Genomic DNA, 57671 nt, shown 5'->3' with positions numbered 1-57671 from the left:
CTTTTTATTGGAACAAGTCTCATCACGAGAAAAAGACATCGGACCGTCGATGTCTTTGTCATAATCGGAGTAACACGATTCGAACGTGCGACCTCACCCACCCCAAGGGTGCGCGCTACCGAGCTGCGCCATACCCCGTTTGTAGCTAGCAAACTCATTCACTTTTGTAATTATAGTAGGAGAAATTCGAATTGTAAAGCCATTTTCTAAGGTCTAGAAAGAAAGCCGCGACAGCATATAGCGGCCACGGCTTTCTTGTTATATAACGTTCAATAGTATGTAAAACGCAAATTATTGAATGCCATCTTTAAGTGCTTTACCAGGTTTGAAAGCTGGAATTTTGCTTGCTGGAATTTCGATTTCATCACCAGTCTGTGGATTACGTCCTTTACGAGCAGAACGTTCACGAACTTCAAAGTTACCAAATCCAACTAGTTGTACTTTATCCCCGCCTTGCAGCGCTTCGGAAATTGCATCAAACACAGCGTCAACTGCTTTCGTTGCGTCTTTCTTGGAAAGCTCAGAGGTTTCAGCAACCTTGTTAATCAATTCAGATTTATTCATGCCATTCACCTCCCCCCAAGATTTCTCACTTCCGTTACTTCCTGTTTTCACCGTTTCCTCAGAAAATATACATTATCCAATGAAAAATCGTTGATTTTCTTAGTTAAAATGAACTTCGAAAGCAGACGAATAAATTCATAGTAATATACTCCGACAGCAATTTCAAGTATCGGTTTCCAATTTATGTGGGTATTTCTGCTAGAAAACGACAAAAAACACTCAATGGAGTGTTTTTGTCCACATTCATTTACTTACAAAATGATAGCAATTAAGCCGCCTGAGCCTTCATTAATAATTCGTCCAAGTGTTTCTTGCAGCTTATATCTAGCGTTATCCGGCATTTGCGCAAGCTTTCCTTGAATACCTTCTCGCACAATTGAATGAAGATTCCTTCCAAAAATGTCGGATTCCCAAATTTTAAGCGGGTTATCCTCGAAATCCTGCATCAAGTAGCGGACAAGCTCCTCACTTTGCTTCTCAGTTCCAATAATCGGCGAGAATTCCGACTCAACATCCACACGAATCATGTGGATAGAAGGTGCCGTCGCCCTTAGACGCACACCGAATCTGGAACCTTGGCGAATCAATTCCGGTTCATCCAAGGCCATCTCAGCCAGTGTCGGAGGCGCTATCCCATATCCCGTCGTCTTGACCATCTCCAAGGCTTCGGCGAATTGGTCATACTCGCGCTTCGCATGCGTGAAATCCTGCATCAGCTGGAGCAAATGGTCCTTGCCTCGGATTTCGACGCCGACCACTTCGACCAGAATGCGGTCATACAGTTCATCAGGCGCGAACAAATCAATCTCCGCCACCCCTTGCCCCATGCTGAGTCCAGCCAATGCAGCCTTATCGATAAACTCATATTCGGCGAATTGACTAACAACACGATCCACATCACGCAAGCGTCTGATATCTTGAACGGTATCGCGTACGGAATTTTCAAATTGCGTGCGCAACCAATGATTCTCATCCAACACCATAACCCAGCTCGGTAGATTTACATTGACTTCGTGGACAGGGAACTCGTAGAGCACTTCACGAAGAACCGAGACCATTTCCTCTTCTCCGGCACTGGCTACACTCATCGTGACAACAGGCACATCATAGCGGCTTTGCAGCTCGCTGCGCAGCTCGAGAGCTGGCTCGCTGTTTGGTTTCTGCGAGTTAATAATGACGATGAAAGGCTTGCCTACTTCTTTCAATTCATTAATGACTCTCTCTTCTGCTAGCACATAAGAAGACCTAGGAATATCAGAAATCGTTCCATCGGTCGTTACAACAACACCGAGAGTAGAATGCTCTTGAATGACCTTCCTTGTACCGATTTCAGCCGCTTCCTGGAAAGGAATCGGTTCATCGAACCAAGGTGTATTGATCATCCTTGGGCCGTTCTCGTCTTCATAGCCTTTGGCGCCATCGACTGCGTAACCTACACAATCAACTAGGCGAACATTCACGTTCAGCCCTTCGGCCACAGAAATTTGAACCGCCGTATTCGGTACGAATTTCGGCTCCGTTGTCATAATCGTGCGGCCAGCAGCGCTCTGCGGGAGTTCATCGGTAGCCCGGATCCTATCCGCTTCACTTTGAATGTTAGGCAGCACTACAGATTCCACAAAACGTTTGATAAAGGTTGATTTTCCTGTCCGGACTGCTCCGACTACCCCCAGGTAAATGTCCCCTCCCGTTCGTTCTGCAATGTCCTTAAAGATATCCACTTTCTCCAAGAGAATCCCTCCTACAGTTTGGTCATCAACTGACTCATGTGACGGTAACAATTGACTACTCGTACATCATATAGGGATCTTTGATCGATCGAAGATCAAAGTCTCGCCTAATTGGACTAGTAAGAAATATATGTACTTTCGATAGAAATATGATAGATCCGTAGATCTTTTTTTTGCCGCTCATATTTTATGAAGCACATACAGAACTTAAATCAAAGACTCACCACATTGAAAGAATATATGAGACACATAGGGGAGTTATTCTAAAAAAAGCAAAAAAAGCGACTTTGCCGCCCTGAGAGATGAGCGTATTCATTGCGACAAATCCTATAAAGGAACTGCAGTGCGCTATTCAGGCAAAAAGGGAGTATGCTTGGACAAAAGCGGAACTCCAGTACCTTATTTCCAGAAGAAGAGCTGAATTCCCCATCAAACAGAAAAATAGCGCACTGGAGTTCCCTTCCCCTCGCTATCATGCCACTATTTGCTATATTAGCGCCCTGTAGTTCCCTTATCCCCGCGCGGGCAGTCTGGGTAGCGCCAACTCCGTTCATTAAATCTCCATAGTGGCCATTTTCCGGTCTATAAGCATCATACAGTTCATTAGATTCTCCATTGTGACCAAAAACCGCCGTATCAAAAAAAGCTGCTCTGGACGTCAATAAAAAAGGGGTGAGCTTCGCTCACCCCAAGATTTATGGTGCCGCTTGCGGCATCGGTTGATCTTTTTGCCACCAATAAGCCGTGCTTCGAATGGGGACAAAAAGCGTTTTGCTGACAAGAAGATCGCGCAAATCCTGATCTGCCTTCAACGAACCAGCCAGCGAGCCGCTCTGTATGACTTGCATAATATCCATGCCGTAATCAATACTGACGTCACCTGTTTGCTTATTTACAATGTAGGAAATGAGATTTTTACGATTGTATACCGATTTGATATCCGGAGCTTTGGCGCCCAATTTATCGAAATCCACATACTCAAAAGCTTCATTAATAGCGATGCCCTGCGGCAAATTCCCATCGTGTTTCACTTTATAGTCATTTATCTTTTTCTGTACATCTTCTACGCTCTGATAGGCTGATAAATCCATCAGTTTGACAATTGGCTTGGTCTCCACATCCACAAGCACATAGATGAAAATACCACCGCTCTCAAAGGCGTTTGCAGGCACTGCACTAAGTAGATTTGACTTTTGCAGTTTAGCGAAATCAATGACATATTTCTCGTAAAGCGGTGTTGTCATTTCACTATTTTTAATCGGGAGCACCCCGGTTTTCTCATGGAATTGATCGATGGCTTGCTGCACAACAGTAATAAACTCAGCAGGATTCGTTAGATTCTCTTTGCGCAATTCCTTTGGATAAGCGCAACCGCTAAGCAGCATGATTAGACACAGTGCGAGAGCCATCGTACGGTATTGCAAAAAGTTTTGAACCATTTTCACGAAGAAATCATCCTATCTTTTCTAAAATAAATCGTCATCTTCCGCTTGTCTTGCAAGCTGAGCCCTTATAGCAGCCTTCAGAGGGTCCTCAGGCACCGTGACTTGTACTTGTCCAATCACTCGTGCTTGGCATGCCAAGCGATAGCCCTCGTCCGCTTGTGAGCCCAGTTTCAACCGTTCATTCACATTCATTGGCGCTAGTCCACTAGCATCCGTGACCTGAACTTTGCACATGAGGCAAGCAGCTTTGGCCCCGCAACGCGTGCGAATATTAACCCTGGCTTTGCGCCCAGCATCCAGTAAAGTGGTGCCGGGACGTACCGTAATCTTTTTGTTATCCGGCAAAAAAAGAACTTCCGATAGTGCCATCGCACTCACCTACTTATCGCTTCTTCCTTCTATTTGCCTTTCGGCAATAGCGCCTCCACCTTTTGGCGGAACGCTGATCCCCAATGATTTCTTTGCATAATGTCTGCCAAAACTCGCCTATGCGGCTCGGGATTCAGCATCATTGTTCGAACAATAGCCTCATATCGATCAGGACGATCACGCAGCAAATTAAACAGCAGCTCATGAGCCAGCGGCATGATTCTAATGTTCTGATTATCAATCAACGCAGATTGACTGTGAGTTTCCCATAAATAAGCCACTTCAACCTGATAGGAGCATTCCATCGCTTGTACTTTGAAATCCCCCACGACTTCAACGGCAGTGCCATCGATTTGATAATGGCTCAGGATCGAGGCGTAGATGGGCGTTTCACTATACACCGGACTATCGACGGCATATTGGCGCAAAGTTGAATATACAGGTGTCACGTCGTCAACATCGACATAAATATCTAGATCTCTCGGACTTCGTCCGATATCTACTTGCTGCAAAAGCAGTCCGCAGCTTCCACCGATAAGATAGCGTAGCCCAGGCGCTTGCAATAACTCAGTTTGAATGGTCGCAATCGATGGGAGTAACGGCTCTAGCAAAACCAAGATGCCCACACCTTTCAGGCAGAAATTTTCAGAAATAAGGTTTATGAGTCACAGAAATAGGACCAGATTGCATAACCACACATTGACATGCTAAACGATAACCCTGCTCAAGCTCTTCGGGTTCTAAGCGATCTTCTTCTTCTTCAGATGGCAACGACAACAGTTCCCTGCCTGAAGCTACAAAGCAGCGGCATCTGGCGCAAGTGCCCCGTGTACACGAAAATCCCCAATCCACATCTTCTTTGAGCGCATGGTCTAGAATGGTTAACCCTGTGACCGGCTCGATCGTTTTTTGTGTTTTGCGCGTTTTCAATTCCAACATCGGTGTTCGCCTCCAGGAAGTTAAAACAAAGATAGTAGCATGTAGAGTAAAATAGGGATGAACAGGAAAAAGGCAATGAGAGAAAGTACCACACGAAGAGCACCTTGCGTTCGCGTTCTTGCGTACGAGATTAATAAGGATGCGACAACCATCAGTCCAATCGCCACAAAAGAAGCCCACATTTTGTCTAAACTTGACATATTCATAACTCCTTATGTATAAATCATTAAAATTTATCACCAGTAAGTATAGCATAGGATGAGAAAAAAAGCATAAAGGGCAGCAAAGCTCCCCTTCATGCTTTTATTTTTTACCCATCATCATATTCATTAATTGCTGCATGTTATTCGTATCCAGCTTGCTGCTTTTGACTGCTTGCACGATGTCATTGATGGTTTCTTCGGATACCTTCACATTAACTAAACCGGAAACTTGTTTAATTAACTGACGAAGCTGCGTTTCACTTTGCAGTGTAGAAGGTTTCACACCGCTTGCCAGTTTCTCAATATCTTTGGATGTCACGGATTTCCCCGTTTTCTTCTTGACCACGTTTAGAATGTCTTTGGACATATCTTTATTCGCCAAATGTGCCGCCTCCCTATACCTCTTGATCGCTTAGCTTATAAGGTATAGTATGAACGCGGCAAGAATCTGGTGTAGGCTACTTCGACACTTTTGTAATCAGCTCTAGTGGAACTTCCTCAATCTCGTGCGTCCGCACGCGGCCCATTAAATCTTGGGCAGCGAGTTGTGGTGATTTCCCTGCGAATAACACAAGATATAATTCATTCGTAATCGGCATCGTCACATCATAGCGGCTAGAGAGCTCATAGGCCGCTTTCGTTGTTTTCACACCTTCAACGACCATGCCCATCTCCTTGAGCACATCTTCAAGCGGCATGCCTTTGGCTAATTTATTGCCTGCGCGCCAATTACGGCTATGCTGACTTGTACATGTGGCGATCAAATCGCCGATTCCGGCTAAACCTGCAAATGTAAGCGGATTGGCGCCCATGGTTGTACCTAATCTAGCAATCTCAGCCAACCCTCGAGTCATAAGCGCTGCTTTGGCGTTATCCCCGAAACCCAATCCATCCGTGAGCCCTGCGCCTAGCGCTATGATGTTTTTGAGCGCCCCAGCGACTTCAACACCCGCCACATCTGGATTAGTATACACACGGAAATAAGCATTGATCATTAAATCCTGCGCAGCTTCTGCTGCTTCCAGATCTTCAGCCGCGACGACAACCGTCGTCGGACGTTTCTGGACAACTTCTTCCGCGTGACTAGGACCTGACAAGACGACCAATCGTTTGGCGTCCATCTCTGGCAGCTCATCGGCGAGCACCTCAGTCATTCGTTTGAGCGTGCTCATTTCGAAGCCTTTTGTCGCATGGATCAATAAGGCATCTTTTTTCACGTAAGGCCGTATTTGAGAAGCCACATCGCGCATACCGGAGGAAGGCACAACCAAAATGATCGCATCAGCGTCTTCCACAGCTTCCTGCAAGGAATTCGTAGCAACGATCAACGGCGATAATTCGAAATTCGGGAGAAACCGGCTATTGCTGTGCTTTTCATTGATTTCTTTCACTTGCTCCTCATTACGTGACCATAACAGCACTTGCTTGCCATTATCCGCCAGTACCGAAGCAAGCGCAGTCCCCCAACTCCCTGCTACCAGAACCGATACTTTGTTGGTCAAGGTAATCCCTCCTCAGCTAAGCTCTCTTCTGACCCAGCTTGTTCTCTTTTCCTTGAATGAGTTTGACAATATTGCTGCGATGCCGCATGAAAGCGAAGGCGCATAGCAAAATGCTAATCCATAAAACAGGCATAGGAAAATCCATTCCCCAAATAAGAAAAGGTAAAAGTGCTGTTAAAATAAGAGAACCCAGCGAGACGAATCGTGTAATCGCAATAATGACAATCGCCGTCAAACCAGCGATAAGTGTTGGCAGGAAGCATAGGGTTGCCATCACGCCAATCGTGGTCGCAATCCCTTTGCCGCCGCGAAAACCGAAATAGACCGGCCAGTTGTGACCGACAATCGCTGCCAACCCGCACAAAACACGCACCCAGATATCATCAGGGCCAGAAGCTGCCCATATCCCTAAGCAGACTGCGGCTACCCCTTTGAACCCATCCAAGATTAACACAAGGATGGCCGGGCCCTTGCCAAGCACGCGCAGCGTGTTCGTCGCGCCCGCATTGCCGCTACCATGCTTGCGGATATCAATGCCTTTAATCCATTTTCCGAATAAATAACTAAAGCTTATGGAGCCTAATAAATAACCCACTACAATTGTTATTATGGAAAGTAAAAGCAAGCTACAACATCTCCTTATTCTTTGTCCGATGACTTTCTGCGACTTAGAATGCGAATCGGTGTGCCTTCAAATCCGAAGGCGGCCCGAATCTTATTATCCAAGTAGCGCTCATATGAAAAGTGCATGAGCTCAGGCTCATTCACGAAGAGCACAAAGACAGGAGGCTTAACGGCCACTTGCGTGACATAGTTAATCCGCAGACGTTTCCCTTTATCCGTTGGCGGCGGGTTATAAGCAACAGCATCAGAGACGACATCATTAAGTAAATGTGTCTGTACACGAAGCGCATGATTCTCTGCAACTTGGATAACAACAGGCAGCAGCTTGTGCAAGCGTTGCGTTGTTTTCGCCGAAACAAATACGATTGGCGCATAGCTCAAGAAAAGGAAATGATCGCGAATCGTTTGGGTGAAGTGCTGCATCGTTTTATCATCTTTGTCTACGACATCCCATTTATTTACGACAATGACGATCGCTTTTCCTGCTTCATGGGCATAGCCGGCAATATGCTTGTCCTGATCAATAATGCCTTCTTGCCCGTCGATGACTACAAGCACGACATCCGCTCGTTCAATCGCTTTCATAGCGCGCATGACACTATATTTCTCTGTATTTTCGTACACTTTGCCGCGTTTGCGCATACCTGCCGTGTCGATAATGACAAACTTCTGATCATCTCGTTCAAACGGTGTATCAATCGCATCGCGCGTTGTGCCTGCGACTTCGCTAACAATGACGCGTTCTTCACCAAGTATCGCATTCGTCATCGACGATTTCCCGACATTCGGGCGACCAATCAAAGCAAATTTAATGACTTCTTCGCCATATTCATCGTCTTTTTTATCTGGAAACAAGTTGCAAACAACTTCAAGCAAATCACCGATTCCGATGCCGTGGGAACCTGAAATCCCAACGGGATCGCCAAACCCCAGAGAATAGAACTCATAGATATCATCTTGACGCGCCAAGTTGTCTACTTTGTTAACCGCAAGCACGATTGGCTTTTTGGAGCGGAACAACAACTGGGCAACCTCTTCATCCGATGGGGTTACGCCCGCTTTGGCATCTACCATGAAAATAATAACGTCCGCCTCTTCAATGGCAAGCTCCGCTTGAATGCGCACCGATTTGAGGATCGCATCTTCCCCGTCAATCTCAATACCACCTGTATCAATGACGCTGAATGACGTATTCAGCCATTCCCCTACACCATATAATCGATCACGTGTTACACCCGGTTTATCTTCCACAATCGCAAGGCGATCGCCTACGATCCGATTGAAAATGGTGGACTTGCCGACATTCGGTCGGCCTACAATTGCAAGAACTGGTCTAGCCACTACTCATTCACTCCTTCGAATTCCATGATCAGCCATGGAAAAATACGCAACTTATATCATAACAAAAAAGACACGACTTGGCTAATCTCATTTGAGATTTCGCTCCTAAGAGCGTCCACATACCCTAACAATCAAGTATGCTTAACCAAAATCATCGTGCCATTTTTCAAATCATGCGCGTTTGCATCCAGTATTTTCTCTAATGAGAAAGACATTTTCTGGAGATCTTCCTCTTGATCAACAATGAAGATGGGAGCTCCTCCGCCTACATTCTCTTTAGTCAACGTCACGATCGCAACAATCTGCGTCACTGTGCATCAACTTCCCTTCTGTTTGTTCACCCCAGCTTCAGAGGGCATGCGCACTGCACTTTCGAGCACTGGCACCCGATGAAGAGCGATGGTCGTCTTCTCAACATCTTTTTCTTGCGGCAATAGGAGTACGCCTATCGTTCCTGAGTTCATATCGAGCTTGGCCATAGGTCTGAGCGAAGGCTCACCCTCATCTCGGTACACGCCAAACAAGGTGGAAATGTCATGCAGAATCGCTTGTCTTTGACCAAGGTTAGCCAAGGTAACACGGGCGTTGCGGTTTTTGGGCTTGACGAGAAAGCCAAGTCCATGCTCAGCTATTTTGGCCCGACTATCCTGTAAGCCAACGTTCATGATGTAGATATGACCAACGAATAAATCCGGTCCGTCCATACGAAGAGGAACCGCTTCAATATCAGCAATAGACCCCAATTTGTTGCCTGATTTGAAATAATTAGCAATAAATATTGAAAGTATACCCGCTACAATCCCCCAATACCACGCGAACAATATACTGAATAAAGAGGCTAGAAACGCCGAGAGGATGACCAAATAATTTCTTCCTTCGAACACCATCGCAATACCTTCAATATATGCTGCGCCTCTAGGAACCAACTCTAACTCGTCAATTTTCGTCAAGCTTTGCCTCTCCATATTGCGAACATCGCGGAATTGCTGAGCGGCAAGCGACAGGAAAGTCACCGCTGTATAATTCTTATCCAGTAGCGCAGGTACAGCTACGGCCCCCAAGCCGGCTGCGATAACCCCTAGGGAAATATGAATGATTTTGCCATGCGGGTAGGTGGGATACTGCCGATAATCCGTCCTGAGCATATTCAGACGCGTCACAACGCCAAAAACTACGCCGACAACAATACCAATCGTATAACGATGTGAGTAGAACCAATCCATTTACTTTCTCCAGCCTCCCTTTCGATCCATCCAGCTTTTAACCACGTTCCGGCAGCCCTGATAGGTCGCTTGCAAGATAATTGTCACTGTGCGAGCAGCGAAAACAGACAGCCACCACTGATCCTGAAACGCAGCGTTCCCCAAGTGATGTAGGCCATTGACAGGGTGTATGCTGGCTTGATACACATCGCCCAGCAAGTAGCCAATGGACAGCGCAGCAATCTGTTCACTGGCTTTACGCTGCAAAATAACGACAACCAACGCAAGCAATAAAGCAACATCCCATTGCGAATTGCGCACGATGAGGATCGGATCCATTTCCAGCAGCTGATGCAATAAAAAGTGAAAGGAGCCAAGCAGAAGACCGATGGAAAGCAAATGAAGTTTATGGATAAAACCTTGTGTCACATAGAGGATACCGAGGCAAATAAGTAAGATTACCACGTAAACGAGCTGCACATGAACGTGCCCTATGGTTATCGCCACTCTGGATAATACGAGCCAAGAGGCAAAAAAAAGAAGCATGCCCTTGTGCGATATACTTCTGATGTACACATCCTTCCATCCACTGGCAAATAAAATCATCGTGATGCAAAGGAGAATAAGCGACAAATAACCGGAGTTCATCATCTAACCACCCTAAGAGGCAAAGCTTATCCGTGACTTCTGTCACTGACTTGCGTTGCGGATCAATCAGGCTCCCACTCCACTGGAGAAGAAGCACTGGCTAATCCTTAGTATGGCAAAATTTCGATTATTTACTCCGGTTGGCTTTATCTAGCATATGAAGTTATGTCGATACCTCTAGCACGGCACCACTCTGCCGTCTCGCCCATAATGACTAGCGGGTTATGTCCCAGTGCTTGTATCGTGTTCTTGCCTAACGCTGTCATAATAAGTATAAGTCCTTGATGAAGCTCGTCTGCAAAATGGTGCAGCGCGTCCACGCCCTCGCTGCGCAGTACCTTCAAGAAAGCGCCGGCCATCCCTACGGCCGATGCGCCTAAGGCAAGCGCTTTGGCTGCCTCCAAAGCGTTCGTAATCCCGCCAGAGGCGATAACAGAGCCTCTGTCATACACCGACAGCGCCTCCAGGAGCGCGATGCTTGTCGGCGTGCCCCAATCGTTCAGCCATTCCATCGCGGCTGGACGTCTGGCATTCTCAATAGCGGCGAAATTCGTGCCGCCTGAACCTCCAACATCCAGCACACGGACGCCGATGTTCTGCAGCTGTGCGGCGTTGTCTCTGAGGATGCCGAAGCCGACTTCTTTCACGATGACCGGCACAGGCACATGCCGGACGATCGCTTCAATACGACTCAGCATGCCGACAAAGCTGCGGTCTCCTTCCGGCATGATGAGTTCCTGCATCACGTTCAAATGAATTTGAAGCGCATTAGCTTCAATCATATCAACAGCGCGGAGTGCTTGTTCGACGGATGCCTCGCTGCCCAAATTGGCAAATACAATGCCATTCGGGTTCTCGCGTCGGACAACTTGGTAGCTCGAAGCGACTTCGCTGTTTTTGATAGCTGACATTTGGGAGCCGACAGCCATCGCCATTCCCTTCTCTCTTGCCATAATCGCCAGCTCGCGATTAATACTTTCTGTTTCCTGAGCGCCACCCGTCATTGCATTAATTAAAATCGGCGAACTCATAATGAGATCGCCGATTGTGGTAGTTAATGCAATATGATCCGTCGAAGTCTCAGGCAGACAGTTATGCACAAGCTTGATATCGGACAGACCCTGCTGCCGTGATTGACCAAGCTCCAGCGCGTAATGGACATGCTCCATTTTGCGTGAAATGCGCATTCTGATGGTCCCCCTAAGAAATATGGATTTTATTTATTTTTTGAATTTCGCCAGTTTGTCGCCAAAGCGCTCGCCAAGCGTCATGGACAGACCTTGGTTGCTCAAGGACACGTTCTCATTACCAGCGATTTCTTTTTGGTGGCTTGCACTGTTTCCACGGTCACGATCGCCGCGTGGTTGTCTTTCTCTGTCTGGTTTGCCAGCTGATGGAGCCGCTGCGCCAGCCGGAGCTTCCGGAGCATCTTCGGTTTCTTTGATACTCAGGCTAACACGTTTCTCAGCTGTGCTGATTTCCAAGATTTTCACTTGCACTTCTTGGCCTTCTTTCAACACTTCATGAGGCGTGCCGATATGACGGTGTGCAATTTGGGAAATATGCACAAGACCTTCAACACCAGGAGCTACTTCAACGAATGCGCCAAATGCTGCAAGACGTTTAACTGTTCCTGTTACGATATCACCCGCTTTGAAATCACGCTCAACATTGGACCAAGGGCCATCTTGTGTCGCTTTGATGCTCAAGCTGATTTTATCGTTGGAAGGATCAAGTTTAAGAATTTGCACCTTAACTTTGTCGCCTTCTTTCACAACATCAGAAGCTTGTTCTACATGCTGCCAAGCTAGCTCAGAGATGTGAACCAAGCCATCGATACCGCCGATATCAACGAAAGCGCCGAATTGTGTCAAACGTTGAACCGTACCGTCCAAAACTTGACCAACTTGAAGTCCTTCGATGATTTTCTTTTTGTTGACTTCGAATTCTTCATCCAATACGTCTTTTTGGGACAGGATCACTTTGTTTTTCTCGCGATCAATTTCTTTCACACGCAGACGCAAAGTGCGGCCTTTGTAGGAGGAGAAATCTTCAACGAATTGACGCTCAACCATGGAAGCTGGCACGAATCCGCGTACGCCGATATCAACAACGAGTCCGCCTTTTACAACTTCAGCAACCGTTGCTTCGATGATCTCTTTGCTGTCAAGTTGACCTTGCAAAGTTTCCCAAGCTTTTTCGTTATCTACAACGCGTTTGGACAAGACAAGCGTTTCTTTGGCATCGTTGATGGAAACGATTTTCAGTTCCACTTCTTGGCCTAATTGAACGGCTTGACCCGCATCATCCAAGCTAACGGAAGAAAGCTCTTTAACTGGGATTACACCATCGTATTTGTAACCGATATCCACGAAGGCTTGATCTGCGTCTACCTTAACGATTTTGCCTTTAACGGTAGCGCCTTTCTTAAGAACAGCAACATTGTTAAGTGCGTGCTCTGCTTCTGCTTGCGATACGGCTGTTTCTTGTGTTTCTTGAACTTCTTGGGTTTGATCTTCAACTTTTACTTCATCTGACATGGGATTACCCTCCTCTAATTACATACAACAATAAATAATTTATAAGTCACAAAGCAGGATACAAGCTTCTACTCTGTTTCAAACACAATAACTTCCATTCGCATAAAGATAGTATAATTCCAAGCTTTCGATTCCATACATCCTCATTTACCTTTGCTATAAGCGGTATGTAACCGGCGAATTTCCTTCATAATTGCTTCAGTTGCCAGCTCCAAGTCCTCCGAGCTGCCTCCTGCATAAGCGCTTAAATCAAGCGGCTTCCCATAGACGATCGTCATACGGCGAAATATCGAATACGTGCCAATAATCGCAACAGGTACGACGGTTGCCCCAGATTTCAGTGCAAGACTGGCTGCGCCCTTCTTGCCCATCCCGCCGGCATTGTTCCTTGAACCTTCCGGAAACACGCCAAGCATGTTGCCGTCACGCAGCAATTGAACCGCTAGCCGAATGGAGTCTCTGCTGACGCCTCCGCGTTTGACGGGGAAAGCACCGACTCTGGAAATAATGGGGCCGAGCACGGGGATATCAAACAGCTCTGCCTTGGCCATGAAATGCACCATTCGTTTAAGCGGAGTCCCTAATAAGGGAGGATCCAATAAACTCGTATGATTCCCACAGAGCACTACGGCTCCATCTGAAGGCACGTTGTCCATGCCGATAGCTCGCAAACGGAAAAATACTGTAAACATAAAACGAAACAAGGCCCTGCCGATGCGATACAGCATCTTATTTGCCACCTCCGACTTTGTCTTTGCAAAGTCCAAGTATTTCGTCGACTACTTCCTCAATGGTCATCGAGGTGCTATCCATTAGCACAGCATCATGTGCGCGCCTGAGGGGGGATATCTCTCTGTCTTGGTCCAATTGATCGCGTCTAGCGATATCTCGTTCCAATTCAGACAGGGTCAACGTGCATGTTCCGCTGTTTTGCATTTCATTAAAGCGGCGTTCAGCTCGTTCCTCCACGCTGGCTGTCAGAAATACTTTGATTTCTGCATCCGGCATCACATGTGTACCAATATCACGACCATCCATGACAACACCTTTGGAAATAGCCATTTGCTTCTGAAGCGTGACAAGCAGCTGACGTACAGCTCCATAGCTTGCGATTTGGGAAACATGATCCGTAATGGCAATCGTGCGAATTTCTTTGGTCACATCGACACCGTCTACGAACACTTGCTGTCCTTCTTCGCGAGGAATAAGCTCAATCTGCATGCGATTCGCCAAAGCAGCCACTTCATTTTCTTGATCAGGTCGCAGCCCTTCGTGCTGTACTTTCCACGTTACTGCCCGATACATGGCTCCTGTATCCACGTAAACGAATCCCAAAGCTCCGGCTACTAACCGTGCAATGGTACTTTTACCGGCTCCAGCAGGACCATCTATGGCAATATTGAACTTTTCCAAGCTGCTGTTCCTCCCAACAATACTTTACAGTACCTTACGAACAAAAAAGCAGGCACTGCCTGCTAATTAAATCAAATTATACCACACTAAAATGGCATATGCAAAACTTGGACGCATATGAAGTGGCATTTCAAGGTATTTAGGAACGTTCAGCCTGATCATTTTGAGGTAAAATATAGGGCTTTCCTTCTAATGGTTCCACCCTTGTAAAATGCTTGCGTACGTAGGGAATTTGCAGCAAAGCTTGCGCACAAATCAGCAAAATGAAAAATACGAGCGTTGTCCGAATAATCACTTTCTCTATTTTGGCAGAGAAGAGAATAAACAGCTGCTCGTATGATTGCTTTTCCCGACCGGAAGACATAGGACCCATCACCTGCTTGCATTGGTATATTGTCTGGTAGTATGCCCATGCAACCGTTATCTCATGCCTTATCTTTTGCGGAAATCCATTTGTCTTTCGAAACAGAAACGAATTAGCTTTTGTCGCTCTCGATCGGCGATATCAACGAACCTCACCATAGCCAGTTGTTTGCCTGAGTCCAGTTGCTTAACCCGCACGATTTCACCGCTAAAAGGAATATGCTCTATACTCCCATTCTTAAATGGAGCAAGAATCCAGCAGGAAATCGCCATGTTCATGCCGACAGGAACTTGTCCATCACAAATAAAGGAGATACCTCCGCCGCTGACATCCTCGGTGATACCGATAAATTGAATTTGATCGGATAGCTTCACTGCAATTTCCAGTTCGGCCAGCACGCGCAGGAAGTTTCTGCGTTGTATTTGCGTAATCGATTCCAGAGCCGGTTTGCGCAGTTCAACCAAACGAATGACATCTTCCGTGTAACCAATGACAGAAGTCGTGAAATAATGTTTCACGCCGCCTTCGCCTAAGAAAAATGTGCTTAATTCATCGCCCTGATACAACTTCTTGAGACGTCCTGTTTTCTCATTCAACGGAATCTCTATGACAAGCGCAGTATCCGTTACATCAGCAATTCTGGCTTTGTATTCGATTCGGGACTCTTCATCATCAATACTGTTCATGTTCATATGTAAAATCTGGTTGACCTTAGGAAGCAATTTCTGCACCTCCGCGACATAATATGACACAATTATACCACGACCTGATCTTTTGGATAGCAAAAAAAGAAGCAAGGTGCTCAGCCCGCTTCTCTTCTCACTTATTTGGCTGCGTTGGCGGCAGCTTCTGCTTGTTCTGGACGGATCGTTTCAATCTTCTCTTCCGAGCCTGAATCTGCATTGATATACAGTCGGTAAATATTATTGTTCATCGTACCGATGAACTCATGACAAAGCACTTCCTCATCCAGATCATTCTTAATAACCGCCAAAGACTCGCTTGTTACTTTCAAGTTGGGACTCAGTTGTTTGCGCGCTTCAGCAGCGGCAATTTTCGGTTGACCTAACTGACGCTGCTTCTGGCCATAAATATAATCTGTCGCCTGAATTCCCGTCACTTCAAGCGTATCCAACGCTACTTTCACACTAATTTGCTGCGGATAAATCGTGACATCCTTCTCCCGCTTGGCAAAGATAATATTGGCGATATTCTGATATTGATCGTAACTAACGGCACTCATGTCTTTATATTCATGCTGATCCAAAAATTCATTGGCAATATCACGCGCTTGCCTTAAATCAAATTTGGCCGATTGAACCATCCGCGGCTTCATAAAGTAAATGAGATGTCCGCCTTTTTTGGTGTAATCCAGTTGGATATCGTTCTCGCTTCCCTGGCCACCCGGAACCACAACACTGAAGCTTTGATATTCCGGAGATTTCCCGCCATTTTCCACTACTTTCATCGCAGATGTGCCGCTTAGTCCAAGGAATTGTGCGGCTTTCGGTTTAATTTCCTCCGCTGTCATGTCATTGCCAGAAAGCATTTTGACATTGTTCGTGGATAAAACCGATAAATTTCCGGGTCCCCAATTTAATTCTTCATAGGCGCCCACTTTTTTATCTACCGTAGAAAACCCGTCAATAATCGCGTTATCATGGGTTTCATTTTCAGATGCTAATGCCATCTCCACGTCCATCCAACGCAGATTATTGGAAATTACCTTCGTTTGGACGTCTCTGATTTCCTTTGTAATCTCGGAGGAATGATCATAAAGCGCCGTTAATGTTTTCAACTCATTTTCATTCAGCGGCTGCTTCGTCATATCCCGAACAGACATTCGGTAAGAGAAATTAGCCATATTCGCCAAGAAGTCCTCTGTTTTGTTAAATGGCAATAGCGTCAGCGGAAGCTGTGTAATATCGCTTTGAGCCTGACTCGTCAGTCGCCAGACATTCACAAGTCCTTTGCGATACGACGGCTCCGAAGCGGAATTCACCGCCAGGGTGTTCCCCAATTCGGTATGCAGCTTATCCACATGGAACGAAAGATCATGGAAAGCACGCTGATATTGATTCTCTGCTTTAATCAAAATCGTATTCTTCTCCTGGTGTTCTAAGTACCCCCATACGGATGCGCCAATGAAGGCTAGCAAAAGGAATGGAAACATGACAATACTTAATCTTTTATACACGCTATTACTCCTTTCATTCCCAAACTTGCGCTTAGTTTTTACGTGGAAAGTCAGGTTTATACAAGAATGACAACAAAAAGGGGCCCATTCATAAGAATGGCCCCTCGCTAATCTTCGGATTCAATTTCAAAATCATGCTCATTGCTGCATATGCATTGCCGGAATCCCGTTTCAATCTTACCTTTATCTTTCTTGCCTTTGAGAACAAACTTCTCGCCGCATTGTCGACAGCGTATCTTCACTTTCACTCTGGTTGTGGACATGTATACCCTCCCGGTCGTCCCTGGCTTCTTCCAGGAATCGCCATCTATACCGTCCATTATGACCCATTTTAGCCCACTTTAATCTTGTCGTCGGACGTAACTACACGCAGAGGCGAGTGCGCATTGGCGCGATCGACCCGCCAAATCGTCCGAATCCAGAGAAAAGCCATCACTGGAATCATAATCCAAATCCAATTCGATTTGAAAATGAGTAAAATATAATCAAACAATCCGTGCCAAAAAATTGGCAATAATAACGAAAACCATAAATATTTTTGGGCTTTGTGCGGAACGAACTTCGCTTTCCCCATATAATAGCCCATCATGACCCCGAACAAAGCGTGACCGGATACAGGCAGTAAAGCTCGCATCATCAGAGCTGAGAATGACGTAGCATGAAGGAAAGCATAAATGATATTCTCGAGTGTAGCGTAACCTAAGCTCACTGCCACCGCATAGACGATGCCGTCATAAGGTTCATCGAACGCTTCATGCCGAAAGATCATATGGTACAGGACGAACCATTTGAGGAACTCTTCGACGCCGCCTGAGAGGAAAAAGGCGGAGACGAATGTACCTTCTCCAACTTCCTTCATGAACGCATTTTGAAGCACCATCGTTGGGTACACAAGGAGAAAACCAAAAATGAACATGCGAATGACCAGATGTATGGGTTCTGTTTCGTATTTATCTTTTAAATAGAAATAAGCGAGTAACGAGAGACCTGGAGCTATAGCTGCCAGTATGATCGGCAGAATTTGCAAGATACAGTTCCCCCTTTTCTGTGAATTATTCTGTGAACAGAGCGCGATCATTATGGAAAATAAGCGGGATCTTCCCTATCATGCCATTGCGATTCTTCGTTAATACGAGTGAAATAGCCTGATGCTGCTCATCCTCAGATTTCGTGGGCTGCATAATCATCACGACGTCTGCCGACGCTTGCACACTGTCAGGAACGTTATCCTGCCCTAACTCAATTGCTGTAGCTGCAATGATCGGGCAATTCCACTCCCTTGACCATTGTTTGAGTGTATAGGCAATCGCTGCCTGCTGCTGCTGCCAAGTTTGTGGCGCTGAGCCTCTAGCGACAGGAATTCGCTGAAGATGATCAATGAAAATAACAGGTTCTTTGCCTACATTGATCGCAATCCTCTCTATCGAAGCAGCCACTTGATCCAACGTAGTATCCATCGTACATTCAATCATCCAAAGCATCTTGCTAATCTTAGCATATTGCTTGTTCGCTTCTGTCACTTGGTCCGGGTCAACTTTCCCTCCAAGCACTTTCTGCGGAGCTATTCCGATAATCCGTGCAATACTGCGGGACCATAATTCGAAATTGGTCATATCCCAGGAAACAAAGACGACCGGCGTTTGATCCAGAGCAAGCTGATCGGCAATTTGTTTCAACAGCATGCTTTTGCCAACAGCACCTACACCTGCTAACAGATACAAGCCATTGCCAAAGCCACCGAAGAGCTGCGTGTCCAATTTCGCAAAACCTGTCCGAATATTAGCTACTTGTCCACGGAATCGCTTCATATACTCTTCCAAATAAACGGTGCTGTTCTTGATATCCGGCGCTACAGGCGCTAATGTCGCTTCTTCTACCGCTTGACTCACCAGTGATAGAAACGTTTCGGATGGATTCTGAGCTCGGATGAACAAATCATTAATATCCCGAATGGTTTCGGGCAAATTAACAATATAGGTTTCATTGCCTTGCTCTCTTAGCAAAGCTTCGATTCGGGTTGATTCTCTGCGCCCCGATTCATCGTTCCCCATGCAGATATATACGCGCTTGCCGGCAAGTAACGGAAGATGATGCTCTTTGAATATGCTGAAGTCAGGCACGCAAGTGGCTGGCATTTTGGCTTGATTCAGCGTGAGCACGTCAAATATCCCGTTGCAGAGGACAATTTCGTCCGTATCATCGAGCGCGGTATAATTAAACAAATACTGGTCCATCCCATACAAAGCCTTATACTTAGGCTCTCTGTTATCAATTGCCCGTCCAATTAAATCAACAATTTCGCCTTCGTAATTATGAATCGGGACAATGACTCTATGCTCAAAGTAATCTCCAAGTTGGTTTTGATCCACATAAAAGCCAATCTTCCCAATCTCAAAGCCCATCCGATACTGCTGAACGGTTTCCTCTGTAATGCCTCTTTTTTGCAAATAAAAATAGGCCTCTTCCCGCATCTGTTTCTGGTAATATCCTAATAAACCATCCAAATCCACTGCAGCCAGAGTAGGCACTAATTGTTTACGCTCTAAGCTTGTCATTGAAATCTCCCCCGCCAATCTCTCTAAGCTGCTGCCTTGCGTTTCAACTAAAAAAAGCACCAACAAAAACAGTCGTTTTTGAAGATGCTTGTTTCATTCAACAACAAAAGAAGTGTTCAGAGGGCTTATTTGAAGTGTCTGCAAAGCACCTTTACTGCGTCATCTGCAATAATTGTTTTCCCGTATTCCTCTAATACAGCTTGTGTAACCGAGGCCGCTTCGCCAAACTCAGATAATACGGCGATTAAAGCTTGATATTTGTTATCTTCTAGCTCTACCGGTTCGAGTTGTAGAATATATTTCCCTTTGTACGAATACAGGGTACCGCCTTCCATCAGAAGGGGATTGATTACTTTGGATACACGCAACAGATCTTCAAAATCTCGGAATGCATAGGAGATCAAATCGCTTTGTTCAAGCGTAACTTCCATTTCGTACACTTCTTCAGGTTCGTGATCGTCATATGCGTCGGAATTCGCATATAAATCAAGCTTGCCTCTGGTTACAATCACAACCATACCTTGAGCCGGAAGCGCAAATACTTCGACTGCAAGCGGGCCGGACGGGTCAAATCCGAGCTCGGAATAGGCTTGATCCATCATTTCACTGAATAGCTCGTGTACTTTGGGAATTTCTCTCCACATGTCGTCTTTTTGAATACCGCGTTCAGTTAAGTCATCGAATGTTAGGAAAATCCGTATCTTATCCTGACTTAAGCGTTCTATTTTCATGATAGGATCCTCCTTTGAGCTTTCCGAAGGAAAGCTTGCATCGAAAGCATGGTCATCTTATTAAAACAGAATATGATAACTGCGAAAAAAAGGTGAAACATTGAACACGAATTGGACATGGTTCCTAGATTCGTTTTCACCTACCATGTTAACATTAATTGATTGCAATTGCACGCGTTAAGTTATGTATAAAAGAAAAAGCACAGTTGGCCCCGTAGGTATGCCAGACTGCGCCTTATACGTACAGTTATTGGATTGTCGACGTATTTTCTCTGTTTTCGTTTAAAATCTCATTTACGGTTGATTTCAAACTTGGATCTTCTTTCACGATATTTTCCACTTGCGACAGTCCGTTCGCCCCTGTGCTTGTGAAGCTTTTGGGTGCTGTGGATGTGCTGTTAAACGTTCTGTTCGAGAAAGAATCCTTTGCTTTATCAACCACTTTGCCCATGGATTCACTGGACGAACTGAATGCGGAGAATAACATTGATTTGCTTTTCCGATTCAAATATACGACCGCTGCAGCACCGGCAATACCACCAAGCAAAAATGTGCCTATTTTCATTGGGTCTCCCTCCATGCTAATTAGTATGAATCCTCCATAGGTTGTGCGAGTTGCTTCATAGACATACGCTAAAGCAGAAGGAAAACAAAGGAGATATGTTATCGTAGAAATGTGGTACTATATGAAGAGATCAACAAGTTAGTAATGAACCTGAGGAGAACACCAATGATGAATAATAAAGCCAGTGTAATGTTGCTTAGCGTAATGCTGCTTCTAGCAGCTTGCGGTAGTGCTCAACCTAGCAAAGGGCCTGCTGCTGTCACAGCTCAGCCACCGTCTGCCGTCGCCACCGCTACGCCAAGCCCTACGCCAACCGCGACACCAACACCGACGCCAGTACCCACGAAACCTGTGGAACAAGCAGTGAAGAAGGACTATCATATGAACAAAAATTATGATATTGTCCCCAACGACCCTAATGGCAATAAAAAAGTGATTCTGCTTACCTTTGATGATGGCCCCAAAGAGCAAGCCATGAATCAAGCGCTCATTGATACGCTGCAAAAGCATAAAGCCAAAGCTATCTTTTTTATGAATGGCTACCGGATTAAACAAAAACCTGAGCTTGTTAAGCTGGTTCACGACAGTGGGAACATCGTCGGCAATCACGCTTGGGATCATGATAACTTGAAAGATATGACCAATGACAAGATAGACCAGCAAGTCGAGGATGTGCAGAAAATCGTCAAGGAATTGATCGGTCAGGAACCTCAGTTTTTCCGGCCTCCGTTCGGTTCAGGCAATGACTACCTGAAAGCGAAGATCAAGGGCAAAGGCATGCTGTATATGACATGGTCTAACGGCTCCCTGGACTGGGAGATGACCAATCAGAGAAACGATTCGGGTAAAGTCATCGAAAATGTGCTGAAGCAACTGCATAATGGCAGCAACATTTTGATGCATGAGCTTCCGTGGACGGTAAAAGCGCTGGATTCTTTACTCACGCAGCTTGAGGAAAAAGGATACACATTTGTAGATCCGAATGCGATTGAACTTGAAATGAAGTAACAAAAGTGAGGTTGATAGGATAATCAACTATTGTTTATAACCGGGACAGAAGCTAAGAAGTTTGTATCTGCTTAGCTTCTTTTTTTGGCGTCTACTGCTGTCCGCGAGATGTGCACACAAACAAACAATAAGCACTCCTCGCTTGCTTATGTTCCCCAAACAGCAGATTCTCGAACAATGAAGCTGCTTCAGAGAGCCTCGTGTGAAAAGGAACTAGAATCAGCTAACTGGCGGAAACTGAGGTAAACATAGCATGAAAGGGAACTGAAATCCGCTATTTAAGCGAAAACTGCTGATTCTGACCGGGAAATGGTGCAATAGCGGACCGTAGTTCCCTCTGGCGTGGAAGATGACGGTTTTCAGAATTATAGCGTACTGTAGTTCCCTCAAACTCGCTTTCCAGACACATTTTGCTTTTGCTAGTATCGCGGCTCAGTCTGGAGACCGGAGTCACTCCTAATTTCTGGGCAAGCTACACTCACCCCAACCCAAAAACATGTCTTTTTGATAGGGCACCTCCTTAAGATCGTGGCACCCTTCACATGCGAGAAGTTTAAACCCTTAATTCGGTTCTCCACAGTCTCGATATTTTTGGATTTCTTTCAGCACTATGGGACGGAACATCTTAAATCCCCCCCCCTCCCAAAAACTTATAGTTTTATTATAATAAAAAAGGCTGCCCGAAAGGTTTTCAACCTTTTGAAACAGCCTTTTTTTTATAATCGGTATTTACTCAGTAACTGATTTTGACGGTCTTGGTGCTCGCTTCATAGGCGACATTCGCGCCAAGCGCCTCTGATAGCAAGCGAACAGGGATCATTGTCGTTTCGTTAATAAGCAGCGCGGCTGTATCCGTTGAGGTTTCTACACCGTTTAGGCTATAAGCACTTCTATTCGTAAAGAATAAAATGTTTTTATCGCCTTTTTTATATACAGCAGCTTTCTGTTTGTCGTCCCATTCCACTGTAGCGCCTAGCGCCGCGGCCAAATCTCTGATGTAGAGATAGGTAGTGCCATCACGCAAATACGGCTTTTGTTTCATCGGGTAAGGCACTTGATCAAGGGTATAGGTATCACCCGTTAGTCCAATCGTGACAAGGTGATTTCCTTTTGCTGCTGGTTCAACCATCTGATTGGCATACGTCGCTGCATCTTCGTGAAGCTTCGCGACCCCGTACCCCTTGCTTGGTTCAGTGTGGAAGGTCCATTCTTTCGAATAAGATTTGGAAGAGCCATCCTCCATCGCTGCCGTAAGCTTAATAGATGCTTTGTACGTTTTATCGAATTCAAGCGGTTTGGAAGGCATTAGAATCACTTCCGTCTCCAAATGAGTATCTCTCACCGAATCATTCTTCAGCAAAGTGAGTGTATTCCCCGCTTCATCCTTCAGTTCCGCTTCCTGTAAAGCAACTTTCTTAACGCCACCCCCGTTCACTGAGGCCATAATTGGATAACCTACCGGATAGGCCAATCCCGCATGAATGCGAAGTGGATCCGGCGATTCGTGTCCATCAAAGTTGGTTGGGACATAACCATCCTTATTGCTAGGCGAGACGACTAGTTCCGGAGCAGCGCCCTCAGCAAAACCGAATTCAATAACATGGTAATCCCCTGCTCGAAATACGCCAATTTCATCTAAACTCGGCACCAGGAACGGTGAGCGATGATAGGGAGCGTCAAAGAGACTGTCGATCGCTTCAACTAATGAGACCGGATTAAACGCCACATCTTCACTGCTTGCCCGTGAGTAACCTATGTACCCCGCCCGTTCACTTAATGATTTGCCGATAAACCCCGGTAACCCTGGTTTCTCATCATGCAGCGAGACGGAGGTATTAATCGGATCGATTTTATTTAGGAGCAAATACTGCGCATGCTTCTGAGCTGCCGTATTTAAGGCATCACTGAACTTAACTTTGGATAATCCTAGTTTCAATCGGTAATCATTGATGGCTCGCAATCCGTCTTCCTGCTCTTTGGACACTTCGGATGACAACGAAACGGCAGACTTGATTACCGAGAATGTCCAATTAATAGATATTGGTGGATACCCTTTGAAATTGAAGGTCATGCGAGCTTTATACGCGCCCGGCTTTAAATCAGCTTTTGGCAAATAATCATATTTATGCGATGTCGGATCAAATGTAGCTGTCACTTCATCTTCATTGATGTACATTTGGTAGCTATCCGGGGACATGCTGTCACTGAATTCTACGGACAGCCCCGTATTGGGACGTAAGAGACCTACATTCCCTTGTGGATAACTGAGGTATTCATAAGAAAAAGCATAGGAGGGCTTGGCCGACCAAACAAAACTTGATAAGAAAACAAAAAGTATGACTGTGACTTTCAAAAAGGAAATCCATCGCTGTGTATGAGTGATTTTCATTTCTCAGAATCCCCCGTTCAAGTAAATTTAAACAACAAAAAAAGCTATGATTCTATCATAGCTTTTGATTTCGATATTTCGACATAGTTCGACAGACCCATTTTTTATAGGTCTAAGAATAGTATTTTATGCCCCAAATGGTCAGACCTACAACAAGAATAATGAAAATCCAGAGTAAGCTGAGGTAGAAAATGCCTGTCCACTTTCCTTGCTCAGAGGGATGCACTGCTTTACGTGGCGGTAAATAAGTTTCATCCACTGGCATTTCCTTTGAGCTGCGATTAGACCGCAGCGGCGTGTTTCCTTCTGCATTCATACGCTCTGTTCTTCCTCCTCCTTGCTAAACCGCAATATGCAGCCCATCACAAAATCAATAATAAAATGAGCAATTATGGGGGTCCATAAACTGCCTGTTTGAAGATAGATCCAACCAAGTCCATAACTAATACTAAAGACCATTCCCGTCATTAACCAGTGCTGTAAGTACCGAATATGAATAGCCGCGAACAAAATACTGGTCCAATAAGGACCCCAAGCATGCTGGATCGCACCGCGAAAAAGCATTTCTTCGCAAATAGCCACAATCAGAGAAATAAGCGCGATGTGCCAAAGTGCCCTTTTCCCGAACAGCATTTCATTAATCCCGCCATCATCGGATACTTCTTTGGGCACCCATCTCGAGATTAAAATATCAACACCAAGAACAAGCAGTGCAAATATAGTCCCCCACATCGGCACTTTCCAACCGCCATGAAACGACAAAATCGAAAGAATCTTAGAATTGCTCTGAAATAATAAGATGATAATTCCGATAATAAGCGTAAGCAGTTGGGTTATGTACAGATTAAGCAATAAAGTTCGGTCATTTAACTCATTCATATCCACTTTTCCAAAACGAATGTTTTTAAAATCGAATTTTTTCATGTCGAAATACCTCTTTTCCTGACATATTCCCTTTTATAGCTATTTCCCCTATACTAAGTTAAAAGAAAAAGAGAGAATAAGGAGCTTGATTATGGATAAGCGTCTTACCCGCACAGATTATTTATTCGCCCTCATGTTTATCTTTATGCTTGTTTGTATCCTAGGCGCCTTTTTCTACGGTTTGAGAGTCGGCCAGGAAAAATCTGATCAAAAATACGATAAAATTTTAAACGCTGACAAGGCTGTCGTCCAAGAAATTGGGGCTTATGATCAACAAGTATTGGTTTCATATTACCATACCATCTTTTTACCCTTTAGGGAATTTCAGAATAAATGGTTTGAGTTGATGAGTCAAATTGAGCTGGGGAATTCCACGATTGATGCTTCTGCTGTATTGAAAGAACTATATAAATTAGCAGATGAGAAATACAGCGTCCTGCAAAGCAAGAACATGCCCGCTTCCTCACCTCTGCTCGTTCAGTCCCATCAAGGCTATCTGAAGAGTTTGAAGCTGTTTGCGGACACTTTGAAAAGTTACCAAAGCAAAGCCAACGGGCTTAGAGGCGCTCAATTGATGGACGCCATTCAGAAAGATGCCTATTTCCAAGAAGCCAAAACGCAAGCTTTGACAGCTCAAAAAAATTATTATGATTCTATTGTCGCGTGGAACGGAACCATCGATCACGACATCGAGAACTTCGATCCTAACAACAACGCCAATTTGGACCAATGGCGCGCTATGAATATAAATGTTAAAAATCTGTACATAACGGCAAAATTACTCAAAAACAAATCGTTCATACCGTTTTATCCGCAAGATCTTACAATTCGCATCGATGAATTCATCGCATCGGGACAAGCAAAGAAACTGAATGTAAGCGATGTGAATCAAACGATGGATCTTCTGTTAAGTACGAACGCTGTCCGTTCTGGGGATTTTGTCAAAGGCAAATCCAAATGGTACGCCAACGAAGTACTGCCACAGCTGCCATTCTTCTCTGATGTGAATTAAACAAGAAATGGCTGGCTGGCTGAAAAGTAATTTTGTTGAATGCGCGTCAGCAGTAGAAGGTGAAGAAGGAGCTAAGCGGATTGTTCGCTTGGCTCCTTCTTTTTGGGGGTGGGGTTGAGCGAAGCCCGACCCCAGTCCACCCCGAGTTTGCTTTGTGGTGTCGCCCCCTATCATGATGGAGGGGCTCGACGCACAGAGAATAAGCTAGCTGAGAGTGCTTTTTAGCTTGCCTATCCCCCCCATGCTCCCAAGTTACCAAAGAGAGATACAGCTGCTCTAAGGAATAAGAACCTGTCAGCACAATTCAAGAGATAACGGGAGTTTCACGCGAAACGCGGAAAAACAGCGTTAACAAGCAACTCTGTGCACCATGAACGACATTTCAGGCGGGATAAGGTTCAAATTCAGCGTTACAGTTGTGTCTGAGCCTACTTCGGAATTTTAACGTTGAAAAACAACGTTAAAAGGCAGAACTGAGCACCTTGAACAGCGTTTCAGGCAATATAAGGTTGAAATTCAACGTTACAGCGGCGGCAGAGGCTACTTCAGGAACCTTAACGTTGAAAAACAACGTTAAAAAGCAGAACTGAGCACCTTGAACAGCATTTCAGGCAGGATAAGGTTGAATTTCAGCGTTAAAGTGTGTCTGAGCCTACTTCGGGAACTACATTTCAGGCGAGTTAAAGTTGAAATTCAGCGTTACAAGGGCGACTGAGGCTACTTCAGCACTTGTAACGTTGAAAAACAACGTTAACAAATAGGGTTGAGCACCGCTGAGCTCCTGCATATCAAACTGTCATTCTAATGAACTGGATTGGCATTATAAAGTTGTGTATAGGCGGAATGGTGAATTGAGGTTTTTGAGTGAATTGAGGTTTTTGAATTCATAAAGGGGCTGCCTCAAGGTAAATTTGCCTTCAGATCAGCCCCTTTATGTTAGTCGTATTGAAACCCGCGGAGCATCGCGATTGCCGCCATGCCGCCATCCACGTTAATGACCCGCTCGATCCCATTCACTTGCAAATACTCTGCTACTCGGTGGCTGCGCACACCATGCGCACATACCAAGTAAATATCTTGATCCTCGGGAAGCTCGCCGATCCGATGAGGAATTTGCTGCATAGGGATCAGCTTGGCTTCTTCCAGATGATAAAAGTCCCATTCATGCGGTTCCCTTACATCAATGATAACACTGTCTTGCAGCGCTTGTTGATCTAGAAATTCAACAAACTTTTGGGGGTGAATGCTGGATACTTCCATATGCACTTTCCTTCCATAGCTATAATGTCGATGTAAACAGTACGATATCGAAAAACAGGCAAAAATACAAGCGAATTTACATTGCATTCTCATCTTTATTGCTTTAAAATAAACAAAAAGCTAGGAGCAATTCCCATAAGAAATCAATATGAATTTCTTGTGAAATTGATTCGACATGTATTGACACGATTTCAATCGCATGGTAATCTAATGAAAATTCTATCACAGTAAAGCGTTGACGGAGCCAAGTAAATAAAGTAGCTTTCAGAGAGCCGATGGCAGGTGAGAATCGGCAGCGAATATTTACGGAGCACTCCAGAGTTATTGCATTGAATTTAAGTAGATGCAATCGGAACGGAACACGTTACAGTTCCAGGTCGCAAGACCAATTGAGGCTCCCCGTGCGAATGGGCAGCGAACTAGGGTGGTACCACGAAAGCAATCTCTCGTCCCTTGGATACAGACATCATATGTCTGTACCTGAGGGCTGGGAGTTTTTTTATGTTCATATTCTAAGGAGGAACCGAATTATGTACAAAGTTCTAGTATCCGATCCAATTAGTGACATGGGAATTCAAATGCTTTATGATGCAACCGATGTAGAAGTCGTTAAGCAATCTGGTCTTTCTGAAGATGAACTCATCGCCATCATTGGCGATTATGACGCACTTCTTGTTCGCAGTCAAACGAAGGTAACGGAGAAAATTATGAGTGCTGGCACGAGGCTCAAGGTTATTGGCCGTGCTGGTGTCGGTGTTGACAATATTGATTTGGAAGCTGCTACAAAACGCGGAATTATCGTGATCAACGCTCCTGACGGAAACACGATTGCAACATGCGAGCTTACTTTTGCCATGATGATGTCTACAGCACGCATGATTCCACAAGCTTACAAGAAAACAGTTGGCGGCGAATGGGATCGCAAATTCATCGGGGTTGAGCTTCGCAACAAAACACTCGGTATTCTCGGTATGGGACGTATTGGCAGTGAAGTAGCGAAACGCGCTAAAGTGTTCGGCATGGAAGTCATCGGCTACGATCCGTTTTTAACGGAAGAACGTGCGGAGAAAATTGGCGTTAAATTAGGAACGGTTAATGAAATTGTTGCACAAGCTGATTTCATTACTGTGCATACACCCCTCACACCGGAAACGCGTCACTTGATCTCCAAGCCTCAATTCGACATCATGAAAAAAGGCATGCGTTTGATCAACTGTGCGCGCGGCGGCATCATTGATGAAATGGCCATGGTAGAAGCGATTGAACAAGGCATTGTTGCAGGAGCGGCTTTCGACGTATTCGAAGTTGAACCTCCACAACAGGATCACCCATTCTTGAACAATCCTAAAGTCATCGTAACGCCTCATCTGGGTGCTTCCACGATTGAAGCGCAAGAAAACGTAGCTATTGATGTTTCCGAAGAGGTTCTTCACATCCTGCGCAATGAACCATTCAAAAATGCGGTTAACTTGCCGCCAGTACCAGCGAATGTATTGAACATACTTCAACCTTATTTCGGACTTGGCGAAAAAATCGGTTCCATTCTTGGTCAAATCGCCCAAGGCGCTGTGTACGAAATCGTAGTCAACTATGCTGGCGACTTAATTGATGTCGACACAAGTCCATTAACTCGCTACATCGTCAAAGGCGTGTTCGAGAAACAACTTGAAGGCCTCAATATCGTCAATGCCATGCACCTCGCGAAATCGCGTGATGTGAACATCGTGGTTCAGAAATCAAACACATCCAACAGTTTCACCAACTTGGTCACTGTTACAGTAAAAACAAAGCAAGAAGAGAAAACACTTGCAGGCACATTGCTAGCTGGCTACGGCGAGCGCATCGTTCGAATCGACCAATACCCTGTAGATTTCGCAGCTGAAGGCAACTTGCTGCTGATCTCACACAATGATAAGCCTGGTATCATCGGTCGTGTAGGTACCCTGCTCGGAACAAACAACGTGAACATTGCGACTATGCAGGTTGGTCGTAAAGTCATCGGCGGTTCTGCCATCATGGTCTTGACGATTGATAAATCAGCACCTTCAAACGTATTGGATGAGCTGTCGGAACAAGCAGAAATCGTGAATGTTCGTGCTCTTACCGTATAACTTGTAAGCAAACACCACAAAGTGTTTCACGAACAACAAGATTTTGTCTGAATATTCTACAAAATCAAAGGCGTTTGCTGAGAGATCCTCTCAGCAAACGCCTTTTTCATGTCGAATTACGTGATATTAAGCTATTTTGGGTTCACATGGAAGGAAAATGGTGAAGGTTGTCCCTTGACCTAGTTGGCTTTGCACCTTAACGCTGCCATAATGTGCTTCTATGATGTTTTTGACGATGGCTAGACCAAGTCCTGTTCCGCCCGATGAGCCGCGCGTACGGGCCTTATCAGCCTTGTAGAAACGTTCAAAAATAAACGGCAGGTCTTCAGCAGGGATCCCCTGCCCTTGATCAGAGACCTCAATGCGAATCGCCGGCTTATCTTTGAAGACGGCGGACTCCGCTTTGACGGCAATACTGGCCCCTGCGGCTGTATGCCGGAAAGCATTGTCGAGCAGGTTCGTCATCACCTGCTCGAGCCGGTCCTCATCCCCCCGCAGGAGGATGAGCGGTTCATCCGGCAGCGATGCGCTTAGCGCGATGCCTCGCTCTTTGGCCAGCACCGAGAACTTGCGGTGCATGCGCTTGATCAGGGGGTCGACTTCGACCTCCCTGAAGACAAGTTCGAGATGGCCGGCTTCCATCCGGGCCAGGTCGAGCAGGTCGCGGACGAGCCGTCCCATGCGGAGCGACTCGTCATGAATGACCTGCACCAGCTCCTTGCTTTCCTCCGGCGTGGAGGGAATATCGTCCAGCAGAGCTTCGCTGTAGCCCTGCAGCATGGAGATCGGCGTGCGCAGTTCATGCGATACATTCGCTACGAAATCTTTGCGCAGCTTATCGAGCCGCTCCTCCTCTGTGACATTACGCAAGACGGCAACGGCGCCGCGCACTTGATCGCTTGTGTAGAGCGGTGTCATGGCGACTGACCAGACGCCATTCTGCACATGCAGTTTCGTTGCCGCTTCCGAAGATTCATCTACGACCGCTTCAAAAAGCGGAATCAACGGAACAGGAATAGGACTCGAATAGGGATTGCTGAAGCTTGTCAGACCCCAATCACCGAGCGCGGTATCCGGCTTGCGGAAGCGCCGCGTTTCCTCATCGTCCTCAGACCATTCAATTTCGCTCCACTCTTGCACAATCTTCTCACCTTGCGGATTCGTAAGCATCACGAATCCATTGGCATCCAGGGTAATAACCGCGTCCGTCATACTGCGCAGAATACTGGATAAATGTTCCTTCTCCTGGCTAAGGGCGCGAATGCTTTCCTGCATTTTCTGACCCATATGGTTGAATGTCTTGGCAAGCTCTCCGATCTCATCCTTGGATTGAATCGGGACGCGAGTTCCATATTCCCCCATCGTGATCAAATCCGCTGCTTTTTTCAAGCGCTGGAGCGGCCTTGTTATCCGTGAGAACAAGAAGAAAGCGAAGAAAGTCGTCATCAGGAAGCCTACGATAGAAACATAGATAAACAATTTCAGCATGTATTTTTGCGTAGCTTCTAAAGATTGTAAAGATTGATAAATCATCGTGGCGCCCACAATGTTTCCTTGTAGATTCCTCAGGGGCACAGCCACGACCAGATAATCGCTGCCCAGCTTGAATTTCTCTTTGCCAGGCATATTCACAGGTTTGGAAATCGTCTGACCCGCGAAGACGGGGGCAAGTTCCGCCGCTGTGTAGAAGTTCGACGCATGAAAGCTTATTAATTCACTGCTTTTGGAAATAGGCAATTCCATTTCTTTCATATCCGTCGAGATGATGAGCATTCTCGCGTCCTGAAAGCCTAACAGCTCATTGCTTAATTGATAGAACTCTTCATTGAACATATGATTGGAAGCTTCCTCTGAGAATTTAAGAGCCAGCTTTTCCAAAATGTGACTCTGATCATTCGCTTGAGAGAAATAGTTTTGCATGTAATTGACAAGAAAAAAGCCTAGTATGAGCAAAACAACCCCAACTAAGCCAATAATCGTTAACCAAAGCTTACCGACGACACTTCTGAATATAAACACGTTATTTAGGCACCTCTAGCTTATAGCCTACTCCCCATACGGTCGTAATCATTGCGGCAGCATCCGGGGATACTTTGTTTAATTTCTCACGAAGCCGCTTTACATGCGTATCGACCGTCCGCAAATCACCGAAGAATTCATAATTCCATACATCTTTCAAGAGTTCCTCACGCGAGAACACTTTATCCGGAGAAACCGCTAGATAGTGAAGCAATTCGTATTCTTTAGGCGTCAAGGCGACTTCTTGCCCTCCCGCTGTTACCCGATGGGCATCATGCTCAATAATCAAATTAGGGAAGACAATATTGTTGCTTGAACTGGCATCTTTGGATAAATAAGCGGTCGCAGAGGATCTGCGCAAAATAGCTTTAACGCGATAGATCACTTCGCGAGGCGAGAACGGTTTAACAACATAATCATCCGCTCCCACTTCAAAGCCGCTTACGCGATTCGTCTCTTCGCCTTTGGCCGTCAGCATAATTACTGGCGTTGATTTCACTTGACGAAGCCTAGCGCAAACTTCAATCCCATCTATACCAGGCAGCATCACATCTAATAAGATTAAGTCAAAATCCAAATCCGTCGCCATGCGCAGCGCGGTCTCGCCATCTTCTGCTTCTTCAATAATGTAGCCTTCTTTTTCCAGATACATCCTGAGCAGTCGACGAATTCTTTCCTCATCATCCACAACGAGTATGCTAGCTTTCATTTCCATGTAGCTTCACATCCTTATCTAATTTTGTTCAACTATGTTATACACCCGCATAGGAGTGAAGACCTGCAATGACAAGATTTACCCCAACCAAAGTAAACATAACCACGATAAAACCAATCACCGTTAACCAAGCCGATTTCTTCCCTTGCCAACCTTTGGACAGCCGCAGATGCAGGAAGACGGCATAGAACAACCAAGTGATCAGTGCCCATACTTCTTTGGGGTCCCAGCCCCAGAAACGTCCCCAAGCCTCTTGCGCCCAAATCATGGCAAAGATCAGTGCCCCGAGTGTAAAGATCGGATAGCCAATGGCAATTGCCCTGTAACTGATTTCATCTAAATCTTCGGCATCCATTCCTTTCACAACAGGTCCGATAGCAGCACCCAACGGCTTGCGCGCTACCAACCGAGCAAGTGCATAGAGGATTAATCCACCGAGTACGGACCAAATGACCGTGTTCAGCTTACGTCCGGCACTTGCCCCTTCCATCCAGGACGGCGCTGCGAACAATGGTTCATTCATGCCAAGGAATGGCTTCATTGAAACAACGTCCATGCCGTGAGGTTTCACGATTGGCGGCAGTACGTATGTTTCGTTCTGCGTATTCGTTTGTTGCTGCCCTTGTGCATCTGTGACAACCACTTGTTTGGAGAAGACAGCCTTATACCCCGAACCGTTAAATGTAAAAATAGAGGCAATAAAGGCAATGAGCATCAAGATGAAAAAGAGCGTCAGCTCCAAACCTCTTTGTTCGCGCTTATCGACTTTCGTCGTTCCTTTGTAATCGACTGCACGCATGAGATACATTAATCCACCGGCAAAACCAACACCGAAGAACGCTTCCCCTGCTGCTGCGGTCGTAACGTGAATTTTCAACCAATAGCTTTGCAAGGCCGGAATTAATGGCTGAACTTCACTTGGAAATACCGAAGCATAAGCAATAATGATAAAGCCAATCGGCAATGCGAACACGCCAAGCACCGGAGTGCGATAAATCAGATAAACAATCAAGAAAGCAAACATAATCATCATGCCCAAGAAAGTCATGAACTCGTACATATTAGAAGTTGGAATATGACTGCCTTCCACCCATCTTGTAAAAAAGAAAGTCACATGACAGGCAAAGCCTGCAACGGAGGTTAGAAAAGCGACAAACCCCCATCTCTTCGTATGTTGTTCCGGATCGCGATTACTCCATTTCCTGCCTGTAATGGAAAGAACGAAAAGCAAAAATGCGGCCAGGTAAACGAAAAAAGCGATAAGTAAAAAGGTGCTGCTGACTGAATTTACATTCACCCTTGGTTCCCTCCTGTATCTAGTGATTTTGGTGATACATCCATATCGTTCTTCTTAAGGGCGGCTGCAACTTCATTGCGCAAACCAAACCAGTTTTTATTCGTATGTCCGCCTAAAGTTAATTTGCCTTGATCTATTCGAATCCAGATCCGTCTATGCTGCCAGTAAAAGCCCATAATAACGCCGATCATAAAGATCGCAGAGCCAACCCAGATATACGGCATCGCTTTATCCACACGAATATTCAAATAAGTCGTGTAATTCGCGAATTGCACACCTTCCATGCTGCCTACCGCAAGCTTCAACTTCTGGCTGATAGCCCCGTTAATGGTGTCTTGAGAGAAAGACTCCTTATCCACTTGCCGTGGGAAATACATATAGGGTTCACCGTTGGCAGAAAGTCCCGGACCTGTGATGCTAAAAATAAATGCAGGCGCTTTCGGTTCATTCGATAAACTAATTGGCTGACCCTTTTCTAACCCGAATTCTGGAAAATAGCCTTTTAACTTCAACGTATAAGGCCCTGCCTGATATTCTTCCTTCGGGTTGTTCATAGGCAGATCAAAACTTCCGTAAGATTCACCGGTCGCCGGATTGCTTAACGTAGGTTTTACAGAAATGAGCAGCGGCGTCGATTTGTAATCAAATTGATACGCTTGCAGTCCCTTGTAGTCCAGAGGATGATTCACAAGAATGTTCGATTTATGTACTTCTTCAAGTACGGGCTCTTTGCCTGACTCATCGCAATTCGCTGAGCAATGATAAAGCACCGCCTGTGTTTCATACGTTTTTGGAACAATCTGTCCTTTGGCCTTGATGCTCTCAGGCAGATCTTTATCATCATAGAGTTCCAAGGTGAATTTCTCATTTTTGATAAAATAAGACGTATGCGGAATCTGTTTCGTTTCGCCCTCCAGAATGCCCATGTATTGATCCATATGCCATCCTGGGATACTTCTCATAAGGACGCCAATCAGGAAAATGATGAGGCCAATATGGTTAATATAGGGCCCCCAACGGCTAAAACGATATTTCTCTGCCAGCAGAGCCGTTCCATCTTTGCCTTTATGTATGCGATAGCTCTTTTTGCGTAAAATCGTGCCCAGCTTGCTTGTCCAAGCTTCCTCATCCGTTCCGGCAGGCAGCTCCGTCGTAAGCGTGACTTTTTGTCTTGTCAAGAAATTCAGATGCTTGCGGATTTGCTGCTTGGATAATGCTTTGTATAGCGGAAGCACACGGTCCAAGCTGCAAATAACAAGCGATGTCCCGATCATGAACAGCAAGGTAATGAACCACCATGAGTTAAACGTATGAGAAAAGCCAAGCACGTGATAGATGGTACCTAGAGTACCGTAATTTTCTGAGTAATATTGGGCAGGATCCATATCCAGAAACGTATTTTCTTGCGGAAAAATGGTGCCTACCGCCGAAGCGACAACCGTGAAGAAAATGATCCATACCGCTATTTTAACCGAGGAAAAGAAATTCCAGACTTTATCCAATATCGAAGGATTCGATTTCTGCGAGCGGCGAGCCATGCCATCATACCGCATTTCCAGTATATCTCTGCCATCTATATCAATCAGCGGATTTCCACATGATTCACAGAGTGTAGTTCCTGTAGGATTCTGATGCCCACAATCGCATTTGGTGTTGTAAAACAACATGTTGACCTCCTGAAAACTTCAAGCATTTATTGATTTTACGGCTTGTTAACCAACTGTCCCAGCGTTTCATCGATGAAAGCTTCTGTCATCTGACCGATTTTCTTGACGACAATTTTCCCGTCTGCGCCTATAAAGAAAGTTGTTGGATAATCCATGACACCATACTGCTTGCGCACTACTTCCTTGGCATCCAGCAGTACAGGCAGACTCAATTTGTATTGATCCATAAAGCCTTGAACCGTCACTTTATTTTTGTCGACATTCACCTCTAGGAAGACAACGCCTTGTTTGCTCCATTTGTCATACTGCCTCTGAAGGGCAGGCATTTCCTCTTTACAAGGCGGACAAAAAGTGCCCCAGAAATTAATCAGCACCGGTTTCCCTTTGTAATCCGATAATTGATGTGTTTCTCCTTCTAGCCCGACTAATGAAAAGTTTGTCGCTTTATCGCCTTGTTGCGGATACTTCTTGCTATCCGAGGCGGACAAATTCGTAATAATGGTAAATACGCCAATAATAAGCACGATTGCAAATATCGCAATCTGTACCCATTTCTTTCTTGCACCCACAATGTATCACCTTCGCTTTTTCGACAATAGTAGTCGTTTATCACACAGTATTACCTTTATTATAACGAAAAGAAGGCCAATTCTTATTGGCCTTTTTGAACGTTATGTGTCGTGAGAGCCTCGTTCCTAAGCTCTTCAACCTCTTTGGGCGTCAAGTGGCGGTACTTCGCTCTCGGCAGACCTGTTAAGAAGATTGGACCAAATTTGATTCGTTTTAATTTAATAACCGGAAAAGAAATCGCTTCGAACATCCGTCTGACTTGTCGATTCCTGCCCTCATAGATCGTAATGGTGATGATGGATTCATTTTTCTCCATATTCACATCCGCATATTCGACTTCAGCAGGCGCCGTCATCCCGTCTTCTAACTGTATGCCCGTTTTTAGCTTTTCTAATAACGTGCCGTGCGGAACACCTTTTACAGTTGCTTGATAAGTCTTAGGCACGTGATGCTTGGGATGCGTAAGCAAATGGGCAAATTCACCGTCATTCGTTAATAGCAGTAAGCCTTCCGTATCATAATCCAATCGTCCGACCGGATAAACGCGTTCTCTGATCCCAGGCAAGTAGTCCGTAACAACTTTACGTCCTTCCGGGTCCGTCGCACTTGTAATAACACCCTTCGGCTTATTCAAGATGACGTAGATTTTCTTCTGTTGTCCGATAGCTCGTCCATCTACTCTGATTTCGTCTTCAGCCGAGTTCACTTTCACGCCAAGCGTCGTAACGACTTCGCCGTTCACTTGAACCCGTCCCGCTGTAATAATTTCTTCACATTTCCGTCGGGAAGCAATTCCCGCTTCAGCCAATACTTTTTGCAGTCTTTCCATAATCCGCTTTCACCTCAAGCTAATGATAACGGAGTTGCCTGCAAATCTCAAGAGCGAAGGTGCTTGAAATCCTAAACAAAGACAAGATAACAGATCACGATGGAGGCAATGAAACCTACTAGATCAGAAATCAGCCCCACCTTTAATGCATAGCTGGCTTTGCGAATACCGATAGCGCCGAAATAAACCGTAATGACATACAGCGTCGTGTCTGTACTCCCTTGCACCGTTGAAGCAATTCGTCCTATCATGGAATCTGGGCCAAACTGCTCGATAAGATCCGTTGTAAAAGCCAGCGAACCCGCTCCGGTTATGGGCCGAAGGATGGCTAAAGGCAATACTTCCGTTGGCACCCCTATCTTGTCAAAGATGGGATGCATCCAGCCGAGCAATAGATCCATAGCTCCTGAAGCTCGAAAAACGGAGATAGCTACCATCATGCCGACGAGATGTGGAATGATTTTGATTGCCGTATCGAAGCCTTCTTTGGCGCCATCTACGAAAGATTCATAAACAGGAATTTTTTTATAGGCGGCATATAGCGGAATGAAGACAATCATGATCGGAATAGCCCATGCTGAGATGAGCGAGACGAGGGCATACATGGGAAATCATCCTTTCAATGGCGGGATGGGCGAGCGCGATCTGCGGTACCAACGATCCACAACGATGGCTGCTGCCGTTGAAATGATTGTAGCAATCAGCGTTGTACCAACGATTTCCGCGGGATTGACAGAGTTGTAATTCATACGAATCGCGATCAGTGTTGTTGGAATGAGCGTAACACTTGACGTATTCAAAGCCAGCAGCGTACACATCGCTGTACTCGCTGTATCTTTATCCGGATTTAGCTTCTGCAGTTCCTGCATCGCTTTAATACCCATCGGCGTTGCGGCGTTGCCAAGTCCCAGAATGTTGGCGCTCATGTTGGACATGATGTATCCGAGTGCAGGATGATTCTTGGGAACGCTGGGAAATAAGAAGCGGATCGCCGGCTGCAGCAGTCTCGCGAGCTTGCTTAAAATGCCAGCATCTTCCGCAATCCGCATCATGCCCATCCAAAAAACTAGTACGCTAATAAGTCCAAAACACACCGTCACTCCGCTCTTCGCCCCTTCAAACGCCGCTTGCGTCACGGCTTCCACATTGCCATTCAGCGCTGCAACGACGAAGCCACCAACGATAAACAACAACCAAATCCAATTCACCATAGATTTGCCCTCCTAATCGGCCCACTCGGATTCAGATATCATAAATAACTCGCGGACTAGCATTCTTAGCACATACCCATAGTGCGAGAGCAGTGTTGCTTGATATGGCTCACTTTTTTGAAAAGAGAAGGTGGATTGACTGTCAACTTGCAGGAGCGGACTCGTTTTGTCATAAATCGGAATCGTTTGAATCAGATTATTTTTAAGCAAGTACTGAATGGTTCCACGTTCGCCCAATCGATAGGAAGTCGTCGCCGGGTCAGCCAATGTTACCTTGCGCGTCAACAACTGGGCTTCTCCTTCAGCTAACGGATAAGAGAAGGTTCTTCCCACAACGCCTGTTGAACCCTCAACAGCGTCTCCTTTGTTCACAAGGGTTAACAGCGGGAAATACGTAAAGCCATATTGGAGCAATCGTCCATGATCGCCCCAATCATCCGGATCATTCAGCGTAACGACAGCAAGCTGATGCCCGTTGCGTGATGCAGAAGAAACCAGACAGCGCTTTGCAAGCTTCGTATAGCCTGTTTTCACACCATCAGCGCCCTCAAACAGGCTCAGCATTTTATTTTTATTGAGCCAGGAGTAATCCCAAGCTTCATTCGGGTTCGGCACTTTTTTTAGCTTCGTGGAAACAATATCTTGAAATACGTTGTTTTTCAAAGCGTATGCGGTTAGCTTAGCCATATCATTGGGACTTGAGCGATGACCTTCCCCTTCATCCAAACCAGAAGGATTCGTGAAATGCGAGTGGTCCATCCCGAGCATTTTCGCTTTCTCATTCATTAGATAGACGAAGCCGTCCACACTGCCTCCGATATGTTCTGCGATTGCTGTCGCCGCATCGTTCCCCGACCTTAGCATTAAGCCATAGAGCATATCATGGAGGCGCATTTCCTCGCCAAGCTTCAAATAGATGGAGGAGCCTTCCTTGCCAAAAGCTGTTTTGGTTACCTTTACTTTATCGTTCAAATTCCCTTGTTCAATAGAGATAATAGCGGTCATAATTTTCGTTAAACTAGCAATGCGCATAGGCGTGTCCCCTTTTTGGCTATAAAGAATACGACCAGACTCGACATCAATTAGGGAAGCGCCAACCGCATTCGTGTGAATGCCTGGCGGTGCTGCATCCACTTGTGCCAGCGGTGCAAGCAGTAAACTAAGCAGCATACTGCACATTAGGATGAAACGGACTTTAATCTTCATGGTTATCCCCCTACACAAAAGAACTTGTACCCCAGCTTACGCAAAACTTTGTACAAGTATATGCTGCCGGATTGGGGATATGTCCTAAATAGTGAATCAAAACGACACATCCTATAAAGGGAATCCTGTTAAGGGAACTCAAGTGCGCTATTTTGATAAATATCAGTGATGCGAGGGTCATAGCGGGACTACAGGGTCTTATTTCCACGAAAAGCGCTGAATTCCCCCGTAAACAGCAAAATAACGTACTCTAGTTCCCTCAACCTCGCCAAAATGACACTTTTGGCTAGAATAGCGGATTGACGTTCCCTTATTTCCGTGCGAGGCAACTTAGATATCATTTAACCTCCTCCTCCTTCTCGACCACTAATTGGCAGCCTAGCTCGAATCCCCATAACCACAACAAAAAAAGCTGTCCACAAAGGACAGCTTCAACATAGGCCGATCACTACACGATGAAATTTTGATTTTCGATATTTGTTACATTGTTCGCTCCATTTGCGCCAAGCGTGCTCGCAGCAGGCTTCGCAGTCAACCCTTTGATCATGCTTTGGATTCTGTCCACCACTTGCGGTGCGGAGTCGATTAGACGCTCGAGGATGTGCGTTTGATTATCAAGCGGCACAACCTTGACGCCATTTTTGCCGACGACAAGAAAAGCAATTGGTGTAATGGATACCCCGCCGCCGCTACCGCCACCAAATGGCAGGGAGACCTTGGCATTCAGCGCATCGCTTTTGCTGATTGAACCTCCTTCGATTTCTATTTCGGAATCGGTTACGAACTCGCTGCCGCCTGCCGCGAAACCAAATCCTACCTTAGAAATCGGCATGATGACACTGCCATCCGGCGTTTCTACCGGGTCTCCAACAATTGTGTTCACGTCAACCATTTCTTTGATATTTTCCATGGCGACTTTCATGAGGCCTTGAATCGGATGTTCGGACATGTTTGTATTCCTCCTTAGCGATTTTAGCCAGACAAGCTGGCATCGGAAACGCAAGCGTTAAAGACCAAAACTGGTTCTTTTTTAGAATGCCCTTAGTGGAATAGCGTTATGTACCGTTCAAGAAGCCGTTTTGACTCTGGATCTGGACTTCAAAACAATTTGAATCCATATGCGAAGACCACCCTTTACTTTCGCCGCGCGCACCAACAGGCGAATTCCAGCTAACACAGCAAACCAGACGCGGATACGTCCTGCGAAGCGAAATTCAGTTGAAAACTGCTTTTGATTATATTGCGGAATGACATCAATACGCGGTTTCGCCACTAACTTCACATAGCGAATCCCAAAGCCCAGCAACGACGATTTGATCCCCCAAATCGCTCCAGTTGTGATGGCTGTTTCCGGTGCGTCGCCCACTCCAACACGTGTGATCCACTTGAGTTCCGTACACTCCACTTTGGCTAGTGTCATCTTCATCCATTCATACATGTTCAAGGTATGCATCAGAACCACTTTCGCTTCTTTGTAAAAAGCAATGACTTTATCTTTCGTAATATGATCCTTTTTCGCATCTTTTAATTCGGCCTTTTTGTCGTTCACAACTTCCGACTTAATCATGATTCCCTGTGTAAAGCCTTTGAATTGAATAATTGGAATCACATATCGATAGCGTACAAGCCCAAACAAAGCTCGCATCTCGACGGACAGCGTATCATTATCCTTTACCCTTGAGAAATAAAATTCCCCTCGTATAAAACTGACTAGGACAGCGATAATCGCCACAGTGACCACAAGCAGTGCAAGCCCTATCCACAACAAGGTGATATTCCTCCTCAGCAAAAAAACTCCACTGGCAAGAAGAAGTCTTCTCGCCAATGGAGTTAGTATGAGCTAAATAAGGAAATGAAATGCATTTCCGCCTGACCTTATTCGTGTCCGTCATGTCCGTCATGTCCGTCATGTCCGTCATTCACATCTTCAAGGGTTAATTGTTTCTGATCGCCACCCAAGCGATCAAACAGCATGCGGGTCTCTTCTTCCAAATCAAAATTCCCTTGAAAACTCGTTGAATCCGGCAATTCCAGAATGGAGCCAAGCCCAAAATATTCAAGAAATTGTTTCGAAGTCCCATAGAGAATCGGTCTGCCTACCGCATCAGCTCGTCCAACTTCTGCAATTAGATCTTTGCCGGTCAAGGTTGCCAATGCGCGATCACATTTGACACCGCGGATTTCCTCAATCTCAACGCGTGTAATCGGTTGCTTATAGGCAACAATCGAAAGGGTTTCCAGCGCTGCCTGGGAGAGGGATGAGCGTGATGGTGTGTAAGCCAACCGTTCAAAATACGGGGCATGCTCCGCCAAAGTCGTCAATTGATACGCCCCAGCTACCTCCACGATCTGAATGCCGCGTCCCTTCCGTTTGAATTCGGTTCTCATATCTTTGAGCAGATCGCGAATCAAATAAAGGTCTAATTCCATGACTTCTGCCAACTGCTTCGCATCCAAGCCTTCGTCACCAGAAGCAAAGAGCAGTCCTTCAATAATTGATTTCATCTGCGGTAAATTGAGTGTCAATGTCAGAAACCTCCTCTCTCGATTGGATAACGATATCTTCAAACAGCTTGTGCTGATGGCAAACGACTTTCTTCATTTTCATTAATTCTAGAATCGCCAAGAACGTAACAACAATTTCTTCCCGAGTCCTATCGTAATCAAATAATTTGGAAAATAGCAATTTACCGCCTCGTACCTTGAGTAAATCGATGACTTCACGAATCCGGTCTTTCACGGATATCTCATCCCGACGAATGCGTGCAACCACATTCCGATTGGCTAATTTGCGCAAAGTCCGCTGAAAAGCGAACAGCAGATCCGCTACATCCAATCCTTCAACAGGATTCTCTTGACTATGCGGCAGGAAAGAAGTTAAATCCTCAGGTTCACGCGTGTAAACTAAGCTGCGCTCCACCTCTTTGTCCCTCAGCATGTCAGCAATCGACTTGTACTTCCTGTATTCAATCAGTTTGGCAACCAGTTCAGCTCGCGGATCAAGTTCGTCTTCCATATCATCAAAATATTCATCAAATTCAATTACAGGCGGCTTAGGCAGCAGCATTTTACTCTTAATGGAGAGCAGCGTCGCAGCCATAACTAGAAATTCACTCGTAATTTCCAGTTCCAATTCCTGCATCGCTTGTACATAGCCTAAGTATTGATCTGTAATCTCTTTGATCGGAATATTATAAATGTCGAGTTCATTTTTATCGATCAAGTGCAGCAATAGATCAAGGGGGCCTTCAAAAGCTTCTAACTTATAGGTGACTTTCATCTCTGTTCCCCCTTGTCATAGTGAAAATACTTGCATTATAAACTGCGCGGCAAAAGGATAGACATGCCCAAGCAGCCATTGGCCCATCGGTGTAACCAGAAGAACGATAACGAGAATAAGTGCATAACGTTGATTTCTTGGGAACCAGCCTTGCCTATTGGCAGGCAAAAAACCTTTTATAATATACCAGCCATCTAACGGATACAGGGGCAACAAATGGATGAAACAAATCATGATATTGACAATGACGCCATACTGCAAATAGACTCGCCATTGTTCCACGGTTATCGACTCCGCCGTTCCACCCGCTAAGGCAGGTAGAAAGAAATTGAGCCACCAGAAGAACAAAGCGAGCAGCAAATTGGTAAAAGGACCCGCTGCATATACCAAGGCGTTGGATAGCCTAGGTTTTCTTGGGAAACGAGCAGCGTCTATGGGTATTTTCTTTGACCAACCGTAAGGTCCGAATACGATCATCGCCAATCCCAAGGCATCCAAATGTGCCAAGGGATTGAGTGAGAACCGTTTGCTGTCCCGAGCTGTTCGATCTCCGAGCAGCCAAGCTGCACCTGCGTGCGCAGCATCATGCAGCGTCATCGCAATCAGAAAGGCGAGCAGTCGGGGCAGCAGCGTTTCCAAATGATAATAAGAAAGCATTAGGAAGTGAATTGCTTCGTCAAATTAGCCATTTCAATCGCAGTTACAGCCGCTTCCCAGCCTTTATTTCCAGCTTTCGTTCCCGCGCGCTCAACAGCTTGCTCGATGGAGTCCGTTGTCAATACGCCAAAGATCGTTGGAACGCCAGTTTTCAAGTTAATGGCAGAAACACCTTTCGCTACTTCGCTGCACACATAATCAAAGTGAGGCGTTGACCCCCGAATGACAGCGCCTAGGGTTATTACCGCATCGTATTTGCCGCTTTCAGCCATTTTTTGCGCGATAAGCGGTAGTTCGAACGCTCCTGGTACCCAGGCGATATCAATCTCATCTTCCAACACGCCGTGACGCTTCAAAGCGTCCTGTGCGCCGCCAAGCAACTTGGATGTGATGAACTCATTGAAACGACCTACAACAATCCCATATTTCAAGTTTTGCGAAATTAAATGTCCTTCATAAATGTTAGCCATGATTATAGTCTCCCTCTCTTATCAAACCGTGTAGTATGAACCCATGCAACCTCTATGCTTAAATGCCGCTGCCCGAGTCATGAAAACTCAGCATGTGACCAAGCTTTGATTTCTTTGTTTGCAAATAACTCAAATTATCTGCTTTGCTGTCCATTTGGATGGCTACCCGCTCCACGACTTCTAGACCATAACCTTCCAGACCTTTGATCTTGCGTGGATTGTTCGTCAATAAACGAAGCTGCGTGATGCCCAAATCCTTCAGAATTTGCGCCCCAATCCCGTAATCACGAAGATCTGGAGCAAATCCAAGTTTAATATTCGCTTCTACCGTATCAAATCCCTGCTCTTGCAAGGCATAAGCCTTCAATTTATTGATTAAACCGATTCCGCGACCTTCCTGTCGCATATATAATAATACACCATTGCCCTCTTCATCAATCTGTTTTAGAGCTGCATCCAATTGCGGACCGCAATCACAGCGATGAGAATGGAATACATCTCCCGTTAAGCACTCGGAATGTACACGAACCAAGGTTGGTTTGGAAGGATCGATCGTTCCTTTGACCAATGCCACGTGCTCTTTGTTGTCCAATTGGTTGGTATAGGCAATGGCCTTAAACGTGCCGAAATCCGTTGGCAGCTTAATTTCGACTTCGCGTTCAACCAATTTTTCCTGTTTATTGCGATAATGGATTAAATCCTGAATTGTAATAATACGCAACTCATGTTTGGCGGCAATCTCCATCAAATCAGGTACACGCGCCATCGTGCCGTCTTCTTTGATGACTTCACAGATGACAGCGGCAGGATAGGAATTGCACATAATCGCTAGATCAACAGCAGCTTCTGTATGGCCTGTTCGACGAAGAACGCCGCCTTTTTTGGCAATCAAAGGAAAAATATGACCTGGTCTGCGGAAATCCTGAGGTTTCGTCTTAGGATCAATCAAACCCATGATTGTTCTCGAACGCTCATGAGCCGATATGCCCGTGCTTGTATCGCTATGGTCAACAGAAACCGTAAACGCTGTGCCGTGGTAATCGGTATTCTTGGCTACCATCGGAGGCAAATCCAGTTCTTGTGCCCGTTCTTCCGTAATCGGCACGCACACGAGTCCGCGTCCTTCTTTAATCATGAAATTAATCACTTCCGGTGTTGTTTTATCCGCAAGTGCAATAAAATCACCTTCATTCTCACGATCCTCATCATCGACAACAATGATGACCTTGCCCAGCTTGAGATCCTCCAGAGCTTCTTCAATACGGTTGAAGTTGATTTCTGTCATATTCACCTCTCCTATCCTTACTCTCTTTGCTGTTGCAGCTTACATAAAACCATTGTCAGCCAGAAAGCTGGCTGTTAGCTTGCTTGGCTTGTGGCTATTTCCATCTGCTGCGTCAGAAGGACCGAATTTGAGCAGACGCTCCATATATTTGCCAAGTACGTCACATTCCATGTTGATCGTATCTCCGGCTTTTTTGTCATGCAGGACCGTTTGCGCAAGAGTATGCGGAATGATGGATACCGCAACTTCACGTTCATTCACATCGACTACCGTGAGGCTTATACCGTCAATCGTGATGGAACCGCCAGTAATGATATAGCGAAAAATGTGTTTATTGTCCGGTTCGAACCGATAAACAACCGCATTTTCTTCGGGAATGCGAGAAACAATCGTTGCTGTGGCGTCCACGTGTCCCTGCACGATGTGACCGCCAAAACGTCCGTTGGCAGCCATCGCTCGCTCCAGATTCACGCGTGTGCCGCTCTGCAGCTTGCGTAAATTCGTCTTGCGATACGTTTCTGGCATGACGTCTACTGAGAAGGAGTCACTGTCGAAGGAAATGACCGTCAGACAAACCCCGTTAACCGAAATGCTGTCGCCCAGGTGAACATCTTCCAGCACTTTCTTCGCGCCAATCGTTAAAACCATCGCTTGCCCTTGACTATGAATGCGGCGCATGTGGCCGATTTCTTCAATTATGCCGGTAAACATGACAGCCCTCCATTCGTTAGCTCGGATATATCGGATAGCCGCTGATGCTGATATCCGGACCGAACTGCTCGACCTTCACCCGGTCGAGCGTAATTGCTTCTTCCATCTTCGCGAAGCCCCCGAAGTGGATGTTCATCGGTGCTGCATGGCCTCCACCGATCAGTTTCGGCGCGAACATCAGCACCAGCTTGTCGATCAGGCGCTGCTCAAGCATGGCGCCGTTCAATTGACCTCCACCCTCTAGGAGGATGGAGCCAATCTCCCGCTCGCCGAGCTGGCGCATGGCGAGCAGGAGATCCACCCGCGGGCCATCCCCGCAGGTGAGGACCGTGACGCCGCGCGCTTCCAGCGCGGCACGCCGCTCCGCGGGCGCCTGTGCGCTCGCGAGCAGGATCGTCGGCTGACGATCCTGCTCTGTGAGCACGCGGGCGCCCAGCGGGACTCGCAGCTGCGAGTCCGCGACGATCCGCACCGGCTGCACAGCCGGTACGTCCCCGCGCGCGCTCAGCAGCGGATCATCGGCGATGACGGTGTCAACGCCGATCATAATCCCCTGATGCCGATGGCGCAGGGTATGAACATAAGCGCGCGACGCGGGCGATGTAATCCACTTGCTGTCGCCTGTCTTCGAAGCAATGCGACCATCGAGTGTGCTCGCCGTCTTCATCGTCACATACGGCATCCGTGTGACGATAAACTTATTGAAAGCCTCATTCATCCCCGAGGCTTCCTCAGCGAGCAAACCAACACTGACCTCGATGCCTTTGGCTTGCAGCTTGGCGATCCCCGTGCCGGCAACCAGCGGGTTAGGGTCCGTCGTTGCAACCACAACCCGGCTTACGCCCGCTTCGATGAGACGATCGCTGCAGGGCGGCGTCTTGCCATAATGGCTGCAGGGCTCAAGCGTGACATACGCCGTGCTTCCCCTTGCATCCTCGCCTGCCATTTGCAAGGCAAGAACTTCGGCGTGTCCGTGGCCGCGCTGCAAGTGCGCTCCCATTCCCACAATACGTCCCTCTTTCACCAGGACGCACCCGACAACCGGATTGATGCCTGTTTGACCCAGGGCGCTTGCCGCCATTTGCAAAGCAAGTTTCATGTAAGCTTCGTCATTCAGTATTTGCACACTGTTCACCGCCCTTACCCTCAAGCCTGATTATGAATGCAAAAAGACCCCTCCGTATATCGGGAAGGGGCCAGAGATTGTCGAGATAACACGAAGAAGCTTCTGCTAATACGTACTTGCTGCATTTTTGATCAAACCAAACAAGAACGACTAATCTGTTTAAGTAGACAGACTTGCCGAATTTTTGTTTACGTGAAAAAATGTACAAGTACGCACAGCGAATGTTAGATTCGCGTTTTCCTTCTCCCATCCAGACTATACTGTCGGTTCCGGAATTGCACCGGATCAGCCGTAGCGAAGCTGTATGTCAGGTACCGCTAGCTTCAAAACGGGTCACGGACTTATCGATAGCACGAACCATGTTCATGCCTCGAATCACCGCCGGTGTGGAATTTCACCACGCCCCGAAGGTTTTGCATACATATGAAAGTAACTAACAACTAAGAATTAGCTAAAAATTACTTTGGTAATGAAAAATTTATCACTCACACATGGAAAAAGCAAGGGCTTTTTTATCTAACATTCTTCTAACAATCAAGTGTTGGTTCCTTTTTGGCTAGTTCAACGCGATTGCGGCCCAGACTTTTCGCCTGATAGAGCGCTTTATCTGCAAGCCCAAACAGCTTATCTGTAACAGAGGTTGTTTCCGGAAAAGAAGCTACGCCAATCGATACGGTGATATGCTTGCCGCCAGGGCCTGCTGTCTCTTCCAGCGTTTTCCTGAGCATCTCAGCTCTTGTCAGAGCGGATTGCAAAGACGTACCCGGCAGCAAGATAACGAATTCTTCTCCCCCATATCGAAAACAAACGCCGCTTTTACCTAATGATTTCTGCAAACTTTCCGCAAGGAATTGCAGCATGTTATCTCCGAATTCATGCCCATAGCTGTCATTCACATGCTTGAAATTATCAATATCCAGCACAAGGATACTGAACCGTTTTTCCTGTGAAAAGAGATTAGTCATGAACAGTTCCAACGTTCGGCGGTTATATAGCCCTGTTAAGGGGTCCGTTTGGGCGTCATGGGACAAATCGTCGAATTCCGTTCGCAAATGACTGACAGCCAAACTGAATGCCTTATGCAGCTTATTAGCTTCATACATCCAGGAATGAATACGCGGAGGCTCTTCATGTTCAAGGTTATTCGTTGACAGCTTTGCCGCGTAATTAGCCAGTCTCACAAGAGGCTCTGACATTTTGCGAATTAAGGTGTAGATGACAAGCATAAAAGCGAGTAGAATCGGGATAACAACGATCAATACCTGCATAACGAGTTGACGCGTTGCTTTCAATACAATATTTGCAGGGGTTTGCGCAACAATGCCCCAGCGAGATTCCTTCATATAGGTAAAGCTGGCTAGCATATCGACACCCTTCGTATTCGTAAGCCTTTGGACACCACTTTTCCCTTCCAATAGATGAGCTACTACTGGATTTTCCACCACCTTTTCACCTATGCGAGATGGTTCTGGATGATAAATCAGAGTTCCTTCCGAACTTACAACGAAGAAATACGACCCGTCTTCCCCCCTCATTTTATCCCCTAATATCGTATTGAACATGTTGGTTTCATGCAAATGTATCGTGCCACCAAGCGCGCCTATAAATTCGCCATATTCATTAAATAGTGGCTGTATGATTGATACCGATAAGTAATTGGTAGTTGTGAAATAGGGCTCCGAGATGATTGGACGCTGCTGTATGAACAGTTTGTCGATGTCAGGTCCGATTTTTTTGCCGATCAAATCTTTATTATAAGGGGACGTCTGCGTAATGATGCCTGCGCGGTTCACCAGAGTGACTGTGTTCAAACTGGAATGATTATGGCGAAAAAGCTCAAGCTGCTCAAACATATCAGGTCTGTTCAGATCCTTCTGAAGATAGGCCCCCGTTACCTTGAGACCTTGTTTCAATCCAAGAAACAAACCATCTACCGTTTCCGCTACTTTGTCCGCATATATTTTATTCAACTCAAACGTCATTCGGATTAACGATTTTTTCTCATTATGATAACTAATCGCAATACTTACGCTTAATGTTGTAATCACAGATATAAATACAAAGGCATTGACCAGATGCCTAAGTTTAAAATCTCCACGACGTACCATATCTCCCCTCCTACTAACAATTTCACGTTCCTCTATATTTTCTATAAGAAATGTTAGTAAAATTACGTTAAAATTATCGAGGAGAATGTTAATTTTCATCACACTTCTGTCATAATATGGGTAAACGCTTAATTGCAGCAAAAAACCATAGCCTGAGGCTATGTCATCAATTCAATGTACCTCGAGGTGAACCTAAACTCCCTAACGAACTCAATACGATTTATTTGGTCAAAATCATTCATTCTGAAAATCTAATGAATGCCAGATGCTCTATTTCAAGAAAACGATCGCCTTTCCGCCTAAAATCTGCTTGATAGCGCCAACTCAGTTCATTAAATCTCCACCGCAGCCATTTTCTCGTCTATAAGCATCATACTGTTCATTAGATGCCCTTTGGGACCGAAAACCTTCAAAGCAAAGAAGTCTATGGTGGAAGCCAATAAATTAATTGCAGCAAAAAAACCTCAATCTCCGGAAACCGGAGGTCGAGGTTCTTCCTAATCAAGTATGTAGCAATTACACTTCTACTACTTCTACTTTTTCCATAAGATCTTTGCCTTTGAAAGCATCGACTAATTCCATTCCTTTGGAGACTTTACCGAAAACAGTATGTCCTCCATCCAGATGCGGTTGTGGTTGGTAGGCAATGTAGAATTGGCTTCCACCAGTGTTTCTGCCTGCATGAGCCATCGCCAGGGAACCGCGCTCATGTTTGTTAGGATTGATTTCACAGTTGATTTGGTAACCAGGTCCACCTGTTCCTGTTCCTGTTGGGCAACCACCTTGTGCTACGAATCCTGGAATTACGCGATGAAAAACAAGTCCGTTGTAGAAACCGGAGTTTGCTAATTTTTCAAAGTTGGCAACTGTGTTTGGAGCGTCATTTTCGAAAAGATCGATAACGACTTCGCCGCCGCCTGCTAGTTTAATTTTTGCTTGTTTGGCCATTTGTGGTCCACTCCTTTAGACAATAATATCTTATTCTACTATGAAACCTTTTATTTCACAAATTTACTAACTTGTTTCATTCTCGCTGGAATGATGTCGTTGCCGATGATGTTGTCGAAGGACTCTCGTTTAACTACGATATCACTTTGCCCATCTTTGACGAAAACGACTCCCGGACGTCGAATCCGATTGTAGTTGCTCGCCATTGCATAGTTATAGGCCCCTGTACATGAAACAGCCAGAACATCGCCTGCCTTCACTTTCGGAAGGTTCAGATCCCAAATTAGCATATCGCCGCTTTCACAGCATTTGCCTGCAATGGATACGACTTCTTCCGCTTGTTCCTTGGCACGGTTGGCTAACATCGCTTCATACTCGGACTCATACAGCGCCGGGCGCGGGTTATCCGTCATGCCGCCATCTACCGCCACGTACTTGCGTACTCCTGGAATATCCTTGGTCGTGCCGACCGTGTATAATGTTGTCCCTGCATCACCCACAATGCTGCGACCTGGTTCAACCCAAATTTCTGGCAATGGGTACTCATTGCTGCCGAAATTTTGTTTAATCGCATCGGTGATCGCTTCTACGTAAACAGCAACCGGAAGCGGCGTATGACCATCCACATAGCGAATGCCAAAGCCGCCGCCAAGATTGATGACTTTGAACGTGACGCCCGTTTCTTGCCGAACATGAACAGCGAAAGCAGCCATTTTCTCAGCTGCCATGCGGAAACCTTCCACTTCGAAAATTTGCGAACCAATATGGGAATGAATCCCTAAGAGATCCAAATTGCTCAAAGAGTCCGCTTCTTTGATCGCTTCGAACGCTGAGCCATTGCCTAAATCAAAACCAAATTTGGAATCGGTTTGACCTGTTGAGATATATTCATGTGTATGAGCTTCCACACCTGGCGTAATTCGCAGCAAAACTTTTACCTTCTGGCGTTTATCTCCGGCGATTGCATTCAGCAATTGAAGTTCAATAAAATTATCTACCACGAAACAACCGATCTTCGCATCAATCGCCATTTCGATTTCATCCACCGTTTTGTTGTTGCCATGGAAGTGAATCCGTTCAGCAGGAAATCCTGCTTGCAGCGCCGTGTACAACTCGCCGTCGGAAACTACATCCAACGACATGCCTTCTTCTTCCACAATACGGCACATCGCCATGACGCAGAACGCTTTGCTGGCATACGCCACTTGGAATTTCAAACCGGATGCTTGAAAAGCTTCAACGAATTCTCGGCAACGCTGACGTATCAGCGCTTCATCAAATACATATAAAGGCGTGCCATATTCAGCAACCAAATGGGTTGCATCGACACCGCCGATTTCGAGGTGGCCTTGATCATTTATTTTACTTGTACCATGTAAATACATAGCTTGATATCCCTCTCTCCCGGAACCATTTCTTGCCATTATCCGCGCAAGCGGCAATGCGCATTACTTCTTAAAGTACCATAGGGAAAGCTCATTTGACAATACACTCTTCGACATAAAAAGAAAAAGGGCACAACTGCCTAGGCCCCTTTTCTTGGACTACTTCTTAGGCTGACGAGTACCGTCGTTCGGCTTCGTAATGCTTAATCGCGTTTTCCCGGCCAAGACTGGACGGCGAACTAGAATGGAGAAAAAGCTCTTGGCATTAAACGGTATGAATGGCCACATATAAGGCGCATCATACGATTTGCGGGTTGCGAGCAGGATTAGCCATAGCGTAGATCCTACAACAAAACCCGGCACATGGAAGATCGCTACAACGATGAGAAGCGCTAGCCTGACAATGCGATTAGCAAGCCCTAATTCATAACTTGGTGTTGCAAACATCCCAATCGAGGCAAGCGCCAAATAGAGAATGACCTCATTGATGAACAAGCCGGTCTTGACCGCAATATCACCAACCAAGATAGCCGCCACCAAGCCCATTGCAGTTGCAAGCGGCGTCGGGGTATGTACGGCAGCCATCCGCATCAAATCGATCCCGATATCGGCAAGTAGAAACTGGACCAATAGCGGCAAAGTCCCTTCTTTCTGCGGGCCGAGGAATTCAAGTCCCGCCGGTTTGAGCGATGGATCCATCACCATCATAAACCAGAGCGGCAGCAAAAAGATCGAGGCCATTATGCCTACAAAACGGACCCATCTTAGATAGGTACCGATAAACGGCGTTTGCCGGTATTCCTCCGCATGCTGCACATGATGAAAGAACGTTGTCGGCAATATCATCACACTCGGTGAAGTATCTACAAATACGCAAACATGCCCTTCCAGCAAATGCGCAGCGACAACGTCTGGACGCTCCGAATAACGCACCATCGGATAAGGATTCCATCCTTTGTTCACGATAGCTTCTTCCAATTGTTTCTCCGCAAGCGGCAGACCATCGATCTCGACAGCTTTAAATTTATCCTTGACGGCTTGAACTAAATCCGCGTTAGCGATGTCATTGATGTAGCCAATGCAAACATCGGTCTTCGTCCGTTTGCCGATTTGCATGATTTCAAGTTTGAATCTTTCGTCCCGAATTCTTCGTCTTACCAACGTAACATTGATGAGCAATGTTTCTACGAAGCCATCGCGAGAACCGCGGACCACACGTTCCAAATCAGGCTCTGCAATCGAGCGAACGGGAAAGTTTTTGGCATCTACCGTGATCGCAGCGCTCTCGCCTTCAATGAAGAAGGCCGTCCCTCCCATTAAGACCTGCCCTACAACCTCGGACATTTTTTTATAGGACTTAACTTGAATATGCGGGATCAGCTTTTCTATAAAAGCTTCGAGCGTATGATGAGATACGGCTTCTTTGTCCGCATAGGTAAGTCTCGTAATAATATCCGTAAGCACCGTATCTTTGGCAAAACCATTGCAATAAAAGATGCCGACCCTCTTGGAGCCGAAAACCATTTCACGTAAAATAAGATCAAAGCTCCGATTCAAGCCAACACGCTCTTCTAACACTCTTTGGATTTCCCGTAAGCTGCGAGGAATGTCTTCTTGAATTTTGTAGGCTTTCTCCTGAGGCGTCATGTCAGTGACTGGATTATAGGGAGAGAGATTTCCTTCCTCATCAATGGCCAGCTTATCCGACGACTGCGCCTTATCCGATTGATCTTGCTTATCATTCGACTCTTCTTTGTCCGAGCTGTTTCCTCTTTTTACGATCAACTTCACTTGATGCGCCTCACTTTCACACTTTAATAAAATAACCACTCAAACAACGAGCCGAACACTTTGCCAAATATCATCGCCATCAGGAATATAATCATATAAGAACCCATGCCAACTCGTTTGGCCAAAATAGGCAGCACATTGATAATTTCTGTTAAAGCCGCTGCCAGCATCCCTACAAAACAGCCAGCAAATAAGCCCACGAAGGCTGTGCTCATCGGGAAAAGCGGAAGCTTGATTTCACTGAAATCCAACCAGGTGAATATGAGCGAACCCCATACAACCGCCGCTTCATAGCTGCGGATGTTGGAGAAAGAGCGTGTGATCTGCGCGAGCCGCGGAATGATATCCAGTACGACCAGGAAAGCAACCATCCCACTTCCAACCGCGATCCCCCCTGCTAACCCGATGAAGGCGGTCAAGAGCACTTCCCCAAGAAGCGTAATCACTTCGTTTCTCCTTCCTCATGGATTTTCACGTATTCCTCTGTAATCACATAATGGTTAATATTTTCTTGGTACATGAACATTTCCACTTCGAGCGGACTTGGTTCTTCGTTGAATTTCTTTTTGAAAAGATGATTAAAGAAAATAACCATGCCCACCCCAATACCGAGCGAATAAGGAATTTGTAAAATAAGCGGATGCTCAACTTTCTTGCCAGTCATCAGTTCATAAATCCGTTGATGGACGACGAGCATGGAAACATCGGCGTGAAAATTCATGATGGCCAGTCCTGAGCCAATGAACAACAACAACCAGACCAGTCCGATCAAAACAGGGCTTGCCTTTTTATTGTCCGAATAGATTTCAAGGAGCACGTGAGGTTCACCGAAATGTTCAATTTGCAGCTCAGGGAACAAGTTCTTCACTTTGCGGACAATCAGCATCATATCAATCAAGACCCTGTTGCCATCCTCATGCTGCGGTTTGTGAATAATCAATCCATTCAATGCATCTTCATATTCCGGCTCAACGATAATCTGTGCGATTTGATTCAGTTTCACAACATTCCCTTTGCGCACACTGGCTTTTCGGCGAAGCCTGATATAGAGATATGGAGCTCCATTCTGGACCATAGTCTCACTCCCTTTGGGCATCCAGGTATAGGAGTAGTATGCAAAATCTTTCCTTCCCATAAACACGCTGCTCAATGGTAAATTCTCCAGGAATAAAGAAGCCAATCATTAGGCATAGTAACTATGAATAACGATCACTTATTCCATATAAAGAAGGTGATAACATGGCAAAACTCGCATTAACGCTAGTTATTATTGGTGCGTTGAATTGGCTTTTGGTTGGGCTCTTCGAATGGGATTTAGTATCTGCTTTGCTCGGTGGGGATTCGCATAGAGAATCTTCTGGATTAAGTCGCGTCATCTACACGATTGTTGGCTTATGCGGCATTTACTGCGTAAGATTTTATGGTGATGACAGACGAGCTGTCCGCTAATGAAAAGGGTATATACCAAAAAACCGCTCTCCATGGGAGAACGGTTTTTTGCTCGTTACTGGGCAATTTGATCCTTGATCGATTGCAAAATTTTCTTTTCTAGACGGGAGACCTGCACTTGGGAAATACCTAACCTGCTGGCCACCTCTGACTGCGTTTGATCACGGAAATAACGGAGGTACACAATAAGCCGTTCCCGTTCGGAAAGCGTTCCAATCGCTTCATTCAGAGCTAGCTTTTCAAACCATTTTTCACCAGAGTCATCGGAGATTTGATCCATTAACGTAATGGGATCGCCATCATTCTCAAAGACTGTCTCATGAATCGAGGAAAGCGGTTTGTTCGCTTCTTGCGCGAAAACAACTTCCTCCGGCGTAATCATTAGCTCTTCCGCCACTTCTTTAATCGTAGGAAGTCGTCCAAGACGCTTGGACAGCTCATCCTTCGTCTTGCGAATTTTATTAGCCAGCTCCTTCAGCGAGCGGCTGACCTTGAGCGTCCCGTCATCACGCAGGAAGCGCTGTATTTCGCCGATGATCATCGGCACGGCATACGTTGAGAACTTCACATCATAAGAAAGATCGAATTTATCAACGGACTTGAGCAGCCCGATGCAACCGATCTGGAACAAGTCTTCGGCTTCGTAACCACGGTTCAAAAAGCGTTGAACCACGGACCAGACCAAGCGGATATTGCAGCTGACGAGTGTTTCTCTAGCGAGTCCATCTCCGGATTGGCTGAGTGCGATTAACCGTTTGACTTCCGAATCGTCTAAATAACTATGAGAAGCATGCTTCAGATCGACATCCATAGATCAAACCCCTAATTGTATAAAGCTTTTTTAGATTCAATTCGCTTCAACATGTTTATTTTGGTTCCGATTCCGACGGCCGTCACAACTTCCACTTCGTCCATGAAATTTTCCATAATCGTGAATCCCATCCCAGAACGTTCCAGCTCTGGTTTGGATGTATACAGAGGCTCTTTGGCCTGTTCTAAATCCGCAATGCCTGAACCTTGATCCTCAATGGTAATTCGCACCACATCATCATCAATTTGCGTAGTAATTGTAATGACGCCATCCGTTTGATTATTGTAACCATGAATGATGGAGTTCGTTACGGCCTCAGACACGACGGTTTTGATATCGGTTAACTCATTGAGCGTAGGATCCAGTTGAGAGACAAAAGCAGCAACAGCAACACGGGCAAAAGCTTCATTCTCGGAACGGCTGGCAAACTGCAGCGACATAAAGTTATGTTCACTCATAGCGCAACCTCCAGACTGGACATTGCATTGCGCTCGTTGTCTTGAATCGAAACAATCTTGAACATTCCTGAAAGTTCGAACAAGCGGTAAACGGCAGGAGCGACATCACAGACGACCATTTTACCGCCTTTACCCGTAATTTGCTTGTAACGACCGAGAATAACACCTAGACCTGAGCTATCCATGAAAGAAAGATCCTTCAAACTAAGAATCAGATGCAGCGTGTGCTCTTTGGCAATCGCTTCCTCCATCCTAGCCTTCACACTATCTGCTGTGTGATGATCCAGCTCGCCCTTCAGTCTAACAATCAGCGCCCTTCGGCCTTGCTCAAATTCAATTTGCAGGCTCAACCTGTTCACTCCTCTCAGCTGAGAGACTTTGAACTGTTCAAGAATCTTTATTCCTTGAGTAAGTTCAGAAATCCCTATATTAGGTCATGAAACATAAGTTTCTACAGCTGAGAGTGAATATCCTGCCCCCCGACAAAACTAGAAGAAAACTGCTAAAAGTAGAACAAAACTGCGATTATTCGCTAAAAGTCGTTGTTAATTCGTTGTTAGTTCGTTGTTAGTTCGTCGTGAACATCTGCGCGGTTGTCCGCTTAAATAACATCCACCATGAGGCTTTATCTACGGCAACCGGCGACTCTAATGGGTACTCCGACAGCACATTGTCACCATTGTAGACAATAATTCGGCCTATCGGTTGTCCCATCGTAATAGGCGCTTTGATATTGGAATCCAATTGCAGCTCATGTCGAATGCTTTCGGTTGGTGTGCCCTTTTTCATTAAAATGCTATAATTCTGCTTGGCCACAAGCGGAACTGTCGAAATCTGCCCTTTATTTATCTTGAAATCCCCTAAGCTGTCACCCGATTTAAACAACGGATAGTTCGTATATTGGGCAAAAGCATAATCAAAAAGCTTGGTCACTTCGGCATTACGCGTTTTGGTATTCGGCTCGCCGAGCACAACTGCTACGACACGTAAATTATCCCGTTTCGCAGTTGCCGACAGGCAGAACTTCGCTTCGCTTGTATAGCCTGTTTTCAAGCCATCCGCTCCGCTATAGAATCGAACAAGCTTATTCGTATTCACCAGCCAGAATGGATTAGCCGATTCTTTGCGCAAATAATCCTGATAAGCACCGGTAAATTTCGTAATCCCCTCATGTTTAAGCAATTCACGTGACATGACGGCGATATCGTTCGCAGTTGTATAGTGATTTGCCACGGGCAAGCCGTTGCAGTTGGAGAAATGCGTGTTTTTCATCCCTAACTGCTGCGCCCGCTCATTCATCATTTGCACGAAATTTTCTTCCGAGCCGGCAATTTTCTCTGCCATAGCAACCGAAGCATCATTGCCAGATGCCATCGCGATCCCTTTGAGCATCTCTTGAACAGTCATTTCCTCGCCTGGCTCCAGAAAGATCTGTGAGCCACCCATCGAAGCGGCATATTCACTGACGCCAACTTTCTCGTCCATCTTGATATTGCCCTTATCGATGGCTTCCATGATCAGAAGCATCGTCATGATCTTCGTAATACTTGCTGGCGGCAGCTTGGTATCTTTATTTTTCTCAGCGATAACCGTACCTGTGTCGGCATCCATTAAAACAGCAGATTGGGCATTCGGTGTCAAATCAACCGTAGGTGCCTTCTTCTCTTCGGCAAAAGCCGCCGGCACGAGAAGCATCAAACAGAGTTGAAAACAGATAAAACTAATTAGCCCTTTTTTACGCATAGCAATTGTACCCCTCCTGTGATAGATGAAGTGAAAGCCTGACACTTGCAGCTTGAATGACTGCTAATCAGTCTTGACGATTTCACCTCAAAATATTCCAAGACAAGGAAAATAAAGATGATCTTGCTCTTAACGCCGCTGCTTACAGCGTTAAAGGCAGAGAAAGTGCAGCGCGAGCGGCTTTTCAGATCGGTTAAGGTTGAATTTCAACCTTACTGTGGCATCTGCCGCCTTTGTGTCCGCTTTAACGCTGTAAAACAGCGTTAAAGGCAGAGAAAGCCCAGCGCGAGCGGCTTTTC

Annotated in this window: 63 protein-coding genes, 1 tRNA gene, 1 riboswitch and 1 other annotated feature; of the genes, 4 read left to right on the top strand and 60 right to left on the bottom strand. The window is 45.8% G+C overall.

The window, feature by feature from the left end; genetic code table 11:
* Nucleotides 1–64 precede the first annotated feature (64 nt).
* The 27 genes from IEY34_RS19620 to IEY34_RS19490 all read right to left on the bottom strand — a co-directional run bounded on the left by IEY34_RS19620 (nt 65) and on the right by IEY34_RS19490 (nt 20932).
* A tRNA-Pro gene (locus IEY34_RS19620) sits at nt 65–138 on the bottom strand.
* A gap of 153 nt (nt 139–291) precedes the next feature.
* Nucleotides 292–564: a non-specific DNA-binding protein Hbs gene (gene hbs / locus IEY34_RS19615; RefSeq protein WP_029193008.1), complete on the bottom strand. Its 273-nt coding sequence runs from the start codon at nt 562–564 to the stop codon at nt 292–294.
* A 251-nt stretch (nt 565–815) separates the two neighbouring features.
* A complete protein-coding gene (spoIVA, locus tag IEY34_RS19610) occupies nt 816–2294 on the bottom strand; it encodes a stage IV sporulation protein A (RefSeq protein WP_189014278.1) in 1479 nt (492 codons plus the stop codon).
* A 695-nt stretch (nt 2295–2989) separates the two neighbouring features.
* On the bottom strand, nt 2990–3733 hold the full coding sequence (locus IEY34_RS19605; RefSeq protein WP_189014385.1) for a YphF family lipoprotein: 744 nt from the start codon (nt 3731–3733) through the stop codon (nt 2990–2992).
* A gap of 27 nt (nt 3734–3760) precedes the next feature.
* Nucleotides 3761–4108 (bottom strand): 2Fe-2S iron-sulfur cluster-binding protein, encoded by a 348-nt coding sequence (locus tag IEY34_RS19600; RefSeq protein ID WP_189014277.1) that lies wholly within the window; start codon nt 4106–4108, stop codon nt 3761–3763.
* Nucleotides 4109–4137: 29 nt separating this feature from the next.
* On the bottom strand, nt 4138–4725 hold the full coding sequence (locus IEY34_RS19595; protein WP_189014276.1) for a nucleotidyltransferase family protein: 588 nt from the start codon (nt 4723–4725) through the stop codon (nt 4138–4140).
* Between the two features lie 28 nt (nt 4726–4753).
* A complete protein-coding gene (locus IEY34_RS19590; protein WP_189014274.1) occupies nt 4754–5047 on the bottom strand; it encodes a 2Fe-2S iron-sulfur cluster-binding protein in 294 nt (97 codons plus the stop codon).
* A 20-nt stretch (nt 5048–5067) separates the two neighbouring features.
* Nucleotides 5068–5247, bottom strand: a complete 180-nt coding sequence (locus tag IEY34_RS19585) for a DUF2768 family protein (RefSeq protein ID WP_189014272.1) — start codon at nt 5245–5247, stop codon at nt 5068–5070.
* Nucleotides 5248–5350: 103 nt separating this feature from the next.
* Nucleotides 5351–5617, bottom strand: a complete 267-nt coding sequence (locus tag IEY34_RS19580) for a stage VI sporulation protein F (protein ID WP_189014384.1) — start codon at nt 5615–5617, stop codon at nt 5351–5353.
* 91 nt (nt 5618–5708) lie between these two features.
* The gene (locus IEY34_RS19575; protein WP_229757731.1) at nt 5709–6752 is read right to left on the bottom strand and encodes an NAD(P)H-dependent glycerol-3-phosphate dehydrogenase; all 1044 of its coding nucleotides are present in this window, start codon (nt 6750–6752) and stop codon (nt 5709–5711) included.
* A 16-nt stretch (nt 6753–6768) separates the two neighbouring features.
* Nucleotides 6769–7377: a glycerol-3-phosphate 1-O-acyltransferase PlsY gene (plsY, locus tag IEY34_RS19570; protein WP_229757730.1), complete on the bottom strand. Its 609-nt coding sequence runs from the start codon at nt 7375–7377 to the stop codon at nt 6769–6771.
* Nucleotides 7378–7391: 14 nt separating this feature from the next.
* Nucleotides 7392–8717, bottom strand: a complete 1326-nt coding sequence (gene der / locus IEY34_RS19565) for a ribosome biogenesis GTPase Der (protein WP_189014270.1) — start codon at nt 8715–8717, stop codon at nt 7392–7394.
* Between the two features lie 131 nt (nt 8718–8848).
* Entirely contained in the window at nt 8849–9028 is a 180-nt protein-coding gene (locus IEY34_RS19560) for a capping complex subunit for YIEGIA (protein WP_189014268.1), read from the bottom strand.
* Between the two features lie 6 nt (nt 9029–9034).
* A complete protein-coding gene (locus IEY34_RS19555) occupies nt 9035–9940 on the bottom strand; it encodes a YIEGIA family protein (RefSeq protein WP_189014266.1) in 906 nt (301 codons plus the stop codon).
* Nucleotides 9941–10570: a YphA family membrane protein gene (locus IEY34_RS19550; RefSeq protein ID WP_189014264.1), complete on the bottom strand. Its 630-nt coding sequence runs from the start codon at nt 10568–10570 to the stop codon at nt 9941–9943. It lies immediately after the preceding gene.
* Between the two features lie 143 nt (nt 10571–10713).
* Nucleotides 10714–11754 carry a type 2 isopentenyl-diphosphate Delta-isomerase gene (gene fni / locus IEY34_RS19545; protein ID WP_189014262.1) on the bottom strand — a complete coding sequence of 347 codons (1041 nt, stop codon included), beginning with the start codon at nt 11752–11754 and terminating at the stop codon, nt 10714–10716.
* Nucleotides 11755–11787: 33 nt separating this feature from the next.
* On the bottom strand, nt 11788–13107 hold the full coding sequence (gene rpsA, locus IEY34_RS19540) for a 30S ribosomal protein S1 (RefSeq protein WP_189014260.1): 1320 nt from the start codon (nt 13105–13107) through the stop codon (nt 11788–11790).
* A gap of 143 nt (nt 13108–13250) precedes the next feature.
* Nucleotides 13251–13835 (bottom strand): lysophospholipid acyltransferase family protein, encoded by a 585-nt coding sequence (locus IEY34_RS19535; RefSeq protein ID WP_189014258.1) that lies wholly within the window; start codon nt 13833–13835, stop codon nt 13251–13253.
* A gap of 1 nt (nt 13836) precedes the next feature.
* The gene (cmk, locus tag IEY34_RS19530; protein WP_189014256.1) at nt 13837–14520 is read right to left on the bottom strand and encodes a (d)CMP kinase; all 684 of its coding nucleotides are present in this window, start codon (nt 14518–14520) and stop codon (nt 13837–13839) included.
* 139 nt (nt 14521–14659) lie between these two features.
* The gene (locus IEY34_RS19525; RefSeq protein ID WP_189014254.1) at nt 14660–14884 is read right to left on the bottom strand and encodes a hypothetical protein; all 225 of its coding nucleotides are present in this window, start codon (nt 14882–14884) and stop codon (nt 14660–14662) included.
* Between the two features lie 68 nt (nt 14885–14952).
* On the bottom strand, nt 14953–15636 hold the full coding sequence (locus IEY34_RS19520) for a flagellar brake protein (protein ID WP_268240145.1): 684 nt from the start codon (nt 15634–15636) through the stop codon (nt 14953–14955).
* 71 nt (nt 15637–15707) lie between these two features.
* Nucleotides 15708–17081 carry a germination protein YpeB gene (gene ypeB, locus IEY34_RS19515; protein ID WP_189014252.1) on the bottom strand — a complete coding sequence of 458 codons (1374 nt, stop codon included), beginning with the start codon at nt 17079–17081 and terminating at the stop codon, nt 15708–15710.
* 107 nt (nt 17082–17188) lie between these two features.
* Nucleotides 17189–17344 (bottom strand): hypothetical protein, encoded by a 156-nt coding sequence (locus tag IEY34_RS19510; RefSeq protein WP_189014250.1) that lies wholly within the window; start codon nt 17342–17344, stop codon nt 17189–17191.
* A 68-nt stretch (nt 17345–17412) separates the two neighbouring features.
* The gene (gene prsW / locus IEY34_RS19505; protein WP_189014248.1) at nt 17413–18108 is read right to left on the bottom strand and encodes a glutamic-type intramembrane protease PrsW; all 696 of its coding nucleotides are present in this window, start codon (nt 18106–18108) and stop codon (nt 17413–17415) included.
* A 25-nt stretch (nt 18109–18133) separates the two neighbouring features.
* On the bottom strand, nt 18134–19636 hold the full coding sequence (locus tag IEY34_RS19500; protein ID WP_189014246.1) for a DnaB-like helicase C-terminal domain-containing protein: 1503 nt from the start codon (nt 19634–19636) through the stop codon (nt 18134–18136).
* Between the two features lie 125 nt (nt 19637–19761).
* Nucleotides 19762–20367, bottom strand: a complete 606-nt coding sequence (locus IEY34_RS19495; protein WP_189014244.1) for a genetic competence negative regulator — start codon at nt 20365–20367, stop codon at nt 19762–19764.
* A gap of 247 nt (nt 20368–20614) precedes the next feature.
* Complete coding sequence (locus IEY34_RS19490) at nt 20615–20932, bottom strand: hypothetical protein (protein ID WP_189014242.1); 318 nt, start codon at nt 20930–20932, stop codon at nt 20615–20617.
* Between the two features lie 165 nt (nt 20933–21097).
* Here IEY34_RS19490 and IEY34_RS19485 point away from each other — a divergent pair, with 165 nt between their 5' ends.
* Nucleotides 21098–21940 (top strand): polysaccharide deacetylase family protein, encoded by an 843-nt coding sequence (locus tag IEY34_RS19485; protein ID WP_189014240.1) that lies wholly within the window; start codon nt 21098–21100, stop codon nt 21938–21940.
* 733 nt (nt 21941–22673) lie between these two features.
* Here the strand turns inward: IEY34_RS19485 and IEY34_RS19480 are convergent.
* From IEY34_RS19480 to IEY34_RS19470, 3 genes are all read right to left on the bottom strand, one after another.
* Complete coding sequence (locus tag IEY34_RS19480; protein ID WP_189014238.1) at nt 22674–24329, bottom strand: stalk domain-containing protein; 1656 nt, start codon at nt 24327–24329, stop codon at nt 22674–22676.
* A 112-nt stretch (nt 24330–24441) separates the two neighbouring features.
* Nucleotides 24442–24645 (bottom strand): hypothetical protein, encoded by a 204-nt coding sequence (locus IEY34_RS19475; protein ID WP_189014236.1) that lies wholly within the window; start codon nt 24643–24645, stop codon nt 24442–24444.
* Nucleotides 24642–25253: a CPBP family intramembrane glutamic endopeptidase gene (locus IEY34_RS19470; protein ID WP_189014234.1), complete on the bottom strand. Its 612-nt coding sequence runs from the start codon at nt 25251–25253 to the stop codon at nt 24642–24644. The genes IEY34_RS19475 and IEY34_RS19470 overlap by 4 nt, the downstream gene beginning before the upstream one ends.
* Before the next feature lie 91 nt (nt 25254–25344).
* Between IEY34_RS19470 and IEY34_RS19465 the strand changes: the two genes are divergently transcribed.
* Nucleotides 25345–26265 (top strand): hypothetical protein, encoded by a 921-nt coding sequence (locus tag IEY34_RS19465; RefSeq protein ID WP_189014232.1) that lies wholly within the window; start codon nt 25345–25347, stop codon nt 26263–26265.
* A 936-nt stretch (nt 26266–27201) separates the two neighbouring features.
* Here the strand turns inward: IEY34_RS19465 and IEY34_RS19460 are convergent.
* Entirely contained in the window at nt 27202–27525 is a 324-nt protein-coding gene (locus IEY34_RS19460) for a rhodanese-like domain-containing protein (RefSeq protein WP_189014230.1), read from the bottom strand.
* Nucleotides 27526–27751: 226 nt separating this feature from the next.
* Nucleotides 27752–27982 (top strand) — a binding site (T-box leader).
* Nucleotides 27983–28055: 73 nt separating this feature from the next.
* Between IEY34_RS19460 and serA the strand changes: the two genes are divergently transcribed.
* The gene (gene serA, locus IEY34_RS19455) at nt 28056–29636 is read left to right on the top strand and encodes a phosphoglycerate dehydrogenase (RefSeq protein WP_189014228.1); all 1581 of its coding nucleotides are present in this window, start codon (nt 28056–28058) and stop codon (nt 29634–29636) included.
* Nucleotides 29637–29762: 126 nt separating this feature from the next.
* On the opposite strand, the gene IEY34_RS19450 is transcribed toward serA, so the two are convergent.
* The 25 genes from IEY34_RS19450 to IEY34_RS19330 all read right to left on the bottom strand — a co-directional run bounded on the left by IEY34_RS19450 (nt 29763) and on the right by IEY34_RS19330 (nt 53986).
* Nucleotides 29763–31655 carry a HAMP domain-containing sensor histidine kinase gene (locus IEY34_RS19450; protein ID WP_189014226.1) on the bottom strand — a complete coding sequence of 631 codons (1893 nt, stop codon included), beginning with the start codon at nt 31653–31655 and terminating at the stop codon, nt 29763–29765.
* A 1-nt stretch (nt 31656) separates the two neighbouring features.
* Entirely contained in the window at nt 31657–32370 is a 714-nt protein-coding gene (locus IEY34_RS19445; RefSeq protein ID WP_189014224.1) for a response regulator, read from the bottom strand.
* 37 nt (nt 32371–32407) lie between these two features.
* Entirely contained in the window at nt 32408–33667 is a 1260-nt protein-coding gene (gene ccsA / locus IEY34_RS19440) for a cytochrome c biogenesis protein CcsA (RefSeq protein ID WP_189014222.1), read from the bottom strand.
* Entirely contained in the window at nt 33664–35331 is a 1668-nt protein-coding gene (resB, locus tag IEY34_RS19435; RefSeq protein WP_189014379.1) for a cytochrome c biogenesis protein ResB, read from the bottom strand. Before resB ends, ccsA begins: the two co-directional genes overlap by 4 nt.
* Before the next feature lie 38 nt (nt 35332–35369).
* On the bottom strand, nt 35370–35903 hold the full coding sequence (locus IEY34_RS19430) for a redoxin domain-containing protein (protein WP_189014215.1): 534 nt from the start codon (nt 35901–35903) through the stop codon (nt 35370–35372).
* An 83-nt stretch (nt 35904–35986) separates the two neighbouring features.
* A complete protein-coding gene (locus tag IEY34_RS19425) occupies nt 35987–36733 on the bottom strand; it encodes a pseudouridine synthase (protein ID WP_189014213.1) in 747 nt (248 codons plus the stop codon).
* Between the two features lie 71 nt (nt 36734–36804).
* Nucleotides 36805–37338: a spore maturation protein gene (locus IEY34_RS19420; protein WP_189014211.1), complete on the bottom strand. Its 534-nt coding sequence runs from the start codon at nt 37336–37338 to the stop codon at nt 36805–36807.
* A gap of 6 nt (nt 37339–37344) precedes the next feature.
* Nucleotides 37345–37944 (bottom strand): nucleoside recognition domain-containing protein, encoded by a 600-nt coding sequence (locus IEY34_RS19415; RefSeq protein ID WP_189014209.1) that lies wholly within the window; start codon nt 37942–37944, stop codon nt 37345–37347.
* 12 nt (nt 37945–37956) lie between these two features.
* Nucleotides 37957–39150: a D-alanyl-D-alanine carboxypeptidase family protein gene (locus tag IEY34_RS19410; RefSeq protein WP_189014207.1), complete on the bottom strand. Its 1194-nt coding sequence runs from the start codon at nt 39148–39150 to the stop codon at nt 37957–37959.
* 188 nt (nt 39151–39338) lie between these two features.
* The gene (locus IEY34_RS19405; protein WP_189014204.1) at nt 39339–39491 is read right to left on the bottom strand and encodes a hypothetical protein; all 153 of its coding nucleotides are present in this window, start codon (nt 39489–39491) and stop codon (nt 39339–39341) included.
* A 107-nt stretch (nt 39492–39598) separates the two neighbouring features.
* Nucleotides 39599–40099: a GerW family sporulation protein gene (gene ytfJ, locus IEY34_RS19400; RefSeq protein WP_189014202.1), complete on the bottom strand. Its 501-nt coding sequence runs from the start codon at nt 40097–40099 to the stop codon at nt 39599–39601.
* 117 nt (nt 40100–40216) lie between these two features.
* Nucleotides 40217–40918, bottom strand: coding sequence for a DUF2953 domain-containing protein (locus tag IEY34_RS19395; protein WP_189014200.1), 702 nt, complete (start codon nt 40916–40918; stop codon nt 40217–40219).
* 107 nt (nt 40919–41025) lie between these two features.
* Nucleotides 41026–41655 carry an SMC-Scp complex subunit ScpB gene (gene scpB / locus IEY34_RS19390; RefSeq protein ID WP_189014378.1) on the bottom strand — a complete coding sequence of 210 codons (630 nt, stop codon included), beginning with the start codon at nt 41653–41655 and terminating at the stop codon, nt 41026–41028.
* Nucleotides 41639–42430: a segregation and condensation protein A gene (locus IEY34_RS19385; protein ID WP_189014198.1), complete on the bottom strand. Its 792-nt coding sequence runs from the start codon at nt 42428–42430 to the stop codon at nt 41639–41641. Before IEY34_RS19385 ends, scpB begins: the two co-directional genes overlap by 17 nt.
* A gap of 15 nt (nt 42431–42445) precedes the next feature.
* Nucleotides 42446–43087, bottom strand: a complete 642-nt coding sequence (locus IEY34_RS19380) for a site-2 protease family protein (protein ID WP_189014196.1) — start codon at nt 43085–43087, stop codon at nt 42446–42448.
* The gene (gene ribH, locus IEY34_RS19375) at nt 43087–43557 is read right to left on the bottom strand and encodes a 6,7-dimethyl-8-ribityllumazine synthase (protein ID WP_189014195.1); all 471 of its coding nucleotides are present in this window, start codon (nt 43555–43557) and stop codon (nt 43087–43089) included. Before ribH ends, IEY34_RS19380 begins: the two co-directional genes overlap by 1 nt.
* Nucleotides 43558–43615: 58 nt before the next feature.
* On the bottom strand, nt 43616–44842 hold the full coding sequence (locus IEY34_RS19370) for a bifunctional 3,4-dihydroxy-2-butanone-4-phosphate synthase/GTP cyclohydrolase II (RefSeq protein ID WP_189014193.1): 1227 nt from the start codon (nt 44840–44842) through the stop codon (nt 43616–43618).
* Between the two features lie 39 nt (nt 44843–44881).
* The gene (gene ribE, locus IEY34_RS19365) at nt 44882–45553 is read right to left on the bottom strand and encodes a riboflavin synthase (protein ID WP_189014191.1); all 672 of its coding nucleotides are present in this window, start codon (nt 45551–45553) and stop codon (nt 44882–44884) included.
* Between the two features lie 16 nt (nt 45554–45569).
* The gene (ribD, locus tag IEY34_RS19360) at nt 45570–46679 is read right to left on the bottom strand and encodes a bifunctional diaminohydroxyphosphoribosylaminopyrimidine deaminase/5-amino-6-(5-phosphoribosylamino)uracil reductase RibD (protein ID WP_229757729.1); all 1110 of its coding nucleotides are present in this window, start codon (nt 46677–46679) and stop codon (nt 45570–45572) included.
* Between the two features lie 234 nt (nt 46680–46913).
* Nucleotides 46914–47095, bottom strand: a riboswitch (FMN riboswitch).
* Between the two features lie 111 nt (nt 47096–47206).
* Nucleotides 47207–48787: a sensor domain-containing diguanylate cyclase gene (locus IEY34_RS19355; protein ID WP_189014189.1), complete on the bottom strand. Its 1581-nt coding sequence runs from the start codon at nt 48785–48787 to the stop codon at nt 47207–47209.
* Nucleotides 48788–49303: 516 nt separating this feature from the next.
* A complete protein-coding gene (locus IEY34_RS19350) occupies nt 49304–49735 on the bottom strand; it encodes a peptidylprolyl isomerase (protein ID WP_171643430.1) in 432 nt (143 codons plus the stop codon).
* 50 nt (nt 49736–49785) lie between these two features.
* Nucleotides 49786–51120 carry a diaminopimelate decarboxylase gene (gene lysA, locus IEY34_RS19345; protein ID WP_189014187.1) on the bottom strand — a complete coding sequence of 445 codons (1335 nt, stop codon included), beginning with the start codon at nt 51118–51120 and terminating at the stop codon, nt 49786–49788.
* 159 nt (nt 51121–51279) lie between these two features.
* Nucleotides 51280–52905: a spore germination protein gene (locus tag IEY34_RS19340; RefSeq protein ID WP_444544031.1), complete on the bottom strand. Its 1626-nt coding sequence runs from the start codon at nt 52903–52905 to the stop codon at nt 51280–51282.
* Between the two features lie 29 nt (nt 52906–52934).
* Nucleotides 52935–53357 carry a stage V sporulation protein AB gene (locus tag IEY34_RS19335; RefSeq protein ID WP_373291289.1) on the bottom strand — a complete coding sequence of 141 codons (423 nt, stop codon included), beginning with the start codon at nt 53355–53357 and terminating at the stop codon, nt 52935–52937.
* A complete protein-coding gene (locus tag IEY34_RS19330) occupies nt 53354–53986 on the bottom strand; it encodes a stage V sporulation protein AA (protein ID WP_189014185.1) in 633 nt (210 codons plus the stop codon). The genes IEY34_RS19335 and IEY34_RS19330 overlap by 4 nt, the downstream gene beginning before the upstream one ends.
* Before the next feature lie 164 nt (nt 53987–54150).
* Between IEY34_RS19330 and IEY34_RS19325 the strand changes: the two genes are divergently transcribed.
* Nucleotides 54151–54360, top strand: a complete 210-nt coding sequence (locus IEY34_RS19325; RefSeq protein ID WP_189014183.1) for a DUF378 domain-containing protein — start codon at nt 54151–54153, stop codon at nt 54358–54360.
* A gap of 55 nt (nt 54361–54415) precedes the next feature.
* Here IEY34_RS19325 and sigF read toward each other — a convergent pair whose 3' ends face one another.
* From sigF to IEY34_RS19305, 4 genes are all read right to left on the bottom strand, one after another.
* On the bottom strand, nt 54416–55171 hold the full coding sequence (sigF, locus tag IEY34_RS19320; protein WP_189014181.1) for an RNA polymerase sporulation sigma factor SigF: 756 nt from the start codon (nt 55169–55171) through the stop codon (nt 54416–54418).
* A gap of 11 nt (nt 55172–55182) precedes the next feature.
* A complete protein-coding gene (gene spoIIAB / locus IEY34_RS19315; RefSeq protein WP_189014179.1) occupies nt 55183–55629 on the bottom strand; it encodes an anti-sigma F factor in 447 nt (148 codons plus the stop codon).
* Nucleotides 55626–55979 carry an anti-sigma F factor antagonist gene (gene spoIIAA, locus IEY34_RS19310; protein ID WP_189014177.1) on the bottom strand — a complete coding sequence of 118 codons (354 nt, stop codon included), beginning with the start codon at nt 55977–55979 and terminating at the stop codon, nt 55626–55628. The genes spoIIAB and spoIIAA overlap by 4 nt, the downstream gene beginning before the upstream one ends.
* Before the next feature lie 217 nt (nt 55980–56196).
* Complete coding sequence (locus IEY34_RS19305; protein WP_189014175.1) at nt 56197–57372, bottom strand: D-alanyl-D-alanine carboxypeptidase family protein; 1176 nt, start codon at nt 57370–57372, stop codon at nt 56197–56199.
* Between the last annotated feature and the right edge of the window lie 299 nt (nt 57373–57671).

Origin of the sequence: Paenibacillus marchantiophytorum, assembly GCF_014640555.1 — a bacterium.
GTDB classification, from domain to species: Bacteria; Bacillota; Bacilli; order Paenibacillales; family NBRC-103111; genus Paenibacillus_E; species Paenibacillus_E marchantiophytorum.
The sequence above is the reverse complement of the archived record's forward strand: the minus strand, read 5'-3'. Positions and strand labels throughout refer to the sequence as shown.

Coding starts and splice junctions, on each gene's coding strand:
- IEY34_RS19605 (WP_189014385.1), bottom strand. CDS start 3,733: ATGGTTCAAAACTTTTTGCAATACCGTACGATGGCTCTCGCACTGTGT.
- ytfJ (WP_189014202.1), bottom strand. CDS start 40,099: ATGTCCGAACATCCGATTCAAGGCCTCATGAAAGTCGCCATGGAAAAT.
- ribE (WP_189014191.1), bottom strand. CDS start 45,553: ATGTTTACCGGCATAATTGAAGAAATCGGCCACATGCGCCGCATTCAT.
- hbs (WP_029193008.1), bottom strand. CDS start 564: ATGAATAAATCTGAATTGATTAACAAGGTTGCTGAAACCTCTGAGCTT.
- IEY34_RS19425 (WP_189014213.1), bottom strand. CDS start 36,733: ATGGAAAGACTGCAAAAAGTATTGGCTGAAGCGGGAATTGCTTCCCGA.
- ribH (WP_189014195.1), bottom strand. CDS start 43,557: ATGGCTAACATTTATGAAGGACATTTAATTTCGCAAAACTTGAAATAT.
- IEY34_RS19495 (WP_189014244.1), bottom strand. CDS start 20,367: ATGAAAATAGAACGCTTAAGTCAGGATAAGATACGGATTTTCCTAACA.
- IEY34_RS19580 (WP_189014384.1), bottom strand. CDS start 5,617: ATGTCCAAAGACATTCTAAACGTGGTCAAGAAGAAAACGGGGAAATCC.
- IEY34_RS19460 (WP_189014230.1), bottom strand. CDS start 27,525: ATGGAAGTATCCAGCATTCACCCCCAAAAGTTTGTTGAATTTCTAGAT.
- IEY34_RS19480 (WP_189014238.1), bottom strand. CDS start 24,329: ATGAAAATCACTCATACACAGCGATGGATTTCCTTTTTGAAAGTCACA.
- IEY34_RS19415 (WP_189014209.1), bottom strand. CDS start 37,944: ATGGTGAATTGGATTTGGTTGTTGTTTATCGTTGGTGGCTTCGTCGTT.
- IEY34_RS19465 (WP_189014232.1), top strand. CDS start 25,345: ATGGATAAGCGTCTTACCCGCACAGATTATTTATTCGCCCTCATGTTT.
- serA (WP_189014228.1), top strand. CDS start 28,056: ATGTACAAAGTTCTAGTATCCGATCCAATTAGTGACATGGGAATTCAA.
- fni (WP_189014262.1), bottom strand. CDS start 11,754: ATGCGCATTTCACGCAAAATGGAGCATGTCCATTACGCGCTGGAGCTT.
- IEY34_RS19485 (WP_189014240.1), top strand. CDS start 21,098: ATGATGAATAATAAAGCCAGTGTAATGTTGCTTAGCGTAATGCTGCTT.
- IEY34_RS19355 (WP_189014189.1), bottom strand. CDS start 48,787: ATGGTACGTCGTGGAGATTTTAAACTTAGGCATCTGGTCAATGCCTTT.
- IEY34_RS19305 (WP_189014175.1), bottom strand. CDS start 57,372: ATGCGTAAAAAAGGGCTAATTAGTTTTATCTGTTTTCAACTCTGTTTG.
- IEY34_RS19350 (WP_171643430.1), bottom strand. CDS start 49,735: ATGGCCAAACAAGCAAAAATTAAACTAGCAGGCGGCGGCGAAGTCGTT.
- IEY34_RS19555 (WP_189014266.1), bottom strand. CDS start 9,940: ATGGATTGGTTCTACTCACATCGTTATACGATTGGTATTGTTGTCGGC.
- IEY34_RS19510 (WP_189014250.1), bottom strand. CDS start 17,344: ATGTCCACAACCAGAGTGAAAGTGAAGATACGCTGTCGACAATGCGGC.
- IEY34_RS19525 (WP_189014254.1), bottom strand. CDS start 14,884: ATGTCTTCCGGTCGGGAAAAGCAATCATACGAGCAGCTGTTTATTCTC.
- scpB (WP_189014378.1), bottom strand. CDS start 41,655: ATGAAATCAATTATTGAAGGACTGCTCTTTGCTTCTGGTGACGAAGGC.
- IEY34_RS19550 (WP_189014264.1), bottom strand. CDS start 10,570: ATGATGAACTCCGGTTATTTGTCGCTTATTCTCCTTTGCATCACGATG.
- IEY34_RS19470 (WP_189014234.1), bottom strand. CDS start 25,253: ATGAAAAAATTCGATTTTAAAAACATTCGTTTTGGAAAAGTGGATATG.
- IEY34_RS19590 (WP_189014274.1), bottom strand. CDS start 5,047: ATGTTGGAATTGAAAACGCGCAAAACACAAAAAACGATCGAGCCGGTC.
- IEY34_RS19385 (WP_189014198.1), bottom strand. CDS start 42,430: ATGAAAGTCACCTATAAGTTAGAAGCTTTTGAAGGCCCCCTTGATCTA.
- IEY34_RS19490 (WP_189014242.1), bottom strand. CDS start 20,932: ATGAAAATAGGCACATTTTTGCTTGGTGGTATTGCCGGTGCTGCAGCG.
- IEY34_RS19325 (WP_189014183.1), top strand. CDS start 54,151: ATGGCAAAACTCGCATTAACGCTAGTTATTATTGGTGCGTTGAATTGG.
- IEY34_RS19445 (WP_189014224.1), bottom strand. CDS start 32,370: ATGGAAATGAAAGCTAGCATACTCGTTGTGGATGATGAGGAAAGAATT.
- rpsA (WP_189014260.1), bottom strand. CDS start 13,107: ATGTCAGATGAAGTAAAAGTTGAAGATCAAACCCAAGAAGTTCAAGAA.
- IEY34_RS19370 (WP_189014193.1), bottom strand. CDS start 44,842: ATGACAGAAATCAACTTCAACCGTATTGAAGAAGCTCTGGAGGATCTC.
- IEY34_RS19585 (WP_189014272.1), bottom strand. CDS start 5,247: ATGTCAAGTTTAGACAAAATGTGGGCTTCTTTTGTGGCGATTGGACTG.
- spoIIAB (WP_189014179.1), bottom strand. CDS start 55,629: ATGAGTGAACATAACTTTATGTCGCTGCAGTTTGCCAGCCGTTCCGAG.
- IEY34_RS19500 (WP_189014246.1), bottom strand. CDS start 19,636: ATGACAAGCTTAGAGCGTAAACAATTAGTGCCTACTCTGGCTGCAGTG.
- lysA (WP_189014187.1), bottom strand. CDS start 51,120: ATGTATTTACATGGTACAAGTAAAATAAATGATCAAGGCCACCTCGAA.
- IEY34_RS19475 (WP_189014236.1), bottom strand. CDS start 24,645: ATGAATGCAGAAGGAAACACGCCGCTGCGGTCTAATCGCAGCTCAAAG.
- IEY34_RS19410 (WP_189014207.1), bottom strand. CDS start 39,150: ATGAAGATTAAAGTCCGTTTCATCCTAATGTGCAGTATGCTGCTTAGT.
- IEY34_RS19405 (WP_189014204.1), bottom strand. CDS start 39,491: ATGATATCTAAGTTGCCTCGCACGGAAATAAGGGAACGTCAATCCGCT.
- IEY34_RS19420 (WP_189014211.1), bottom strand. CDS start 37,338: ATGTATGCCCTCGTCTCGCTCATCTCAGCATGGGCTATTCCGATCATG.
- sigF (WP_189014181.1), bottom strand. CDS start 55,171: ATGGATGTCGATCTGAAGCATGCTTCTCATAGTTATTTAGACGATTCG.
- IEY34_RS19380 (WP_189014196.1), bottom strand. CDS start 43,087: ATGCTTTCTTATTATCATTTGGAAACGCTGCTGCCCCGACTGCTCGCC.
- IEY34_RS19535 (WP_189014258.1), bottom strand. CDS start 13,835: ATGCTGTATCGCATCGGCAGGGCCTTGTTTCGTTTTATGTTTACAGTA.
- IEY34_RS19600 (WP_189014277.1), bottom strand. CDS start 4,108: ATGGCACTATCGGAAGTTCTTTTTTTGCCGGATAACAAAAAGATTACG.
- IEY34_RS19330 (WP_189014185.1), bottom strand. CDS start 53,986: ATGGTCCAGAATGGAGCTCCATATCTCTATATCAGGCTTCGCCGAAAA.